Raw genomic sequence first — 56,606 nt, 5'->3', positions numbered from 1 at the left:
GAGCGCATTCCAACATCTAGGAATACTCAAACAGAAGACACGAGTGAAAACCGTTTTATAAAATTTATACTCGAAAATTTTTTAGCGTTTTTGAGAAGCATGGATCAAAGGTTGGAGGTAATTGAGGCCTCAAGGGCGCATAAGGGCCTTAAGCGAAGCGAGGCAGACCACAGACTTCGAACGCAAATCGCAAGTTTGGAGGGATCTCTATTGTATTCTCTTAAATCAAGTTTTTTCCACAACCTATCGAGGATGAGTATTCTTCCACTAGGAAGTCCTGTTCTTCAAAGAAGAGCCGGCTATCGCGAGGTTTTTCATTCTTGGCTAAAATTTGACGTAGCCGCCCGGCTCGTATGGCACGCTGGGGAGGATGTATACGGAGCTGGGCAGAGAGACATAGCAACCCTGTACGAGTATTGGGTGTTCTTTAAGTTGTTGTCTATTTTTGCCGAGTATTTTCGGTTGAGCAAGCCTCTCTCCCAAACCCTAATAGAAGAGACTGAGGATGGTTTCGGGGTGAAGCTGAAAGCCGGGGAGCACCTAGCGTTTGACGCTACCCTCAACATTCACGGACGCAGCTTGCGCGTGCAGTTCGGCTATAATCGGACATTTAGCAGTAACCGGAAGCGCGACCAGACAGGATCATGGACTGAGAGAATGCGCCCGGATTACACATTAAGCCTTTGGCCTAGTCAGATAGGTGATAGCGAAATCAGTGCAGACGAGGCCGAGCGACAGGAGCTAATTGCGCACCTTCATTTCGACGCCAAATATCGTGTTGATGACATACAAGAGATCTTCGGGAAAGAAAGTGGAACTCTTCAAGCCGACGGCGAAATGCCGGGGGCTAGCAAATACAAGCCCGACGATCTTTTGAAAATGCACGCTTATCGTGATGCTATCCGCAGGACACATGGCGCTTATATCTTATACCCTGGTGATACGCATAAAAACTGGGCGGAGTACTGCGAAATTCTACCCGGCCTCGGTGCTTTTCCACTACATCCTGGATCTGATAATCAAGCACTTAAAACTTTCTTAAGCAAGGTTGTTGAGCACGTCTCTGACCGTGCGACCCAGAGGGAACAAAACGATTACCATAATTTCCGAATACATAAAACCCGCAACGCAGCGGGATTGTTTATTCCACTTCAAGAGTTCCATAACGATACGGGTGAGCGTCTTCCGCCCCCCTCAGATAGGTTTGTTCTAATCAGTACTGCGATCAGCCGACCCCACTTCGAATGGATGAAGCGCGAGAATAAGTACACGCTCCGAATAGCGAATAGCGGTGACCTCTCTGCGCTACAGCGCCGGCTGATAACAGCTCACTATATATTTATTTGTTCCCCTGATTTCAGTCCCTCGAATTTTTTCGCTGAATTGTGTAGCACTGGCGTAAGGGTCCAAACCGCGGAAGCGATGTCAGCGGCCGGTTATCCCGCCGTACAAAGTGATGCGCTCTACCTTGTCTGTGATTTTAATATAGCGCCTGAACTCGACTTGTTTGTGGACAAGTCCTGTGTTCCTAGCGAACATGAGATCATTAGTCTTAGCGAGTTTTTTTCAACCTATAGCTAGTGATGGCGATCTTTGTAGTGGTCAACTGATTCCGGACAGTGGATAAAGTTTTTCCTCTGCCTTGGCAGGTGCTAAACCATCATTGAATTGATGTGGTCTTAGCCAGTTGTACCGTGTCATCAGGTAATAGCTGATGTCTCGCTGTGCTTCTTTGAACGTGGCGTATCCGGTGCTTGGTATCCATTCTGACTTCAAGCTGCGGAACAGCCGCTCCATGGGCGCGTTATCCCAGCAGTTGCCCCGTCGGCTCATGCTTTGCCTCATACGGTAGCGCCATAACCGTTGCCTGAATTTGCGGCTGACATACTGGCTTCCCTGGTCCGAGTGAAACATCACGTCCTGAGGCCGGGCTCGCTGTTCATAAGCCATATCCAGCGCTCTTATGACCAGCTCTGCATTCGGGTGACTCGATAGCGCCCAGCCCACAACACGACGGCTAAACAGATCCAAGACGACGGCAAGGTAACACCAGCGTCCTTGACGCCCAAATATAGGTAATGTCGCCACACCAAGCCTGGTTAGGCGCTTGCACGGCAAACTCTCTGTTCAGATGGTTCGGGATATCCACTCGCTCAACGGTAGCGGACTTGTACGCATGACGCCCTGGCTGCTTGGATACCAACCCAAGATCGCGCATGAGGCTTCGAACCTTGAACCGGCCAATTTGATACCCTTCTTCGCGCATCGATCCCATGATCGTTCTGCTACCCGCAGAGCTCCGGCTCTCGTTAAACAGCTGATTTACCTTACTGCGCAGCATCAATTTCTCGGGATCAATTTGCTTCCGTCGACGCCGGGAATCGTAGTAGCTGGATCGGGAGATGCCGAACGCTTCACAGACCAGTTCAACAGGCTCATGCTCACTTAACCGGTCTATCAACGCGAACGATCGAGCTCGTCCGCCATCAAGAGAGCAGTAGCCTTTTTTAATATCGCTTTCTCCCGTTCAAGCCGATTGATCTGGGCTTCGAGCTCCTGAATCTTCTGTTGCTCTGGGGTTAAAGCTTTACCCTTGGGCGTGCCGCCGTCGCGCTCGGTTCGTAACTGGTCGACCCAGCGTCGTAGTGCTGTTTCTCCAACTCCCAGGGACTTGCTTGCCTCTATGACCGAGTATCCCTGGTCTAGAACCAGCAACGCGGCATCGTGCTTGAACTCAGTTGAAAACGTACGACGTTGTCTTGTCATGGAACACCTCAGCTATGGCGGTAAATTTACCACCCATTTCGGTGTCCGGGATTAGTAGACCACTACAAGGTGCATCGTCAAGGGCCGCTAATCATTACCAATCGGTGCTTGGGAGCCTGAATCAACTCGTGAAACTCTGAGGGGTAGAACCATCGCGGTATCAACGGATGTCACCAGTCAGTAAATCCTTTTGAATGACTTTCCCATACGAGCCCTGCACCTCTTTGATCGCTGCGTCAGCTTCAAATTATCTAATTGGGGGCGAGATGACCTCCAAGCTGCCTGCCACAGCCTCGATTGAAAAGAAATTGAAACCTATATCACCCACATGAGCATACCCAGCCGGTCGGCTCAACCGGCTCTGCATGAGGTGATTTTTCGTGATCCCATCCTGTCCTGTCTGTCATTCCCATAGCGTGCAGCGCTGTCACTACGGCAAGCGTATCGGCGGCGCTGTGGGCACAGTTGCTGGCGCACTGAGTGGCGCAGCCGGCTCCGCCAAAGGGGCCGTGCAAGGCGCTCGCGTTGGCGCTGCGGTGTTCAGCATCGCTGGTCCAGCAGCTACGGCATCCGGTGCCGTGCTTGGCGCCATCAGCGGCGCGCTTATCGGCTGTATTGCCGGCATCCGCCTTGGCACTGTTCTGGATGAAGAACTGCTCTGCCACCACCGCTGCAACGACTGCTCCAACCACTTCTAAGCGCATCCCTTTCCTCTTACCACCGCCCTACCCGGCTTTTGATTCCGGATGGGCACTTATGCCCTTTATCAGGAGATTTTCATGACACATCACATCGAGAACATGGCGTTTGTTGGCGCTACCCCCTGGCATGGGCTGGGTAGTCAGTTGTCCCAAAACCAACCGTTGGAGATCTGGCAGCGCGAAGCCGGGATGGACTGGCACATTGAGGAGTCCCCGGTGCGCTTTGTTGCTGGCGCGAGCTCTCACCTGGGCAGCATTCATTCCTACCCTGAACAGAAAGTGCTCTATCGCTCTGACACCAAAGCGCCGCTGTCCGTTGTGTCCAACCGCTACAAGGTAGTGCAGCCCAATGAGGTGCTGGAGTTCTATCGCGACCTCACCGAGTACGCCGGTTATGAGCTGGAGACCGCGGGTGTGCTCAAGGGCGGCAAAAAGTTCTGGGCGCTTGCTCGCACCGGCCAAAGCAGTGTGCTCAAGGGTCGTGATGAGGTGAACGGCTACCTGCTGCTAGCCACTTCGTGTGACGGGACCCTGGCCACGATGGCCACCCCAACAACCGTGCGAGTGGTCTGCAACAACACCTTGGCCATCGCCGTGAATGGCGCTTCTCAGGCCATTCGGGTACCGCACAGCACCGAGTTCAACTCACAGCGAGTCAAGCAGCAGCTCGGCATCTCGGTTTCTCAATGGAGTGAATTCATGTACCGCATGAAAACCTTGTCTGAACGCAAGGTGAAGCCGAAGGAGGCCCTGCGGTACTTCCTGCAGGTGATCTGCAGCACGGACACCGACCTGGAGGACCGTAAGCAGTTGCCGCAGCACCGGGCACTGCAGAAGGTTCAGGACTTGTATCAGGGCCAGGGACGAGGCGCGCAACTGATCTCAGCACAAGACACAGCCTGGGGCCTACTCAATGCGGTAACCGAGTTTGTTGATCACGAAAAGCGTGCTCGCAGCACCGACCACCGCCTGGATTCTGCCTGGTTCGGCCAAGGCGCCGCACTGAAACAAAAAGCGCTGGATCACGCCATCCAGTTGGTCGCCTAAACCAAGCACTCAATCCCTGCCCTTAACGACATAAAGCCCGGCCAGTTCTGCTGACCGGGCTTTTTTGCGTCTGGGTGTTCACACAACGTTGGAGTAAATCACATGAAAACGGAACAACACTTACCCACGCCCCCGAGAAAAGGCACTGCGCTACGCCTGGTCAGCACCACCAATCTGGACCGCGAGCAATGGCTGACCGTACGCAAAGGTGGAATCGGTAGCTCAGACGCCGCTGCCGCCGTGGGACTGAACCCATACAAATCGCAGCTGGCGCTATGGCTTGAGAAAACCGGGCGTGACGCTGCGATGCCGCAGATTGACGCTAACGACGACGGCACACCGGCATTCTGGGGCACCATTCTCGAACCCATTGTTGCAACTCAATACAGCAAGCGCACTGGCCTGAAGGTGCGCAAGGTGAACGCCGTACTGCAGCACTCAGACCCGGACCTGCGCTGGATGATGGCCAACCTCGACCGTGAGGTGGTCGGCTCAGCCGAGGTGCAGATCCTGGAGTGCAAAACCGCTGGCATTAACGGCGCCAGGCTGTGGAAGGATGGCGTGCCGGAGTACGTGCAACTGCAGGTGATGCACCAGCTGGCAGTGACCGGTAAGCAGGCAGCGGATGTGGCTGTGCTGATTGGCGGTCAGGATCTGGAGATTCATCGTATTGAGCGTGATGAAAAGATGATCGCCAACCTGATCGAGCTGGAACGTCGCTTCTGGCAATACGTTGTCGATGATACGCCGCCACCGGCTGATGGCAGCGATTCGGCAGATCAGGCACTGCGTTGCCTCTACCCTCAGGACAATGGTCGCACGCTTGATCTGAGTGGCAATCCCGCGCTCAGCGTGGCGTATGTTGAGCTGAAGGCCCTCAAGCAGACCATCAGCAAGCAGCAACAACGGGAAGCTGAGCTGAAGCAGGTACTGCAACAGGCCATGGGCGACGTCAGTCGTGCCACCTTTGCCGGCGGCCAGATCACCTGGAAACGCAGCAAGGACAGCACTGTGCTGGATACCGACAGCCTGCTCAACGATAACCCCGACCTCAAAGCCCGCTACAGCAAAGTAAAGGAAGGCAGTCGCCGCTTCCTGATCAGTTAACACCTCTCCAACTCCCGCCACTACCACCTCCCCTCGCCTCGGGCAGCTCTCGCTGTTCGGGGCTTTTTTACGTCTACAGGAGTATCGCCATGCTTAAAGGTCTCGCTATAACGCCGCCCGTGCTGGGCCGAATCGCTATCGGAAAAGTCATCGAAAAGAAAGGCAAACGCTTACCCGAGAAGGATGACCAGTTCACCCTGACCTCGCAGGTGCAGCACGACGGTCAATGGTTGCTTCACCCATTGGACAAAACGCTGCGCACTGAGGCCGGAGACAAACTGCGTAGCATTCCCGTCCGCTTGTTGTTCAACGATCCAGACCTGAACTTTCGGGCGCAGTACGCCTTGTTTGATCGCACCTCTGGTCGACCGCTGTGTGTCGGCGACGGCGAGCACTGCAAGCGCCGCTGCAACGAAGGCATCAAGGCACTGCCATGCCCATCACCGGATGGCTGCCCGTTGGCCCAGGGCGGTAACTGCAAACCCTACGGGCGCTTGAATGTTGCCATTGGGGATGAGGATCCGCTCGGCAGCTTTGTGTTCAGAACCACCGGGTACAACAGCATCCGTACCCTCTATGCTCGTCTGCAGTACTTTCAGGCGTTGTCTGGAGGCCGGCTGGCCTGCTTGCCGTTGGAACTCCGTTTACGCGGCAAGTCCACCCGCCAGAGCCATGGCACTCCCATCTACTACGTCGACCTGACCGCACGCCAGGGCATGACGCTTGAAGAGGCGCTGCAGCAAGCACAGACAATTGATCAGGCTCGCCATGAGGCAGGCTTTGATCAGCCGGCACTAGATGCAGCAGCCCGCCAAGGGTTTGCCAACGGCGCCTTTGAAGATACCGAGGACGAAAGCCGCCAGGTACTGGAGGAGTTCTACCCCGACGGTAAACCAGAACGCACCCGCAATACCTCACCCGAAGCCCCACCCAGCCTACAGGCACGTCTGCAAGCACGTGCTGACGGCACCGCTTTACCACCCTCAACTCAGGCCCCGGCCTGACCAAGCCTCTCAGGAGAAATACCATGTGCACTACCCAACACACCGAGGCCTGCCAGGCCAGCGGCGGCCTGCCTGTGTCTGAAAGCCAGGTACTGAGCTGGGCCGAAGCCATACTGCAGGCACGCTTTGCACGCTGTAGCTACCTGACCAGTCCTGCGTTGGTAAGGGACTACCTGCGTATGACGCTGAGCACCGAAGAACGTGAGGTGTTCGGCATCATCCTGCTCGACAGCCAGCATGGCGTGCTGCGCTTTGAGCGGTTGTTCTACGGCACCATCGACAGTGCCAGCGTGTATCCGCGTGAGATCGTGAAAGCGGCGCTGAACAGCAATGCCGCCGCTGTGATCCTTGCGCACAACCACCCCAGCGGCAACCCCGAACCCAGTCAGGCGGATATCGCACTCACCCAGCGTGTGCAAACAGCCCTGCAAACCATTGACGTGCGCCTGCTCGATCACCTGGTGGTCGGCGGTACCACGTCTGTCAGCCTCGCCGAACGCGGGCTAATTTAACCTTTACTTCTCGGAGAGGTCAGCATGCCTTCTACCCACTGTTGCGCCTGTGGTGCAGCGACATCAATACATCGACACCATCTTTATCCACTGGCATTGGTAGCGGCCCTACTGGATTGCACCCTGCGCCACTATCAGCACTCGGCCATCAAGGAGGTGCCAACTGATCAACCCTGGACCAGCCTCGCCAGCATGGCAGAGCTGATACCGGTCATCGCCGCCAACCAGAGCGCCAGCAAGCAGCAGGCCCGCGAGCTGGCCGATGTCATGCAGCGCAACTGGTTCGGTAGTTTTGATCGGTTGTGCTTGAGCTGCGGGATCATGGAAAGGGATGAATCATAAATACCACGTGTCGGCATCCAGGCTTCAAGGAGCGATGTGCTGGCCTTAGCAGGCCAGCCGTTCGCTCAATTGCCTCACAACGCCCACGACAAGCGCTCGGTCATCACTGTTCAGCCTGGTTAGCAATTGCTGTAGCTGCCTAGCCTGATCATCTACCCGGACACTGGATTCGGTCAGAAGGTCAGCAGCCTCACAGCCAAATACCTCCGCCAGCTCCAGCAACCTCACGACAGACAGCGTCGCCTTGCCACGCTCCAGTCGCGACACCGCTTCGTTACCCAATCCCAACTTCTCCGCCACCTCTTCTTGCGTGAGCCCGGCGAGAGAACGTCGGTGTGCAATGACCTCACCGATGGACCTTGCCAGTGCAACCTGCGTGTCTTCTTTCATATGCCCTCCAATCCAACCCGAATGGTTGGGCAACGACTCGTTGACATGAAGGACCGGATAAGCTGAAACTCAACCTAATTAGTTGAAATCCAACCAAACCCGTTCAATTATCAAACCAAGGAAACACCATGACAAGGACACCTCTGACACTCACCCTCGCTTGCCTGATTGCCGCTCCAGCCCTCGCCGGCACCGATGAATGGACCAGCGGTTGGGCTATGGGCACCTCTGAGCATGCCGTCGATGACGGCAACAACAATGCGCTACTGATCTCCTGCCCCAGCGAGGGGTATATCTCTGCCGAAGCAACCATTCAGGGCGAGCGCTACGACTCGGAAAGCGAGCAAGGATTTGACGTCATCGTCGATGGCGTGACGTTTAGCAACCCTTTCTATACCGACTGCCGAGTCTGCGCGGACATATTCAAAGCCCAGTTCTGGGAAGCCTTCCGACAAGCAAATCGACTACAAATCGCCGCCGGTGGCCACGTTGTCAACTTGTCGACCAAAGGGCTCAAGGCAGGCACCCAACCGCTGGATGCCGCCGCCAACGACTGCAACCCAGCCTGGTAATCAGCTTTCAACACAAGGAACAAACAAATGGACGACAACATGAACGACTTTGACCGCCAGGATGACTTCGACATGGCGGCCTGGGCCCCTGCTGCCATTGGCTGGGGAATAGCCGCGACTGCCCTGGCCATCTTTAGCGTCACATCAAATACCTCCCCGTTAGTACTGGGAGCCAGTACCGCAGCCAAGGTCTTCGCGGTACTGCTAGGTGTCATACTTGGAATTGCCGGTGCCCTTCTTGGCGATGCACTTCGTCGCTTTGCCCGACCAAGCGCCGTTTTTACCCAAGGCGGGTTCTTCAGCCTGATCTGGATCAGGGTGTTCTGGGCAATCGGACCGCAGGTCATAGGGTTGGTGATCGGCGTCTTTGTTGGCGCGGCGTTGGTGCTCAGATGAAAGCAGTAAAACTGCGCAACCTAGCCACGATGGCAATGATCACCGTTGCTGTCGTCGCCTGCTCTGATAGCGACCCGATCCGAGGACAATTCATCTCTGGGTGCATGCATGCCGGTGCACCCAAATCGGATTGCCAATGCATCTTTGGCAAGCTGGAGAAGAAATATGGCCGTGAGGACCTGGACCGACTGAGTATGGAGTACCCACCCAATAATGCTTTGATGGAAAGCACTATGAAGGCAGCGCTGGCATGTAGAAAGTGAGCTAGAACCGCCCCGCCGCAGGCGGGGCAATAACGTCGCCAACTCTCTTTTTTTCTCAGAAACATGCAAAAAAACCTGCATAGGCTTGCGAGAATGGCGCTGGTTTTTTGTCGTTATTCGACCCGTGGCGTAAAAATCAAGCATGAAATGCCACGCCCATCTTTGAAAGACCTGCAACGGCAAAAGACTACAGACCTCTAAGCCCCCTCCCCTCCGCACATTTACAACGCCCCCTTAACTGCAGAAGGCTGTTGCGTGCCTCGAAGACTAATCGCCTTTGCAGCCAGTTATGTAGTCAAGAAAGCCCTTGAAAACGGTGGACATAGCCCCCATACAAACTACCTGCAGACTGGAGAACAAAAATGGAATTACTAGAAGCACTAGAAAACTTAGAGCAAACCGAGCTTAATAGCGTTGAAGAGTATCAAGCATTTTTAGATCAGTTTTCGCCTGACTTACAGGCTCAAATGATAGCCGCGCTTTCAACAGGAGTGCTGCATTTGCAAGATGATTATCTTCGAGAAGATGCCGTCATTCGCGTTGAAGAACTTGAGATCGCGCTCCACCTTTCTCCCGACAAGTACGCTGAATATCTCTATAAAAAGCGCACCCAGCTCAACTCATACGTCGCACGCTTACTGACGTGTATGCAAAACTCAAAACTCGACATCAATACGTTCTGGCTGCGTAGCCAGCCTGCAACCCTTTAAAAAACAGCAAGACACATGTAAATGCTCTTGGGAAGGACCTGAAGCTTACGGGTCACGCAGCGATCGCTATTTTCAAGAGCATGAGCATGCAGAAATCAGACAGCTGACGCCAATGGGCGCGCAGTTCCTATAGTCCCAGCAACCCGCTCGGCATCCTCGCCCGAACAGTTGGCGACTTGTGGTGGCCGCGTAAGAGTGCAACCGCATAAAGGCACGGGGCTCTCCACTCCACTATGGGTTCACGAACCCAACACCTACCGCCTACTTCCCTCAATCGCGTCTTTCTAAACTGCGAAGGTTTACGAGCAGATAACAGATCACACCATGATGCAGCCTAACCTGTACAAAGTAGCCTCAATAAACCCAGTGAGAATCAGGCCCAGTGACAAGCGGATAAATCGCTGCAAAACCAAACAGCAGAATTTTCTTCGCCGGTCATGAGACAACAAGCAATGAGAAAAAATCTCTGTTCACTGTCCGGCGCCAAAGCATGGGCCAAGGTATGGGCCACAAGAAGGTAGAAATGAAAAAGCCCCGCAATGCGGGGCTTTTCACTATATATCTGGCGGAGAGAGAGGGATTCGAACCCTCGATACGCTATTAACGTATACACACTTTCCAGGCGTGCGCCTTCAGCCACTCGGCCACCTCTCCGTATTTCTTGGAACCAGCGGGCCGGTTCCAAGGCGCGCTAATGTACCGAAACAAGCCTGGCTTGGCAAACGCTTTTTGTCTGGGGTCTGCGGCTAGGCGGGGCTGTGATCTGGAACTGGCCGGTCATCTTTATATTGGTACACTGCAGCACTGATACAGTCGTTCCCGGCTGTTTATAGTCTATTGAGGATGCTTCCATGAGCGAGCTGGTTTCCTACAGTTTTTCCGATGGTGTAGCGCGGCTGGGCCTGAACAACGGTAAGGTCAATGCCGTTTCCCCTGCGGTGATCGAGGCGTTCAACCAGGCGCTGGATCAGGCCGAGAAGGACAAGGCCGTGGTGATGATCAGTGGCCAGCCGGGGATTTTGTCCGGTGGTTATGACCTGAAGGTGATGACCTCTGGCGCAGATGCAGCCAAGGCGCTAGTGGCAGCGGGCTCGACGCTGGCGCGGCGAATGCTGTCGCACCCTTACCCGGTGGTGGTTGCCTGTACCGGCCATGCGGTGGCTAAGGGTGCCTTTATTCTGCTCTCAGCCGATTACCGTATCGGGGTGGAAGGTCCGTTCAAGATCGGCCTGAACGAGGTCGCTATCGGCATGACCATGCACCATGTCGGCATCGAGCTGGCCCGTGCGCGGCTGACCAACAGCGCGTTCAACCGCTCGGTGATCAATGCCGAGATGTTCGACCCAACTGACGCGGTGCACGCGGGCTTCCTGGACAAAGTGGTGCCTGCGCAGGAACTGGAGGTCAAGGCGATGGAGATGGCGCTGCAGTTGACCAAGCTGAATATGAGCGCGCATCGCAATACCAAGCTGAAGACTCGTAAGGCTTTGCTGGAGCTGCTGGACCAGTCGATCGAGATCGACAAGCAACACGCACTCTAAGCGCTGACGATCGGTTGGTAAAATAACGAATCGATTTACTGCTGCAGTAACCCAAAAGCCAGCTTATGCTGGCTTTTTTTTGGACAACCTCTTTTTGGAGAAGCCCTGATGGATTCGATTACCCAGGCAATGCTGGGCGCCTCGATTGGTGGCGCCATGCTGGGTCGCTGGCATGGTCGCAAGGCGCTGGTAGCTGGCGCACTGCTGGGCACGTTGCCGGATATGGATGTGGTGATCAACTACGGTGATGCCGTGGCCAACATGACCTACCACCGGGGCTTTAGCCATTCACTGTTCGTGTTGACGGCCCTAAGCCTGTTGCTAGCTTGGGGCTGGCGAAGATGGCGACCGAATCCGGGTTACTCGGGAGTACGATTGGGGCTATGCATTTGGCTGATTCTAGCCACCCATGTGCTGCTCGATGCCTTTACCAGTTACGGCACACAGCTGTTCTGGCCGCTAACCACGCCGCCAGTATCCATCTCCAGCATCTTTATCATCGATCCTCTTTACAGCGTGCCTTTATTGCTGGCGGTGATAACGGGTTTGATCATCGGTTTGAAGGGCAAGGGACGGACGCTGCAATACGCTGCGCTCATGATCAGCACGCTGTACCTGGCGAGCACTTTGGTAGGCAAGCAGATGGCCGAAAGCAACCTGCAGCTGGCGCTGGCCCGGGACGATATCCAGCCGCAGGCGGTATTCATTACCCCTACCCCGTTCAATACCGTGCTCTGGCGCGTGGTGGCCGTGGATGGCGACAATTATTACGAGGGGCTGGTCAGTTGGTTCGACGACGAGCCGCCGGCACTGGAACGCCTGCCGCGCCAGTACTCCGCCGCTGCCCCCGCCTTGCAAGGCTCCGCACAGCATGAGCGCCTGCGTTGGTTCACTGGCGACATTCTGCGCTACGACCTGATCGACAATCAGTGGGTGGTCACAGATCTGCGTCTGGGCATGACCGGCTACCACCCGTTCCGCTTCGCCCTGGCGAAGGTGGAACCGCAGGACCAGAGCGCGCAACTGATTGAGTATGTCGAGCAATGGCCGGCCGGCCCGCGAGGATTGAGCCGGCTAAGCGACCTGCGCAAGCGCGCACTGGATAGCAGCTATCGCCTGTCCCTGCGCGAGCTGACCAAGGATCTGGGGCGCTCACCGCTGCAACTGGCCGAGTCTGGCCCTGGGTCATAAGCGCCGCTGATGGCGCATCAAGCGCGCAAGCCGCCCGGCTCTCTGCGATAATGCGTGGATTGAGAGCGGGGACAGGCGCATGACAGGTTCGACAGAGTCACCAGCAGCAGAAGACCGTCGTGGCCTGGCCATGGTCGCGGCGCTGTTGGCGATCTTCACTACCATCTTCGCCAGCAACTTGCCGACCCCGTTGTATTCTTTCTGGCAGGCGCGCTGGGGTTTTTCCTCCACGGCGCTGACGGCAGTATTTTCCATCTACGTACTCGGGGTGGTCACTACCCTGCTGACGTTAGGGTCGCTGTCGGACAAGCTCGGCCGCCGGCAAATGATGGTGCCTGGCCTGCTGTTTATTCTGGGTGGGGCGGTCGCTTTTATGCTCGCCGAAGATATCTATGGGCTCGGGCTGGCGCGCATTCTGACCGGCATTGGCACCGGGATCGTCACCGGTGCGGCATCGGCAGCGCTGGTGGAACTGGAGCCGAACGAGAACTGGACCCGCGCCGCGACCTTATCTGCGTTGTTTTTCACCCTGGGCGCCTTTGCCGGGCCCACGGTCAGCTCGCTCGCGCTCTATTTCGGCTCCGGTGCCGACCTCTGGCCGTTTATGGTAGTCATCGCGCTCAGCCTGGGCACTATCATTTTGTTACTGACGGCACCCTGGCCGACCCATATCGGTCAGCGCCAGAGCAATTTCCGCCTACGCGCCTGGCGTCCGACCACCATCAAGGTCCCGCGGGAGCTACTGGGCGCCTTTGTGTTTGCTGCCGCGACAATCTGCCTGGCCTGGTCGACCGGTAGCTTGTATGCGTCTCTGGGGCCTTCGCTGGCGATGAATTTGACCGGCATCAGTGACCGCGCGGTGGCCGGGCTGTTCGCGGCGGCCTGGCAGTTGATGGCCGGGCTCAGTCAGTTCGCCTGCCAGCGTCAGCCGTTGAACCGCTTGCTGATCGCCGGCCCGAGCATACTGATTGCCGGTTTGATGATTATGGCCGCATCGGTGTTGCTCAGTTCTCCAGGGCTGTTCGGTCTGGCCACGCTGGCGACGGCCACAGGCGCCGGGGCTACCGGGGTGGTGGCTATTGCGTCGATCAGCCAGGTAGCGCCGCCGGCTGAGCGCGGCGGCATCATCTCGGCGTTCTATCTGATGGCCTATCTGACTATGGCCTCGGTGGTATTGGGCGTGGGCTTTACCAGTGATCTGATCGGCTTTGGCACGACTGTGCTGGGCTTCACCACGCTGATTTCCCTGGCCGCCCTGACGCTGATGATCAGCGCAGTGCGCAGTGGCCGGGCGACCTTCTGGTAATCAGCCAAACAGCCAGCGCCAAATAAAGAAGAACGCCAGGCCGCCGATGATGGTGGCCAGCAGGTTGCGCCATTTGGCCGCGATCACAATCGCGACTATGCCTGCGATCAGATAGGCGTTATCCAGTGCCAGATCCAGATGAGCGCCGTCAGGCATCAACATCGCTGGCGCGACTATAGCGGTCAGTACCGCCACGGGCACATAGCTCAGCGCCTGGGTCACCAGCGGGCTAAAGCGCACTCTATGGCCCACGGCGAACAACGTGTAGCGGATGGCGAAAGTGATCACCGCCATACCGGCGATCAGGGCGATTTCATAGGGATTCATCGGTCACCCCCTGATTCTGCTCGGCCGGGTAGCTCGTGCGTGGTTGTAATCGCTCTGCGACCACACCTGCGACCACGCCCAGCAAGGCCGCGAGCATCAAGCCCAGTTTGTACGGCAAGCCATTCGCCGCGACCGCAACCACGGCCGCCACCAGCGCCGCGACCAGCATGGGTCGGGTGCGCAGCAAAGGCACCACGATGCCGATAAAGGTCGCGACCATAGCAAAATCCAGCCCCCAATCGGCCATGCCCGGCAATGCATGGCCGAGCAGCACCCCGACCAGGGTGCAGGCAAACCAGTTGCTGTACATGGCCAGACAGGAGCCGAGGTAATACCAGTGTTTGCCTGCCAACGGCACAGTAGCGTCCAGATAATAACGGTGCACTACAGCAAAGCTTTCGTCAGTCAGCCAGAAGGCCAGCGGCACACGCCAGCGTTGCGGCAGATGCCGAACGTAGGGCAGCATGCTGGCGCTGTAAAGCATATGACGTAGGTTGACGATCAGGGTGGTCAGCAGAATCACTACCAGGCCAGTGCCCGAGGCAATCAGGCCGATGGCAATGAATTGCGCGGAGCCAGCAAACACCAGCGCCGACATGGCCAGGGTGGCACCGGCCGACAGCCCCGAAGACACCGCCAGCGTGCCGAAAATGATACCGAACGGCAGCGCGCCGATCAGCATAGGAATGGTATCCCGAGCGCCCAGCAAGGCCGTTTTGAACCGCGAAGACATGCAACTTAACCCCTGCAAATGAGGCGACTTAAACTAACAGCCTCCCCCGCCGCTGGACAAGATACAGTTGGGTACCAAGAGTGCTTCTATTGGAGTTTGACATAGCGGCTTATCAAGGCCCGGAGTGCCGCCGGCTTGACCGGTTTGGGTAGGAAATCCAGCCCCGCCAGGCGGATCTGGGTGACCAGCTCGCTACGCCCGTCCGCACTGATGATCACCCCAGGCAGCTCCGCGCTCTGAAGCGTGCGCAACCACTGCATTAGTTCGACGCCGGTGTCCCCTGCATCCAGGTGATAATCCACCAGCACCAACTGAGGCACGAAGCCCTGAGCTAGCACCTGCTGCACTTCATTACGATCCCGCGCAACAGCGACATGGCATTGCCAGCGGCTGAGCAAACTCTGCATGCCGGTGAGGATGTTCGGCTCGTTGTCGATACACAGCACCTGCGCACCGCTGACGATGGGGCTGACTTGTTCACCGGCCTTGGTACTGGCGCGGTGCTTCTGGCGCGCCAGCGGCACGGTCACGCTGAAGACGCTACCGGCGCCCGGCCAGGACCGCACCGCCAGTTCATGGCCAAGCACCCGGCATAGGCCGTCGGCGATAGCCAGGCCCAACCCCAGGCCCTTCTCCGCCTGCGTCCGGTGACTGTCCAGCCGTTGAAACTCTTCGAAGATCACCTGGAGCTTGTCTTCGGGGATGCCCGGACCCTGATCCCAGACTTCAATACGCACCCGATCATCCATACGGCGCACGCCGAGCACGACCTTGGAGCGCCCGGCGTAGCGGAAAGCATTAGTCAGGAAGTTCTGCAATACGCGCCGCAGCAAGCGCATATCGCTGCGCACGCGCAGGCTACTGATATGCACACGTAGGTCCACACCCTGCTCCACCGCCATGGCACCGAGCTCGATACGTAACGGCTCGAGCAGGTCGCGCAGGGCAAAATCGGTCCATTCCGGCCGAATGCGGCCGGCTTCCAGGCGGGAGATATCCAGCAAGTCGGAGATCAAGTCTTCGGCCGAGCGTAGTGAGGTGTCCAAGTGTCTGACCAGCTCTTCGGCCTCGGCCGGCAGATGCGTCTGGTGCGAGAGTGAGGCGGAAAACAGCCGCGCCGCGTTCATCGGTTGCATCAGATCGTGACTGACTGCAGTCAAAAAGCGGCTCTGCGATTGGCTTGCGCGCTCGGTCTGGGCCTTGGCCTGGATCAGCGCCTGGTTCAGCTCGGACAACTCACGGGTGCGCTCGGCCACGCGTTGCTCCAGGCTCTCATTGGATTCCTTGAGGGCCTGCTCGGCACGGCGGAAATCAGAGATGTCGGTAAAACTCATAACGAAGCCGCCACCGGGCATCGGGTTACCGATGATTTCGATCACTTGCCCGCTAGGGAACAGCCGTTCGGAGCGATGCGCAGTACCTTCGCGCATCCAGTTGATGCGCTTTTCCACGTGGTCCTGCGGGTCACCGGGCCCGCACAGGCCCCGACCGGCGTTGTGCAGAATGATGTCGGCAATCGGCCGGCCGATGAAGATCAGCCCTTCCGGATACTCGAACATTTCCAGGTAACGGCGGTTCCAGGCCACCAGTCGCAGCTCCTTGTCGACTACGCTGATACCCTGTGTGATGTTCTCGATGGCACCTTGCAGCAATCCACGGTTGAACTGTAATACTTCCGAGGCCTCGTCGACGATGCGCACTACATCATCGAAGTGCATATCGCGACCCTCGATAGCGGCCTTGACCACCACCCGCGCCGAAGAAGCACCCAGCACGCCAGCCAGCAAACGTTCGCTGTGGGTAATCCAGCCACTGCTGGCGTTCTGATTCAGCACCAGCGGTTTGCCCTGTATTTCGGCAAAGCGCAGGAAGCTCTTGTGCGCCCGCTCTTCACCCACAAAGCGCCCGGCCAGCGCCAGCAAATCTTCCAGCGTGACGCGTAACAACGCGCGGCTGGGGCCATCATGCCACTGTTGGGAATCCTGGCTGACGAAGCGACTGGCCTGCCAGTGTTCCAGCACCCGGGTACGGCTAAGCAGGGAAATCATCACAAAAACAATCACATTGCCGGCCAAAGAAATCAGGCTGCCCAGCGTCAGGCTGTCAATCGGCAGGCCGAGTGAACTGGCATACAACGGATCCAGTAATGGCCAGCCCTCCAGCTCACCGCCAAGCAATGGCAGAATCAACATATAGAACCACAGAGTGATACCCACCAACAGACCGGCGAACACGCCGCTGCGGTTGGCCTGCTTCCAGAACAGCGCGCCAAACATCGCCGGGGCCAACTGAGCTATGGCGGCAAAGGCGATCTGGCCGATACTGGCCAGACTACCGGCCGAGCCGATCAGCCGGTAGACCACATAGGCCAGCAGCAGGATTACCAAAATGCTGGTGCGGCGCACATTCAACAGCAGGCCACGAAATTCTTCGTAGGTGCGCTCGGGGCGGTTACGGTTGCGCAGCAGCAGCGGCAGCACCACGTCATTGGAGACCATGGTGCTGAGCGCGATGGCCGCCACGATGACCATACCGGTGGCGGCCGAGGCTCCGCCAATAAACGCCAGCAATGCCAACAACGGGCGCCCTTCCAGCAACGGGATACTGATAACGTAGGAGTCGGCCGACACCCCCGGCCCCAGGGTCATCTGCCCGGCCAGACTGATGGGGATAACGAATAGCCCAGCCAGGATCAGATACGCAGGGAACACCCAGCGCGCCATGCGCAGATCGCCGGGCTGGATATTCTCCACCACTGCCACCTGAAACTGCCGAGGCAGGCAGAGGAATGCCAGTATGGCAATAAAGGATTGGAACAACAGATTGGTAAACAGCGTCTCGCGTTGCCAGTAATCGTGCAGCTCAACACTGCTGCTGGCGCGCTCGATCAGATCACCGACACCGCCGAACAGACTGAAAGTAACAAAGGCGCCCACGGCCAGGAACGCGAGTAACTTGACGATCGACTCGAAGGCGATCGCCAGCATCATGCCGCGATGGTGTTCGGTGGCGTCCAGGCTGCGAGTACCAAACAGGATGGTGAACAGCGCCAGTACCAGCGTGACAATCAGCGCGGTATCCTCGGCCCCGGCCGCCTCGCCCAGATCCCCCCCCGCTGCGGCGTTGCCACTTAAGAGATTGAAGCCGAGCACGATGCCTTTCAACTGCAGAGCAATATAGGGCAACACGCTGACCAGGCAGAGTAAGCTGACCGCGACCGCCAGCGTCTGTGACTTGCCATAACGCGAGGCGATGAAATCGGCAATCGAGGTGATATTTTCCTGCTTGCTGATGGCGATCATGCGCGCATACAGCCGCCAACCGAACAGAAACAGGATCACCGGGCCGATGTAGATGGGCAGAAAGTTCCAGAGCTGTTCGGAGGCCATGCCTACGGCGCCAAAAAAGGTCCAACTGGTGCACCAGACGGCCAGCGACAGGCTGTAGACCCAAACCCGCAGACGCGGATTGAATTCGTTGGTCTGGCGGTCACCCCAGAAGGCGATGGCGAACAGCAAGGCCATGTAAAGCAGGAAGATGGAGGCAACCAGTGCGCCGGAAAGCATCATGAGTGGTCAGCATACCCTTGCGTTATAAACCCAAACCCATTGGTCCGGAATCATTAGCCCAACCGAGTAATCGGCGATGATAGCCGAGTCTGTCACTCCGCCGCGCCCTTGCCCAGCCTGGGATCGCTAGACTTAAGTCGCGGTGGGGATTATTGCGGCTCCAGTAGCACCAGCGTCCAGACCACCGCGATCATGATCAGCCCGAGCATCTGCGCTGCGCTGCCCATGTCCTTGGACGCCTTGGATAAAGGATGACGTTCGAGGGAAATACGATCGATGGCCGCTTCAATAGCGGAGTTGAGCAGTTCGATGATCAGCGACAGCAATACACTGCCGACCATCAGCGCACGGCCGGCATAGCTGACCGGCAGCAACAGCGCCAGGGGAACGAGTATCGCCGCCAGCCAAACCAGTTGACGGAAGGCGGCTTCGCCCCGGTAAGCGGCCTTGAGACCGTCAAGCGAATAGCCAAGGGCGTACCAGACACGCTTGATACCGGTCACACCCTTGTACGGATTGGTCATGCCATTACCTAAATCAGTGCCCAGCGCGGGTCAGTTCCATATGTTGCAGTACCAACGCGGCCTGCGTTCGTGTACGCACGCCCAGTTTGCGAAAGATCGCTGTGACATGCGCTTTGACCGTCGCTTCCGAGACGCTCAGGTCATAGGCGATCTGCTTGTTCAGCAGACCATCACAGACCATGGTCAGCACGCGGAACTGCTGCGGCGTCAGGCTGGCCAGTTGAGCGCTGATGTTTTTTTCCTGTTCGGACATCAAACCGGCGCCTCCGGCGGTGTCGGGCCAGCTGACGCCGCCTTCCAGCACGTTACGCACCGCATCCTGAATACCTTCCAGCGATGACGACTTGGGAATGAAGCCACTGGCACCAAAATCCCGCGCGCGTTGTACCACCGGTTGTTCTTCCTGGGCGGAAATCACCACCACTGGGATCTGCGGATACTGGCCACGCAACAATACCAGACCGGAAAAACCGTAGGCACCGGGCATGTTCAGATCTAGCAACACCAGGTCCCAATCACTTCGCTGATCCAGGCACGCCTGCAGCTCGGCAATGCTGCCCGCTTCAGTCAAGGCAACCTGCGCCTCGGAGCCACTGATCAGCGCTTGGCGCAAGGCGCTGCGAAACAATGGATGATCGTCTGCGATCAGAATGTCATAGGAGAGACCCATGCCTGGCGTTCCCGATTCAAATGTTATTGTTGTGTGCTGCTAACTCGTGCTGCTAAACCCTGCCCTAGGGCGTGATTACAGTCAATCCTCAGCAACTGCAGTGAGGTCAGGCGCAACTGTATCTGTTTTCTGTCTCTGGGTGTAGGCATACTGCGCCGCTTCCACCTTTTACCCAGTCTTTTTAACTTGTGAGCGCGAGATGAAATCCAACGCCTATCGTTCAGACGCGCTGATGTTGCTCACCGCCCTGATCTGGGGTTCGACATTCGTCGCACAAAGCGTCGCGATGGACCATATCGGCCCGTTTCTTTACACCGGGTTGCGCTTCACCCTGGGTGCGCTAGCGATTCTGCCATTGGTGTTGCTGGCCAGCCCGCAGGGTAAAGCCGCCGAACGGCGCTTCAGCAAACCCATGCTGCTCGGCAGTCTGTGGCTGGGCCTGATGCTGACGCTAGGCATCAACCTGCAACAGATCGGGCTGATGTTCACCACCGTGACGAATGCCGGCTTTATCACCGGCTTGTATGTGATTTTAGTGCCTATCTTCGGTCTGTGTATCGGTATGCGCACAGGACTAGGCACCTGGGGCGGTGCGCTGCTGGCCTTGGTCGGCATGCTACTGCTCAGCGTCAATGCCGATTACAGCATAGCGCCCGGTGACTGGCTGCAACTGACTGGCGCGGCCTGCTGGGCGATTCACGTGCTGTTGGTGGGCGCCCTGGCCAGCCGCTACGATCCAGTGCGCGTGGCCTTTTCCCAGTTTGTGGTCTGCGCCGTCATCAGCCTGACCCTGGCACTGCTATTTGAATCCATCCGCTGGGAAGGCATAGTGCAGGCTGGCCCTGCAATTCTTTACGGCGGTCTGTTGGCAGTGGGCGTGGGCTTTACCTTGCAGGTCGTGGCACAGAAGAATGCCATCGCCTCGCACGCAGCGGTCATTCTCAGCCTGGAAGCGGTGTTCGCTGCGCTCGCCGGCTGGCTATTTCTGGAAGAAAGCCTGAGCCTACGCGGCTTTATCGGTTGCTGCCTGATGCTGGCGGGTATGCTGATCGCGCAGCTGGTACCTATTTATCTGGGCCGGCGCCGCAGTCTGGCGACTGTGCAGCAAGAGCCTGCGGGCCATCACTGATCTGAGCAGATACGCCCAGGTGCTCGGCCAGCCGTTGCCGCGAGGGTAGCTCTGCGGTCGCGGCGCAATTGCCGCGCGAGGCCAGATAGGCGTCAGTAAATACATCGAAATAGTCGTTCAACAGATTTGCCCCCGCCGCCTCCCCCGCCAGCCCCAAGCACGCCGTGGCCACTTCGACGGTACACAGATGCTCCTCGCGAGTAGAGCGGCGCAGCCGATAACGCGACAACTGCTCGGTTTGCAGGCTCAGTATCGGTAGCCCATCCAGCCACGGGCTCTTGCGGAACATCTTGCGCGCCTGGGTCCAGGTGGCATCGAAAATGATCAATAAAGGCCGTTTGCCGCCATCCGGCTTGATGGTATCCACTACTGGCTGCCCTGCTTGGGCGTACTCTGCCGGAAACACCACATAGGCTTGCCACTGCGGATCTTTTAATAATTCCAGCAGTGCGGGATCTACGCTGGTACGCGACCAGACAAAGGCATGGGTATCGGTGATACAGTCAGCGATCAGGCGTCCGGTGTTGGTCGGCTTGAGCGGCTCCAACGGATGCATTATCAGGCAGAATCCGACCTGGCTATCCAGTTGCGGACGCCAGCTGCAGACGCAGGCATGGGCGGCCAGAAGGCAGCCGGGGCAGCGTTGCAACCGCGCGCCTCGAGCCTTGAAAGGTCGGGTGGAAGCGGATTTCAATTCGGCCCGCAGGCGCTCTACAGCATGGGGTGGTCTGACTGACACTGGAAACCTTTAGGTAAAATACGGGTCATGATGACCACTAGGCATTTTGCCATACTTATTCACGCTCTTATCGGCTCATCTATCGGCTCATTGCGAACCAGTCCGCAGTGCCATGGTCGAAGTTCGTGACACTATATTCCTGTTGGAGAGAAATCCATGCGTTGGTTGCCCCTAATTGTTGCGCTGTGCATCGCCCTGCCCAGTCACGCCACCTCCCTGCGCGAGATACGGCTACAGGACACCCTGAAGCAGGTCGCCGCCCAGAGCAGCGAAGGCACGCCCAGAACCCTCAACGACGACATCGTCGATGAAGGTTTCAGCAGCGACGGCTCCGAGTTGATCAATCACTTGTCCGTAAACGAAGCTTATGCCGAGCAACTGCAACGCGATCCTCTGATCGTACGCACTCAGCTACAGGCCAGCGTTTGCGCGGATCAGCGCTTCCGCCGGCTAATGGATATGGGCGCGACGCTAACCTACCATTTTGCGATCACCGGCTCGACCCGTCCGGTACTGACCCACAGTTTTGTCGCGGAACATTGCCAAGCGCTCTAAACTGATGCATATCAAAAGTCCGTTCGACCGATTTCGGCATAATGGGCTTTTCACATCACAGGTGCGTAGATTATGGCTCTTCTTACCTTCCATGGCGCCGTACAGCAAGTTACTGGCTCCTGCTATCTTCTTGAAGCCAACGGTCGCAAGGTACTCCTTGAATGTGGCATGACGCAGGGCTTTCGCCGCGAAGAAGCGCATAACCGCAACCGCTTTCCGTTTGATCCAACCGGCCTGGATGCGGTGGTTATTTCACACGCGCACCTTGACCACTCAGGACTTTTGCCGAAGCTTGCTGCAGAAGGCTACCGCGGTCCCGTCTTCCTGACCTCGGCCAGCCGATCACTGCTGGAACTGATGCTCAAAGACGCCGCAGGCCTGCAGGAACGAGACACCGAATGGGAAAACCGCTGGCGCCAACGCGCGGGCAAGCCGCTGCTTGAACCTCTGTACAATCAGGCTGACGTCGACCGCATTATTAGCCAGTGCGAGCCGCTTGAGCATGAGCAGTTGATAGAGATCACCCAGGGTATCGAGCTATGCTTTCACGAGGCCGGGCATATTTTGGGCTCAGCCATAGTCGAGATGGTTATCCACGAGCCGCATAATCTGGTGCGCCGGTTGGTCTTTTCCGGCGACCTAGGTAACAGCTATTCGCCCTTGCTGCACGACCCTAGCGTTGTGCGTGAAGCTGACCTGCTGCTGATGGAATCGACCTACGGCGATCGTGACCATCGGCCACTTGAGGACACGCTTGAAGAGCTGAAAAGCATCCTCAAGGAGGCTTACGAGGGTGGTGGCAACGTGCTGATTCCCGCGTTCGCGGTAGGGCGTACGCAAGAGCTGCTGTATTACCTGGGCAAGTTCTATCAGGAAGGCACACTAAAACAACAGGTAGTGTTCCTCGACAGCCCCATGGCTATAGCCGCTACGGCCATTTACGATCGTTACCACCACCATTTCAACGAGGACGACAAAACCGCCATCGAGCAGCGCGGCAAGGGCGACCTGAAGCACTGGCTCCCGATCCTCAGGTGCACTCAGTCCCCTGATGAATCGATGGCCATCAACCGCATCGGCAGTGGCGCGATCATTATTGCTGGTGCCGGGATGTGCAATGGCGGCCGCATAGTCCACCACTTCAAACACAATTTGTGGCGCGACAACTGTCATGTAATTTTCCCCGGCTTTCAGGCCAAGGGCACCCTGGGCCGCAGACTTGTGGATGGCGAAAAGCAGGTCCGCGTTATCCATCAAAGCCTGGCGGTAAAAGCCCAGTTACACACCCTGGGCGGCTTCTCCGCCCATGCCGGCCAATCGCAACTGATCGACTGGCTCAGCCAGTTCGAGCGCAGCCCGGAAATTTATCTGGTTCATGGCGAGCTAGAAAAAAGCCAGCTGCTGGCCGCCGCGATCAAGGCCAAGTTAGGCTGGCTGGCGAATATTCCCGAGCCTGGCGAACAAATCGCATTCTGAAGCCAGCTTACAAGAGAGCAATAGATGACCGATGAACTGGACCCCGTAGACTATCTTAGCCGTCATTGGCAAACCGGCGGGACCGGCATTCAGCAGAAGGTCGATGAACTGATCGAGATGAGTGCCGGGCAGAGTGAAAACGCCGGGCTTTACCGTGACATGATCCTTGATGTGATACGTATGGCCCAAGCCGACCGCAACCGCTGGGATGCCAAGATCATGTTGCACACCATCCGCGAACTGGAGCAGGCCTTCGCGCGGCTGGAGCTCTTCAAGCGCCGGCGTAAGGTCACGGTTTTTGGTTCGGCGCGCACGCATGTCGACAGTCGCATCTATGCCCTTGCTCGCGAGATGGGCAGCATGCTGTCGCGCCACGACTATATGACCATCACCGGAGCTGGCGGGGGCATTATGGCCGCCGCCCACGAAGGTGCGGGACTGGATAACAGCCTGGGCTTCAACATTACTCTGCCGTTCGAACAGCGTTCAAATGACGTGGTGCACGACACCGATCATGATCTGCCCTTCAAGTTCTTTTTTTTGCGCAAGCTGTTTTTTGTCAAGGAAGCCGATGCATTGATCCTCTGCCCTGGCGGCTTCGGCACCCTGGACGAAACCCTGGAAGTGCTGACACTGATCCAGACGGGCAAAAGCCCAATGGTGCCGATAGTGCTGCTGGATGTCGCCGACGGGAGTTATTGGGAGGGGCTGCTCGGATTTTTTCGTAAACAACTGAGTGATCACGGTTATATCCATGAAAGCGACTTCAATCTGATGAAGCTCGCGCACTCACCGCAAGACGCCATGCAGGAAATACTGCGCTTTTACAGCAACTATAACTCTGCCAGATGGAGCGAAGGGCGTTATGTGCTGCGCATGAACCGGCCACTCACCGAGCAAGCCATGGCAAAAATCGGCGAGGTTTTTTCAGCGTTATCACGGGATGGCAGCTTCAGGCAGGAAGCCTGCGCCACGGGAGAGGAAGAGCCGGAATTGTGTACATTACCCCGTCTGAGCTTCCCCTTTAATGGGCGAGATCATGGGCGGTTACGCGCATTGATCGACTTTATCAATCGAGAGGAAAATCAGCAAAGCCTCGATACTGCATAAAGCGTAATTGCTTGGCGCGTTCTTTGGGATCCCGCGCCGGGCCCTCTGGAAAGCGCTTGGCAAATACCTGCTGGGCACTGTCCGCCCAATCCCATTGGGTTGCCTGCAGACGGCTTTCGACGAGGTGCTCGGCGACCCCGCGCTCACGCAATTCTTCACGCAAACGTTGGGGTCCTATGCCGCGCTGGCTACGCGCATGAATGTAGGCTTCGCAGAAGCGTTCATCACTGAGCAGACCATCTTCCTCAAGCTGATCCAGCGTCGCCTCACACATCGCCGCTGACGCGCCCCGCTGTTGCAGTTTGCGCAGCATTTCACGGCGGCTATGCTCACGCCGCGCGAGCAAATCCAGCGCTGTGCGGCGTGCTGCCTGAGGCGTTTCCAGCAGGGTGCGACCAAACATGCCTGAGCAGCTTACTCGGCAGCAGCGTCGGCACTGATTTCAGCAGCCGACGCCTTGGCATTGGCCGGCTTAGGCAGCAACTTCTCGCGGATGGCCTTTTCAATCTCGTCGGCAGTCGCCTTATTCTCTTCCATGTACTTGGCGGCATTGGCCTTGCCCTGGCCGATTTTGCTGCCCTTGTAGCTGTACCAGGCACCGGCTTTTTCGATCAGGCCGATCTGCACACCCAAATCAATGATCTCGGCATTATGGTAGATACCCGAGCCATACAAAATCTGGAATTCGGCCTGGCGGAACGGCGGCGCCACCTTGTTCTTGACGACCTTGACGCGGGTTTCACTGCCGACCACTTCATCGCCTTCCTTCACCGCGCCGGTGCGGCGGATATCCAGACGCACGGATGAATAAAACTTCAGTGCGTTACCACCGGTGGTGGTTTCCGGATTACCGAACATCACACCGATTTTCATCCGAATCTGGTTGATGAAGATCACCAGGCAGTTGGCGTTCTTGATGTTACCGGTAATCTTACGCAGCGCCTGGGACATCAGGCGAGCCTGCAGACCCACGTGGTGGTCACCCATCTCGCCTTCGATTTCGGCTTTGGGTACCAGCGCAGCAACCGAGTCAATGACGATGACGTCAACCGCGTTGGAGCGCACCAGCATGTCGGTGATTTCCAGCGCCTGCTCCCCAGTGTCCGGCTGCGATACCAGCAGATCATCGACGTTGACGCCCAATTTGCCAGCGTATTCAGGGTCGAGCGCGTGCTCGGCGTCAACGAAGGCGCAGGTAGCGCCCTGCTTTTGCGCCTGGGCAATCACTGACAGGGTCAGCGTGGTCTTACCCGACGACTCAGGGCCGTAGATCTCTACGACACGTCCCTTGGGCAAGCCGCCCAGACCCAGCGCGATATCCAGACCCAGCGAGCCGGTCGAAATCGACGGGATAGCCATACGCTCATGATCGCCCATGCGCATCACTGCGCCCTTGCCAAACTGACGTTCAATCTGACTCAAAGCCGCAGTAAGCGCCTTCTTCTTGTTGTCGTCCATTGTGCATCCTCTTGGTGTAGCGGGCGCCCGAGCGCTCGGTCAACGATAACGGTTGTCTATAAAGCGTCTGCCTGCGAAGGAGAACGACGGCCTATAAACTACTGTATATATGGTCAGTATTATTCCACAGAAGTTTGCTGCCGCCTACCCCTTGTTTCGTTAACCTGCGGACTGGCTCACAGCACGTCGGTCGATCAGTTTGAGCAGCCCTTCCAGCGCGTGCAGTACGGTTTGCGCACGTACTTCGCGGCGACTGCCCTGCAAGCGCTTGCACAGGCTGTACGTCTCGCCGCCACGCGATGCCCAGGCAAACCAGACAGTGCCTACCGGCTTTTCCGGCGTACCGCCGTCAGGCCCGGCGATGCCACTGACCGCCACCGCCAGGTCCGCCTCGCCAGCCTCAAGCGCGCCCAGGGCCATAGCTCTGACAACCGGCTCGCTAACGGCCCCATGGGCTGCCAGATCCGCTTCGCTGACATTCAGCCAGCGCGCCTTGCTGTGATTGGCGTAGGTGACAAAGCCGCTGTGAAACCAGGCCGAGCTACCACTGACCCGCGTGATGGCTTCACAAATACCGCCGCCGGTACAGGATTCTGCAGCTGTTACCAACAACCCTTCACGCCGCAGCGCGTTACCCAGACGGGCCGCAGCGGAGTCGATTAACGGGTCATATTGAGACATGCTGTCTACCTCGTAATTTTGCGCTTAAAAGCTGGCCACGCTTTGCGTAGACTAGGCGGCCAGGTGTTCGACCTTCGATATACCCATCGACATAACTATTGATACATCCATGTCCACCACAAACCAGGGAATTGCATGAGCCGCGCCGAGAAATCCGCCAGCCACACCCCCATGATGCAACAATATTTTGGGCTCAAACAGCATCATCCCGAGCAGTTGCTGTTCTATCGCATGGGCGATTTCTACGAGCTGTTTTTCGACGATGCGAAAAAGGCCTCAAGGCTGCTGGATATTACCCTGACCGCCCGCGGGCAGTCAGGCGGGCAACCCATTCCGATGGCCGGCATCCCCTACCATGCCGCCGAAGGTTACCTCGCCAGGCTGGTCAAGTTGGGCGAGTCGGTGGCCATCTGTGAACAGATCGGTGATCCGGCCACCAGCAAGGGACCAGTGGAACGCCAGGTAGTTCGCATACTCACGCCCGGCACCGTCAGTGATGAAGCTCTGCTCGACGAACGGCGCGACAACCTGCTGGCGGCGCTGGTCGGCAGCGAGCGCGGCTTTGGCTTGGCGACCCTGGACATCAACAGTGGACGCTTTTGCGTGATGGAGCTGGCGGGCTGGGAAACACTGCTCGGCGAACTGGAACGCTTGGCACCGGCTGAACTGCTGATTCCCGATGACTGGGAAAGCAATACGCCGATCGAACGGCGCCGCGCGGTACGCCGACGCGCACCCTGGGAATTTGACCGCGACAGCGCGTTCAAATCGCTGACCCAGCAATTTGGCACTAAGGATCTGGTGGGTTTTGGCTGCCAGGATCTGAAACTCGGCCTGGGTGCCGCTGGCGCACTGATGAGCTATGCCAAGGAAACCCAGCGCACCGCCCTGCCACATATTCGCGCCTTGACCTTGGAGCGATTCGAAGACAGCGTCATCATTGACAGCGCCAGCCGCCGCAACCTGGAGATCGATGCAAATCTGGCCGGTGGCCGCGACAATACACTACTGGATGTACTGGATCACACCGCCACCTCGATGGGCAGCAGGCTATTGGCTCGCTGGCTGAATCGGCCGTTGCGCGATGCGGCAGTGTTGCAGTCGCGTCAAGATAGCATCAGCACCCTGCTTGATCAGCATTACCATGAAGCGCTGCAGCCGGTACTCAAGGGCATTGGCGATATCGAACGAATACTGGCCCGCGTTGCACTGCGTTCCGCGCGCCCTCGCGATCTGGCACGCCTGCGTGATGCGCTGGCGACACTGCCGAGCCTGCAAACGGCTTTGCTGCCGCTGGAAACAGCCCATCTGCGCCAGCTGGCCAAGCAGGTCAGTACCTATCCCGAACTGGCAGAATTACTTGAGCGTGCCGTCATAGAAAACCCGCCCGCAGTGATTCGCGATGGCGGCGTGATCAAGCCCGGGTACGATGCCGAGCTGGATGAGCTGCAAAATATCAGTGAAAACGCTGGCCAATATCTGATCGACCTGGAAAACCGTGAGCGCGAGCGTACCGGCCTTTCCACATTAAAGGTCGGTTACAACCGAGTGCATGGCTATTTTATCGAGCTATCCCGCGGGCAGTCGGCCCAGGCGCCGGCGGACTATATTCGGCGGCAAACCCTCAAAGGCGCCGAGCGCTTTATTACGCCGGAACTGAAAACCTTTGAAGACAAGGCCCTCTCCGCTCGCAGTCGGGCGTTAGCCAGAGAAAAGCTGCTGTACGAAGCACTGATCGACCGCCTCAATCAAGATCTCGCCGCCCTGCAGGACACCGCAAGCAGCCTCGCCGAGCTGGATGTGTTGGTGACCCTGAGTGAGCGTGCCAGCACGCTGGACTACTGTCGCCCACAGTTTATCGAAGGCTCGCAGATGCACATCCAGCAGGGGCGCCATCCGGTTGTCGAGCAGGTGCTCGACGGACCTTTTGTGGCCAATGATCTGCTGCTGGATCCGGACACGCGCATGTTGATCATCACCGGCCCAAACATGGGTGGTAAGTCGACCTATATGCGCCAGACCGCGCTGATTGTGCTGCTGGCGCATATTGGCAGTTACGTCCCCGCGCAGGCGGTGGAGCTATCCTTGGTGGACCGCATCTTTACCCGCATCGGTTCCAGTGACGACCTGGCCGGCGGGCGCTCGACCTTTATGGTCGAGATGAGTGAAACCGCCAACATCCTGCACAATGCCACCGACGCCAGCCTGGTGCTAATGGACGAGGTGGGGCGCGGCACCAGCACCTTCGACGGCCTGTCTCTGGCCTGGTCTGCCGCTGAGTACCTGGGTCAGATACGCGCATTCAGTCTGTTTGCCACCCACTACTTCGAGCTTACCAGTCTGGCTGATACTGACCCTGGCGTGGCCAACGTGCACCTTAATGCCACCGAGCACAATGAACGCATTGTGTTCCTGCACAGCGTCTTACCGGGGCCTGCAAGCCAGAGCTACGGGCTACAGGTAGCGCAGCTGGCCGGGGTACCCAAGCCGGTTATCGACCGCGCTCGGCAGCACTTGGCGCAGCTTGAGCAGCAGAGCCTGAGCCAACAGGCGAACACATCAAGCAAAGCTAAGCATGCACCGCTACAAAGTGATCTGTTTGCCAGTGTCGCGCATCCAATGGTGGATATTTTGCGCGGCTTGAAGCCGGATGAATTGACGCCACTGCAAGCCCTTGAATTGCTGTATAAATGGAAATCCGAGCATGCCTGAAATCGGTAAATAATAGCTATTTGCATTAACCAACCGCTAACAGTCGACAACATCGGCAATTGTTATTGCCGACCTGTACCGGCCTGGAAAAACTGCTAGACTACGCGCCATATTTCGCGCCATATAGGCGACCGCCTGATTCGGATGGAGACCCGACCATGACTTTTGTTGTTACCGACAACTGCATCAAATGCAAGTACACCGATTGCGTTGAGGTCTGCCCTGTCGACTGTTTTTATGAAGGCCCAAATTTTCTGGTTATTCACCCTGACGAATGCATCGACTGCGCACTCTGCGAGCCAGAATGCCCTGCCAATGCGATCTTCTCGGAAGATGAAGTGCCCGAAGATATGCAAGAGTTCACCGAGCTGAACGCTGAACTTGCGGAAGTCTGGCCGAATATCGCAGAAAAGAAAGAAGCCTTGGCTGATGCCGAAGAATGGGATGGCGTGCCAGACAAGTTGCAGTATCTGGAGCGCTAGACGTTCAGGTTACTGTTACAAGATCGAGAGGCTGGCCATGCGCCGGCCTTTTTATTGCTGCCAAGACTGAATTTTGGACAAAAAAAGGGGCGGGATAGCCCGCCCACTCTTCATTCCTTATTCGGCTTTCCTTGTCCAAGTCATCCTGACTTTACCTTCCTGAGCTTTCCCTGAGTTCAGCTCCCTGCCGAACAGCGTTTTCCCTAACGCTTAGACACATAATATCTGGTTACGTTTACTACACAAGCGTCTGGAATTGACTAGCGCAGCGGGCGAGCCGAACTCCTTCTCAGTAAAAACAATCGGTTACAACATATGCGAGCGGAAATGGCCATTCCGCGCACAGTAGATTGCCGATATAGCTTACGCACACTGTAGGAAAAGACTTACACCCACACCCTGATCTCCAGACAATAAAAAAGCCCGGCTCCTCACGAAGCCGGGCTTTTGGTCACAGGGACTGCAATTACATCATGCCGCCCATGCCACCCATACCACCCATACCGCCCATATCAGGCATTGCCGGCTTGTCTTCCGGCAACTCGGCAATCATTGCCTCGGTGGTGATCATCAGACTGGCAACCGACGCCGCCGCCTGCAGTGCACTGCGCGTGACCTTAGCCGGATCCAGAATACCCATCTCGATCATGTCACCGTATTCGCCAGTCGCAGCATTGTAACCGTAATTACCCTTACCGGCCTTGACCTTGTCCAGTACAACAGAGGCTTCGTCACCAGCATTGGTTACGATCTGGCGGAACGGCGCTTCCACAGCACGGCGCAGCAGGTTGATGCCAACAGTCTGGTCGTCATTGTCGCCGGTCATGCCTTCAATCGCCTGCAAGGCACGAACCAGGGCAACACCGCCGCCAGGTACAACACCCTCTTCCACCGCAGCACGAGTAGCGTGCAGGGCGTCTTCAACACGGTGCTTCTTCTCTTTCATTTCCACTTCAGTAGCCGCACCAACCTTGATCACCGCAACACCACCAGCCAGCTTGGCCAGACGTTCTTGCAGTTTTTCACGGTCGTAATCGGACGTAGTGTCTTCAACCTGCTTGCGGATCTGACCGACGCGGGCTTCGATATCAATTTTGACGCCAGCACCATCGATAATGGTGGTGTTGTCTTTGTTGATTTGAACGCTCTTGGCCTGACCCAGATGTTCCAGGGTGGTGTTTTCCAGGCTCAGACCAACTTCTTCGCTGATCACGGTACCGCCGGTGAGGATGGCGATATCCTGCAGCATGGCCTTGCGACGATCACCAAAACCTGGGGCTTTAACGGCAGCAACTTTAACGATGCCACGCATGTTGTTGACAACCAGAGTCGCCAGCGCCTCGCCTTCAACGTCTTCAGCAACGATCATCAGCGGGCGACCAGCTTTGGCCACTGCTTCCAGTGTCGGCAGCATTTCGCGGATATTGGAGATTTTCTTGTCAACCAGCAGAATGTACGGGCTGTCCAGCTCGGCAGACATGGTCTCGGGCTTGTTGACGAAGTAAGGAGACAGGTAACCGCGGTCAAACTGCATGCCCTCTACGACAGACAGCTCGTTGTCCAGGCCGGAACCTTCTTCAACAGTGATAACGCCTTCCTTGCCAACGCGATCCATGGCTTCGGCAATAATCTGGCCGATGGACTCGTCAGAGTTGGCGGAGATGGTGCCTACCTGGGCAATCGCCTTGGAATCGGCACAAGGCTTGGCCAGTGTTTTGATTTCGGCAACGATGGCGGCAGTGGCTTTGTCGATACCGCGCTTGAGATCCATAGGATTCATGCCAGCAGCAACGGATTTCAGACCTTCGGTAACGATGGCCTGAGCCAATACGGTAGCGGTAGTAGTACCGTCACCCGCGTCATCGTTGGCACGGGAGGCCACGTCTTTGACCAACTGTGCGCCCATGTTCTCGAACTTGTCTTTCAGCTCGATTTCCTTGGCAACGGTCACGCCGTCTTTGGTGATGATCGGCGCGCCATAGCTGCGCTCGATTAGCACGTTGCGGCCCTTTGGCCCAAGGGTCGCCTTGACCGCGTCGGCAAGGACGTTGACGCCAGCCAGCATCTTGTTGCGGCCGGAGATACCGAATTTAACTTCTTTAGCAGCCATTTTCGCTTTCCTTTAATCAGTTCATACAGAGAGTGCAGGTAATGCCTGTAATCAGGATTCCAGCACGCCGTAAATTTCGGACTCGCTCATGATCAGCAGATCTTCGCCGTCAATCTTGATGCTGCTGCTGCCGGAGTAAGGGCCAAATACAACTTTGTCGCCTTCCTTCACAGCCAACGCACGCACTTCACCGTTGTCCAGCAGACGGCCGGTACCCACTGCTACCACGACGCCAGTGTTTGGCTTTTCTGCGGCAGAACCGGGCAGAACGATACCACCAGCGGTTTTTGTTTCTTCTTCGCTGCGACGAACGACTACGCGGTCGTGTAACGGACGAATTTTCATCGTTGTGAGTCTCCCAATGTGAATGTGATTACCGGCAAGCCGGCTTTTCGAGTTAAATCAGGTCTTGCGACCCGAAGGACGCGCCATCGGCAACGTCACTGTTCCGTTCAGCTCCCTAGGTGGGCGCTTGTCAAAACTGGTGTTGGGTTAATGGGGTCCTGGGGAGCGATTTCAAGGGCGCCCGCGATTTTTTTTCACTGACGGTCGATATCCTTGCCCCGTTCAGCTTCGCCCTCTTCAGCCGGCTTCCACTCGCCTTCAATAATGTTGTGACCGCCGCGCTCCCAGCTGTTAGGACCACCGGGCTCGCCCGGCAACGGCTCGCCGCGATGGCGCCAGGCGAGGATCAGACAGATCAGGGCTGCCGCGTCGGTAAAAACACCAGGGATAACCAGCAGGACACCGGCCAACACACCCCACATGCCCGATTTAAGCACGATCAGCGGTGAACCCGTTTGCGCCATCTGCATTTGCAGACGCTGCACCATGGCCCAGCCCTGACTCTTGATCACCACAATCCCGAGCATGATGGTGCCGAGCACCCACAACAACGTCAGGCCCACGCCGATGGCCTGGCCCAACATAATCAGACCCGCCAGCTCGATGAACGGAATGGCCAGCAATAGCAAGCGAATGAAAGGCATGATGACCTCAATTAATAAGTTTGAAAGCAATATATGGGTACGACCAGGCGGAATTTCAACCCATCATTCATAAAGCCATAGCCTCGTAAAGGGTCAGAAAATGACCAAAATAGCACGCCGGGTATTCTCATATGCTCGCGACTCGGGCATGCTTGTGCCCGATTATTTTTCCATCGGCTTCGAGGAGTGCCACATATGCAAGTAAAAAACAGCGTGATCATTATTACTGGCGGGGGCCAGGGTCTGGGTCGCTCGATGGCGGAATACCTGGCAGCCAAAGGCGCCAAACTGGCTTTGGTCGACCTCAATCAGGAACGCCTGGACGAAGCCGTTGCGGCCTGCAAGCAGGCCGGCGGCGATGCCCGTGCCTATATCTGCAACGTCGCCAATGAAGAGCAGGTCGAAAGCATGGTCAGCCAGGTCGCTAGCGATTTCGGCGCCATTAATGGCCTGATCAACAACGCAGGTATTCTGCGCGACGGGCTGCTGGTAAAGGCCAAAGACGGGCAGATTCAGAAAATGAGCCTGGCCCAATGGCAATCGGTGATTGACGTCAACTTGACCGGCGTGTTCCTCGGCACCCGTGAAGTCGCGGCGAAGATGATTGAGCTGGGTAACCAGGGCCTGATCATCAATATTTCTTCGATTTCACGCGCAGGCAACATCGGCCAGTCGAACTATTCGGCAGCCAAGGCCGGTGTCGCGGCGATGACCGTAGTGTGGGGCAAGGAGCTTGCACGCCACGGCATTCGCGTAGCGGGCATCGCACCAGGCTTTATCGAAACGGAGATGACTGCGGGCATGAAACCCGAAGCGCTTGAGAAGATGACCTCGGGCATTCCGCTCAAACGTATGGGCAAGCCCGAAGAGATCGCCCATTCCGCGGCCTATCTATTCGAGAACGACTACTATACCGGTCGGATTCTGGAGCTCGATGGCGGCATTCGTATCTGAAGTACCACCCGACTCAGGTTGGTAAGGGGGCCTAGGGCCGCCTTACCAACTAATCCCCAGACCAAAGCGATAACGCTTGTCATTGATGCTCTGGTCTTTGTTGCCATCCAGATAGTCCCACTCGGCCAACAGGCTCAACGACGCCCAACTGTTGAGTAGATAACGCACACCGATTTCGGTATCCACCACGAAATTGATTGAAGGGTCATCGGGAATAAGGGTTTCGGCATTATGCAAAAACTCGAAACGCTTGCCATAAATGAAGCGACGCAGGTCCCACTCCAAACCCAGGGCATTGAAAATATCTTCTGTGCCGTCACGATTCTCCAGACGAACATGATCAATACGCGCCGACGTTTCAAAACGACCCAGGGCATTGTTCCACCACTCGTAACCAGGGCCCATACCTAGCTGCTTGCGGCGCTTCACTTCACTGACATGATCGCGCTGATAGCTCGCGCTGGTCTGCCAGAACCAGTGCTCGTCAAAAAACCAGCTCAGGTCGTAATCAGTCTGCCAGAGGTGCCGACTTTTCACATCATCGCGATAGTCACGCTCGAATTCGCCACCCAGCACATGCCGCCAGTCGCCATGACGCGCGCGGGTATTGAATGCCATATCCAGATCACGTTGATTAGTAGTGTTGTCCTTGATATCCAGCGCTGCCGTTGCGTTGCCTTCCCATACCCAGTCTTCGATCAGTGGCCTGGGCTCAAGCATCTGCTGGATGCTACTGATTTGCAGCGCAACAGGCTCCGGCGCGCCATTAATGACCATGATCGCACCTGGCTGATCAGCCGCAGCAACGGAGAACGCACGCTCGGCCTGGCCTTCAGACTTGATCAGCAAGGGGTTATCGGTTTCAAATGTCTTGATATCCGCGACTTTCACATTGATCCGGCCGGCCAGGCTGGTTTTCATAATCAACTTGCCACCCTCGATTAGCTCAATCTGGCCGGTGATGCGGTCACCGTTCTTGAGCCACAGGGTATCGGCCATGACGTTGGCGGACAGGCACAGCGAAGCAAGTACAATGGGTATTACGCGGAAACAATACATCGAGAAAAACCTTTGAATAGGGGCTGGACCAACAAGGCGACATTATCCATGTCTGAGAAGCGAATACCAGAGATCAAACCTGCTACACGCGAGATTTTCTGGCAGGTTCTGGCGAGTATTCCTCGCGGTCGCGTGACCAGTTACGGCACACTGGCGAGGCTCGCCGGAATGGGCCGGGGAGCACGGCTCGCCGGGCGCTGGCTCGGGCAACTGCCCGCCGATACCGAATTACCCTGGCATCGCGTTCTGAACAGCACGGGCAAGCTGTCGTTATCTGCCGATAGCCGCTCCGGACAGGAACAATATCAGCGACTGATGGCCGAAGGTGTCATCATCAACAGTCGTCGCGTGGACATGAAAAAGTTCGGTTGGCCGGACTGAATGACCTAACAGGAGCAGCATGAACGACAATCAACCCGGCCCCCAGGCATCCTCCGGGGGAGCATCTCAGGCACCGTCTCAAGCCCCGCCCGAACGCGAAGGCTTACGCGTTTATCTCAACCCCCGCGTGATCGGCATGCTGTTTCTGGGATTCTCGGCCGGGTTGCCGTTACTGCTAGTCGGCGGCACCTTCAGCGCTTGGCTACGTGATTTGGGCGTGGAACTGACCGCCATCGGTTTTCTCAGCTGGGTCGGTATTGCCCATTCAATCAAGGTGCTCTGGGCCCCGTTGATTGACCGCGCGCGCATTCCGTTGCTGAGTCGCTGGCTGGGTCGACGACGTTCCTGGATGCTACTGGCCCAGGTAGTTATTGCCATCGCCTTACTCGGCATGGCCTTTACCGATCCACGCGAGAACCTGGGGTTGGTCGCGCTTTGGGCGGTATTGGCCGCCTTCGGCTCCGCATCCCAGGATGTGGCTATCGACGCCTATCGCGTCGAGGCAGAAGCCAAGCATCGCCAGGGCGCGATGGCCGCCACCTACGTGACCGGCTACCGGGTAGCCATTCTCGCAGCCGGGGCCGGGGCCCTGCATCTGGCGTCGTTGGATAGCTGGGGCACGGCCTATGCTGCCATGGCAGTCCTGATGGGGATTGGCTTTATCACCACACTGGTGATCGCCGAGCCCCAGGTACATATCACCCAGGCTACCGCTCTGCTGGAACAGCGCGTCAATGACTATCTCGCACACACTCGCCACGCAGGCTGGCGCCGCGACCTGACCGCCTGGTTTATTGGCGCCATGGTCTGTCCGTTTGCCGAATTTTTCCAGCGTTATGGCAAGGCAGCGCTGCTAATTCTGGCATTTATCGCGACTTTCCGCATCAGCGATATTTTTATGGGCGTGATGGCTAACCCCTTCTACCTTGATCTGGGCTTCAGCAAAGCTCAGATTGCCAATATTGCGGCGGCATTCGGGCTGGGCATGACCTTACTGGGAGCAGGAGTGGGTGGACTATTGGTAGCGCGATTCGGGATTGCCCCAATTCTGCTGGCAACCGCGTTCCTGGCACCGATCACCAATCTGGCCTTCGCCTGGCTGGCCTATATAGGCCCACAGAGTTATGGCCTGGTGGTAGCCATCGTCGCCGACAACATTACCGGCGGGCTGGCCATCTCAGTCTTCATTGCCTACCTGTCCAGTCTGACCAATACCGCGTATACCGCAACGCAATATGCGTTATTCAGCTCGATAATGACCTTGCCAGGCCAGTTTGCGGCTGGTTTTACCGGCTTGCTGGCCGCCAATGTAGGCTGGATCAGCTTTTTTATGCTGACGGCCTTGACCGGCCTGCCGGCCATTGTACTGGCCTTCCTGCTGCTTAGGCTGGCGCACCCGGACAAGCTGCGCCGCCCGGGCATCGATTGATGCTTTACCCATTGAGGGTTTAGCGGTGGGGCAACATCAAAGCGGCGCCAGAAATGGCGCCGCAGGGCCACAATCAGAAGTTGTAACCAACACCAACGCTATAGAAGAGAGCGCCATATAGAAGAGAGCGCCATCGTCGTACCGGTCGCGAGCATCGCTGCCGCTCTTGAAAAGAAATTGATAGTCCATCAGCCGGGCTCTTTGCTACAGCGTTTCTTGATCGGCAATGTCGAATCAGTGCTCGAGCGCCTTTTCGGATTTTTCTTCGACCGCCTGCGGCACCAAGTGCACCGTCCGCTGAGGGAATGGAATGGAAATGCCTTGTTTGTCGAAGGCTTCTTTGGCCAATTCCTGAAGCTCCCAGAATACACCCCAGAAGTCTTCAGTCTTGGTCCACATGCGCAATGACAGATCGACTGAACTATCCCCCAGGCCAGTCAGCCAAACGACTGGAGCCGGATCCTTGAATACGCGTTCATCAGCTTCTGCCAAACCTAAAAGAATGGCCCGAGCCTGGCGTACGTCATCACCGTAATCGATACCAATATTGATATCGACGCGCCGGGTAGGCTGCCGTGAATAGTTAACAATATTGCCGTTGGACAGGCTGCCGTTAGGCACAATAATGGTTTTGTTGTCGGGGGTTTTCAGAACAGTAAAAAAAATCTGAATACTGTCAACGGTGCCGCCAATACCCTGGGCCTCGATATATTCGCCCGCCCTGAAAGGTCTGAGGATAAGAATCAACATGCCACCAGCGAAATTCGCCAGACTACCCTGCAGCGCCAGACCCACCGCCAAGCCTGCAGCACCAATCAAAGCGATAAAGGACGTGGTTTCGACGCCGATCATGCCAGCAACGCTGATCAACAGCAGAACCTTGAGGCCGACACCAATCAAGGTCCCAATAAAGCTGTGCAGCGTGCGATCCACGTGGCGCTTTTCCAGCAGCACATGCACTGCGGAGGTAAGCCGACCGATAATCCACCAGCCAATAGCCAAGGTTATGATCGCTAACAACACTTGGCTGCCATATTGTAAAGCGAGCGGCAACCAGGCCGCAGACAGCTCTTCCAGCTGCACCATCACATCATCCATCCGTTATACCTCGTGAATATCAATCGCGAAAATTATTAAACTGCAGTGGCATATCGACGTCGGCACCGCGCAGTAATGCCATGACCTCCTGAAGATCATCACGCTTTTTGCCCGTTACTCGCACCTGTTCGCCCTGAATCGCGGCTTGTACTTTGGCCTTGGAGTCCTTAATCATGGACACGATTTTCTTTGCAAGCTCCTTGTCGATACCTTCCTTGAGCAGCACATCCTGCTTGACCTGCTTGCCTGATGCAAAGGCCGGCTTGACTTCCATGCACTGAATATCGATCTTGCGCTTGACCAGACTAAGCTTGAGCAGCTCGAGCATCTGCTCAAGCTGGAACTCAGCATCCCCGGTCATAAGCACGGTCAGTTCCTTGTCCTTGAACTCAAAATGACCCTTGCCGCGCAAGTCATAGCGGCGGTCAAGGTCTTTCATCGCGTTATCAACCGCGTTGGTCACTTCATGTTTGTCCAGTTCGGACACCACATCGAAAGATGGCATGCAGATACCTCAAATAAACATCATTTTTATGACATACAGTGCAAAATTACAGTATATCTTCATGGCATTATAACGTGAATTGACCAACTGACCGGGAGCCTTGCCATGCCCAACCCGCAACTGAGCATCATGGTGGTGGACGACACCAAGTTCAGCAGTGCGGTAATTGGCCATAACCTGACACGCGCAGGTTACGCTGATATCCGTTTTGCCAACTCCGCCATGGACGCCCTGGCGCTGCATGAAGAACGACCAGCCAGCGTTATGGTAGCTGATTGGCTGATGCCAGAAATGGACGGGTTGGAGCTGACCACCTGTATTCGCCAAGCGGATGAGCAGAGTGGCCACTACACCTATGTAGTGCTGTTAACCGCGCGCGAGGGCGACAACGTATTGAGTCAGGCCTTTGACCGGGGCGTGGATGATTTCATCAGCAAGTCCGCTATGAACGAACAACTGCTCCCACGGATTTATGCAGCAGACCGAACATCGCAGTTGATCAATCGCCTGCTCGACGAAAATCGCCTGCTGGCCGACAATAATTCGCAGCTTGAAGAACATAATCTGGTCGACAGCCTCACTTCACTGGGCAATCGCCGCTACGCCCTGCAACGGCTTGGCGATGTATTGCGTAATGTCGACTCGCGGGGTGGCATCTGCTGCGTACTGGTACTCGGCGTACAGAACCTCGAAGAACTGAGTCGCAAGCTGGGTGACGCGGTGCAACAGGAACTGCTGCGCGGCATTGCCCGACGCTTACAGCAGCTAGTTCGCCCCACCGATGTTATTGCTCGGGTGGGCGATAACACCTTTGCCATCGTCACACTGGCGGATGACCCGCAGGACTGTAAGCCCAATAGCTTCAAGCGCTTGCATGACGGTCTCAATCTCAAAGCGTTCAAGACCAGCGAAGGTTATCTCAGCGTTCGCGCGGGTATGGCGCTGTGTGCAATCGACAACAAGAAACCGATGCCTCTCGCTGCTGACCTGCTTGATCTGGTGGAAACCCAACTAGGCGACGCCTATGCCACCAACCTGGTTACCGAAGTGCGCTGGACCGCCGTCGAGGCTTGAGTATGCTGCACGTGCTGGGCGCCGGCAGCTTGGGTTTACTCTGGGCTGCCCGTCTGGCGGTAGCAGGTGTCGATGTGCGCGTGATCCTGCGCGACGCGCAAGCGCTTCAGCATTGGCAAGCCGCTGGAAGCTCAGTCCTTTTCGAGCACGCAGGCCGCCGTTGCAGGGTTCCGCTACCGGCACAATTGCCCGACAGCCAAGAGCAGCCCATCCGCGCCCTGATCCTGGCCACTAAAGCCTATTCCGCCGAAAGCGCATTGCACAGCGTAGCCAAGCGCCTGATGCCGGGAGCATCAGTACTGATGCTGCAGAACGGCATGGGCAGCCAGCAGGCAGCCAGTCTGGCCTATCCTCACCAGCAGGTGCTCTACGCTAGCGTCACCGATGGCGTATGGATGCCCGCGCCAAGGCATATTGTTTGGGCTGGCCAGGGCACGACCCAGGTCGGCGACCCGGACGCTAATCCATGCCCACAGTGGCTGGAACAGCTTGATCGAGAGGTCATCGACTGGCACTGGCACCCGCAGATCCTGAACACGCTATGGCAAAAGCTCGCGATCAATTGCGCCATCAACCCCTACACCGCGCTGCATGACTGCTGTAATGGCGAGGTGCTCGAGCGGGCTGGAAAGCAGATGGCGCCGCTAATCCACGAGCTGCATAGCCTGTTGGCGCTTCACATACCCGGCTATCGGTTAACCGAGCTCAGCGAGCGCATTCACCAGGTTATCGAGCATACCGCGAACAACAGCTCTTCAATGCGCCAGGACGTTCACGCGCGCAGGCGCACCGAGATCAGCTATATCACCGGCTTCACCTGTCAGGCGGCTCGCCAGTCTGGTCTGGAAACGCCCGTACTGGACCGTCTGCACGAGGCGCTGAAGACACATCTGGCAACGCTTGGCCTGCCCACCGATTGACAGCCGGCTTTGTCATTCGCGCTATTCAGGCTAGCATTCCCTCCACTACCGACCATCTGCAACGAGGCTACGAGAACCATGGGTTACCGCTTGAGCAAACTCTATACCCGTACCGGTGATGACGGCGACACTGGCTTGGCCGACGGGCGCCGAATCGGCAAGGATCACCCGCGTATCGAGGCCATGGGCAGTGTCGATGAGCTCAACAGCCTGCTGGGCGTGTTAATTGCCGATTTGCAGGGACAGCATCTGATCGCGTTGAGTGAGGTACTCAGCCCCCTACAGCACCGTCTGTTCGATCTGGGTGGAGAGCTGGCGGTTCCAGGCTACGAGATCATCGACGCCGACGATGTGCTCGGGCTGGAACAATTGATTGATCACTTCAATGAAGATCTTCAGCCGCTGAAAAACTTTATTCTGCCGGGCGGATCCCGCTGCGTCGCTGCCGCCCATCTAGCACGCAGTGTCTGCCGTCGTGCCGAGCGGCGATATCTGACGTTGGCTAACCATGAGGCTGTCAACGAACAAGCACCCATTTACCTGAACCGAATGTCAGATCTGCTATTCGTCATGGCGCGAACGATAGCCCGGCAGGAAAAAACCCTCGAAGTGCTCTGGGCACCCAAACCCAAACCTGCGGATTGAGTACCTCAGGCCGGTGTGCTGCGCAGCACCACACCGGCGCTATCAAACGCGGAAGGCGCTGATAATGTGCTGCAGATCCTTGACCAATTGCGCCATGCGATTGCTCGACTCCTCTGCCTGGCGCGCCCCTTCGGCAGTTCTTTCGCCCGCCTGATTAATCTGTACGATATTGTGATCAATATCATGACTGACCGCAGTTTGTTCCTCAGCCGCAGCAGCAATCTGCTGACTCTGGTCGACAATTTGCGTCACTGAATTAAGAATATTGCCCAGCGCCTCCTGAACCTTGAGTGACGCATCCACAGTAGAGCCGGTCATGCCGTGGCTAGCCCCCATCGCCTTGACTGCTCCACTGACCCCCTCCTGCAAGCGCGCAATCATTTGCTCGATTTCTTCAGTCGATTGCTGGGTACGCCGCGCCAGGGTGCGAACCTCATCCGCGACTACCGCGAAACCACGGCCTTGCTCACCGGCACGGGCCGCCTCGATAGCCGCGTTCAAGGCCAGCAAATTGGTCTGTTCCGCGACACCTTTGATCACTTCCAGCACCCGACTGATAGAGCTGCTGTCATCGGCCAGTTTGTTGATCGCTTTGACCGAATTTTCGATTTCACCAGCCAGTTTGCCGATACCCTCTACCGAGCTTTCGACCAACTTGCGGCCATTTAGCGTTTCGGTGTTGACCTGCTCGGCGCTGGTGACGGCTAACGCCGCGCTGCGCGCGACCTCCTGGGAGGTCGCAGACATTTCGTTCATGGCCGTTGCCACTTGTTCGATCTGCGAGCGCTGGGATGCAACCGCCTGGCTACTCTCGCTGGAAATACTCTCCACCTGCTGCGACTGCTGATGTACCTCCCCTGCGGTCTGACTCACTTGCCGGATCAGTTCACGAATACGCTCGACGGTATCGTTAAACTCACTGGCCAGTGTGCCCAGCTCATCACGGCTATCGACCTCGACCTGAACGGTCATGTCGCCATCCGCTACCTGCCCCATCAGCACGGACAAGCGTTTGATTGTGCGCCGTGTGGCCATGTAGAAGCCTGCATACAGGTAAATGATCAACAGTCCGACCAGCGACAACGATATGATCAACACCATCATTGAGCGGAAGTTCTCGCCCATGCGCTGGCCAAGCACCCGCCCCAGCGTATCGAGCACGGCTTGGTTAAACGCGTAGGTCTTGTCGATCTCGGCGGTGATCTGGTTGAAATAGTCTGACCAGGTACCCGTCAAGCTGTTGGCCAGAATAATATCGTCCTCGAAGATCCGACTCGCTTCGTCCAGACTCTCAAGGCTAGCTTGGGAGTAGGATTGCAGATCCACCAGACTCTGGTCTGCCAGAACCAACGCGAGGACTTGCTCGTAGTCACTACGTAAGCGCTGCAGGCCCTCGAACAGATCATCCATGTCGCGGCTGGCATCGGAATTCAGGTAGCCCAGCCCAATGGAGTAGGCGCCGACAGAACGACCGGTACCCAGGGACGAGGTAATGTTCGGAGTCACGTTGATCAGCAGGTCGCTCAGTTGGCGAATATTGCGATCATAATCCTGAGGCAATCCTGCATAGGCGGCACTGAAGCTCAACAATGAGCTGACTTCACCCAAGGCCTGGGTAGACATCGCGCCACGGCTGCCCACAGATTCACCAGCAATGCCCTGGTAAACCGCAACCAACTCGTTGCGCTTGGTGATCAGGTCTGCGGCTTCAGGATCATCCGCATCAAGGGCCAGCCCGTTGAGCCCGTCAATCACACTCTTGCGCAATACCTGAGTGCGTTGTTCCAGGTCCTGGGCGTACTCACCCTGACCCAACTGCACATAGATCATCTCAAGATCACGCAGCGCCTCAGCGTCGCGCATGAGGCTCGAGTTCTGGCGCAGCAAGGCCATGCTGTCCAGCGCATGCTGGGTAATCTCCACCCGCTCATAGGCCTGCTGCACCAACATGCTGCTAATAATCCCCAGGGGAATGAAAAACAACACACTGATCAGGCAGAACTTCATGCCGTAACCAAGACGGTTCATCAACGCTATGGCTGGAGCCATCAGACTATTCACTCGGCACTCTCCTCATGCACAACTGCGTATCAGGGCCGCGATGGTCAGGGCAGACCTGACCCGGATACATTTATTTTTATCAGCCCACTCATGCGGCAGGCTTTTTTACGCTTCCACTTGCACCAATCAATTTACCGTTAACTGTCTCACAATGACTCTATCGGCAATCTGCCACCCTTCTTTAAGAATAATCAGCGAACAGACTCAAGCCAGGACGCTCAAGAACGCGATCACTACCGCCCACACCAGCATACTGCGCTGCAGCAACCGATGCACCGGCTGCATGACTGCCTGACGGTCCAATTTGGTGGCTTCCGGAGCCAAGGCAGCTTCTGCGCACAATCCTGTCAAACTGGCCGCGCTGACCTCCCAGCGCAGCATCATTCCAGCAAGCGCCGCTATCGTGCGCTCAAAATGCCCGACCAACGCCATGCTCAACGCCATTAAACGGGCGGGCAGCCACTCCAGTGCATGAGTAATAGAAACCGCCAGTGGCCGCAGTGGATGCTCAAGCTGTGTTTGCATCTGCTGTAACAGGCGGTAGGCCATAGCACCTAGCGGCCCGAGTAGCAGGTACCAGAACGCAGGAACCAAATACCCTGCGCAGACTTCCCACACTAGGCGCGTGCGCACGGCAGCGACGAGCTCGGATGGGCCGTTTGCGTGTATATCCAGATCGCGCTGCGCAACCAGACTCGCCGCCTCACGGTCGCCGCGTTGCCATGCCTGTTCGAACTGAAGAGCTAACGAACCCAAAGGATCCTGGCGACCCACGCATAGCAGTAGCAATAAGGTGTGGGTTAACAGTACAAACACGCCGTAGGCAATGCCGTCGACCAACCATAGCAGCACCCCGGCCGCTACCAGCGGCAATACCAGCATGACCAACGCTTGCCACGCAGGCCGCGCTGCGGTCTTGTGTGAAACTCCAGCCACCCAGCCACCGAACACATCCAGAGGAAAACCCTTGCGCCAGGGCGTGAATGTCACTATCAGCCCGACCATCAGCAGCACCAGAAAACTCATGATTGCCTCTCACTGCCGGGCAGTACCGACGCTTTATTTAAACTGTGGAAATAGCGCTGCCAATCAAAGCCCACGCCGGGATCCGTTTTGCGTCCCGGCGCAATGAACTCATGCCCGGTAATGCGGTATCGGCTGATGTCAGGATAGGCATATTGCAACGCTTTGGTCAGCGCCTGCAAACTGTCGTACTGAGCAGGAGTAAAGGGCAGATCGTCGGTCCCTTCCAGCTCGATACCAATGGAATAATCATTACACTCCGGCCGACCACCATATTGCGAACGCCCCGCGTGCCAAGCCCGTTTAAGGCAAGATACGAACTGAGTGATAGTCCCATCGCGCTCGATGAGAAAGTGCGCCGAGACCTTCAGCGCGGCTATCTCAGCAAAGTAGGGATGCACAGCGGAATCGAGATGCCCTTGAAAGAAGGCCTGCACGTGGCCCCCGCCAAAACGGCCAGGCGGCAGACTGATATTGTGGATTACCAGTAAAGACGCGACCTCACCCGCTGGCCGTTCATTGTGATGCGGCGAAGGGCAATGATTGACTTCACTGCACCAGCCATCGTGGCTATTAATCTGCATGGGTTTCGGGATTGGCCAAAAATCCTATGCTAGCAGGCCTACCCCTTGCCGGGAACAGCCGGTCGAATCAGTTTTTGTCAGCCTGAAGCCTGCGCAGATTGCCGATTACCGATTCCAGTGCCCGGTCAAACAGCTGATTGTCGTCCAGCAGCCGAACCAGACCTTGTTCATAGTGTTGAGCCAGGGTATTGGCACTAAACTCGGCGACCTTCACACCACTACGATTAACGAAAATATACTTGCCGCTGAAGCTGATAACAGCCGCAAGCTTGCAGCGTTGCGGCGGGTCTTCGGTTGCCGTTGCCAGCTCGAACCAACTGCCCGTATGCAATGCGCCAACCCACGCCGCCGCCTTGATATCGGGCAAATCACCAACCAACTCGGGCTCCGGCTGAACAATCTCGGCTTCGATGACCGGAGCATCCACCCGGATCCTGGTCACCTCGGTTAATTCGGCTGGCGTGGTGGCGATTGACACCGATGCGCCGGGGTTGTGCCCAGCATCCTTCAATTGCTCAAGCGAATCGCTCTTCGCGACCACGTAGCCCGCCGGGGCGGGCTCGGCAGCCACTAGCCTGGAAGCGGCATCGACACTCGGCTCCTGTACCAGAGCACTGCCGCTGGTCTGCCCGGCCACTGGCGTGGGCGGCAGCAAACACAACTGCTGCAATTGCTGTAATCGCACAATCAAAGGCGCGCCCTGCTCTGCGCGCAAACCTATCAACTGCAAGCCGTCAGCAACCGCCTGCCGGACTCGCTCATTCATACGCTCCCTTTCAGCCGTCGGCTGCCCTGCCAGCGGCTCGATACTCTCTAACAACTGTTCTGCGACTTGTTTGACGCTGCGCCAGGCCGCCGAATCAGGGCCCTCCCGCAAACAGGTCATCTGCATTACCTGGCTCCAGGTATCACGCAGCAGATCAACCGCAAAGACCGGAAGCGTCTTGCCCATCAACAGCCCGTTCAGCGTCAACGCGACTTGACTGCGCGCAGCCTCTATACGAGCCTTACCTTCTTCAGCATCGCGAGTGCGCTGTTCAAGCCGCTCCGAGCGGCGGCGCTCGACGTTAACGAAGCCGGCCAATTCGGTATGCAAGGAGGCGAAAAGCTCGGGGTCGGGCTCGGGCTGGTCCAACAATCGCTGCACAATGCTGTCGAGCAGGGAATGTAGTTGATCGCGCCGCAGGTCGTCGTGGTCAGTCCAGCCTACGGTCGAACGGGCCAGCTCATTGAGCAAGCGCCGTGCAGGATGACTGGATTGGCTGAAAAACCGCTTGTCGGCAATGGCCACACGCAAAATGGGCAATTGCAAACGTCCGATCATGGCTTTTACTGCGGAGGGCAGCTCTGGATCATCGAGAATGAAGTCAAACAGCATGGACACTAGGCTGATAACGTCATCGTCAACCCTTTCCAACGCGCGGGTCTGCCCACTCTGTTCCCGCTGACGCCGCAGTAACTGATTGATTTGCGAGCGCATATCCTGGCGCGGGATGAATTCTTCGCCATCATACCCGGCAACATCAGTGCTCAGGAAATCGCTGCTTGACAGATCAGCCAGCATACCGAGCAATTCGTTACTGCGCAGCGGCTGCGTGGAAGGCGAACCCATCGATGACAGAGCCGCATCGCCACTGGCATGCCGCCAGTTACCAATCAACTCACTGAACATCGATAATACTTGCTGGTGCTCAGCCGAACCCTGGCCACCTGCTTGTGCCGGGCCATGCCCTTGTTGCCCAGCAGCCGCATTTGCGCCGGTCATCCTCGCCGCAGCCTGCCGGCCTGCAGTGCTCTTCAGATCAGGCAACACGCCAGACAGGATCAGTTGCTTATTGATCTCGTCGTAAAAGCCGTCGAGCTGATTGAAAACATAGCGCTCGAACAACTTGAAGATGATTAGCCTGACTTTGATATCCAACTGCAACTCAGCCAAGGTGTCAACAAACACCCGGGACAGCATAGCCGGACCGATAGGCAAATCCTGGTCATCGACCCGACGCTTAACCAAGCTGTTGAAACGGATCGACAGGTGCGACAACGAGCCTTGGTTGCGCGTCACCGCCCGGCCTATCATGCTGTCTAGAGCAACCGTCTCTTCCAGCTCATCTGGCTGTACCAGCGAAAGAGTATCGAGCTCAAAATTGTGGATAGAAGCAGGTACAACCCGCTCGGCCTCTTGATTAAGCGCCTCCAGCTCACGCATCAGCCCGTGGCAGCAATCTTTGGTAATTTTGTGACGCTGCAGCCGCACCGCACGCATGGCCTCGAAAAACAGCGTTTGCTCATTATTGTTGCCAGCCCGATCAGCCATCTCAAACAGACTGTCGTCGGCATTATCAAACAGCGTGGTCAAAGCAGATTTGAGAAAATCGACCGCTTGCTTGCGCACCGGCATGAGGGGCGAAGGCAGATGGGAGGGTCTGTTTGGATCAAAGCTCGCCACCGCAGTATCGGCGGAGGAACTGATAGGGACAATTTTACGGTCGCGGGCCATACGTATTCTCCAGGCAGTGCGGTACTGCCTTCTACAACGCCAACGGAGTTCACCCTGCTATATGCCACTTCCTGTAGTTTGCAGTCCGTATGTCATGAATTTGGCGTCAATTTAAAAAATAGTATACAGGCATTTATGACGCAGCTATTCACCACATGTCGATTCCTTGACCGACTTCACACTTCGCGCGGCACCTGGGTCCACAAATTAGACGCATTCCTGTAACAATTAGACGCTCTAAGGCAGGCTAGAAGCGCTTAAGAACGCCATGCTTTGGCGGCAGGCAATAATCGGTAACAATGAACTGGCTTTTAACCGCGTCACTCGCATTCAACACGATACCTGAACTATAACAAACGGACGGAGAGCCACATTAATGGAATCACTTATCGGGATAATCAGTGCCATCAACGGCGTGGTGTGGGGGCCAGCCATGCTGGTTCTTCTCGCCGGTACAGGCTTGTACCTCACACTGGGCCTGAAACTGACCCCGCAGCGCAAGCTTGGCTATGGCTTTCGCATGTTGTGGCGCGGGCGCAAGAGCAGTGAAGAAGGTGACATCAGCCCGTTCAACGCACTGATGACAGCCCTGTCGGCTACCGTAGGCACAGGTAATATCGCCGGGGTAGCCACGGCCGTTTTCTTCGGCGGACCCGGCGCCCTGTTCTGGATGTGGGTTATTGCTGTGGTTGGCATGGCTACCAAGTTCTGCGAAGCGACCCTGGCTGTCCACTACCGCGAGAAAGACGCCAACGGCCATCATGTTGGCGGCCCGATGTACTACATCAAAAATGGCCTGGGCATAAAGTGGAAGTGGCTGGGCGTGCTATTCGCCATTTTCGGCATGCTCGCCGGTTTTGGTATTGGCAATACCATTCAGTCCAACTCGGTGTCAGATGCGCTGCAAAGCACCTTTGGCATTCAACCTTTGGTGACGGGCATCGTCATTGCCGTTCTGGTTGCGCTGGTGCTGATCGGTGGCATCAAGCGGATTGGTGAGGTTGCCGGCAAACTGGTACCGATCATGGCGCTCTTCTACGTAGGCGGCGGCCTGATCATCCTGATCATACATGCTGACCGCCTGCCGGAAGCCTTCAGCCTGATCTTCTACCATGCGTTCAACCCGATTGCTGCTGCTGGCGGTTTTGCCGGCGCGACCATCTGGGCCGCCATGCGCTTTGGTATCGCCCGCGGCGTATTCTCCAACGAAGCCGGCCTGGGCAGCGCCCCGATCGCCCACGCCGCCGCGCAAACCAACGACCCGATTCGCCAGGGCACCGTGGCCATGCTCGGCACCTTTATCGACACCATCATTATCTGCTCCATCACCGGCCTGGTGATCATGGTCACTGGTGCCTGGCAGAGTGGTGAAAACGGCGCGTCCATGTCTGCACTGGCCTTTAACGAGGGCCTGCCGGGCGGCTGGGGTCAGTACATTGTGAGTATCGGCCTGGCGGTGTTTGCCTTCACCACCATCATCGGCTGGAGCTTCTATGGTGAAAAATGTACCCAGTTCCTGTTTGGTGAAAAGTCCAACGTCCCGTTCCGCGTACTCTGGGTACTGGCCATTCCGCTGGGCACTCTGCCGATCGTGGACTTGGGCAGCCTGTGGCTGGTCGCCGACACGCTGAATGCGATGATGGCGATTCCTAATCTGATTGCGCTGTTGTTGCTGAGCCCGGTGGTCTTCAAGCTGACCAAGGATTATTTCAACAACCCGGCCAATCTGCTGAAAAACACCTAAGCAACCGCTGTGATACCCGCCCTTCCTGGGCGGGTATTTTCCTTCTGATCGGGTATACTCGCCGGCTGATGCCGACCCGCGACGGAGCCCGTATGCCCAACCTGACCCTCGACACCCTACAGCAGACCATCATTGACGATGTGCGCCGTGCGCTGGCAGAAGATGTCGGTTCCGGCGATATTACCGCCGCGTTGATTCCTGCTGATCGCTTGGCCACTGCAACCATTCTCACCCGCGAAGCGGCAATCCTGTGCGGCACAGCCTGGGCCGACGAGGTGTTCCGCCAGGTCGACCCCGCGATCAAGGTGCAGTGGCTGGCCAAGGACGGTGAGCAGATGCAACCTGATCAGGTATTCTGCAAGCTGAGCGGCCCGGCCCGCGGGCTGCTGACGGCTGAACGCAGCGCGATGAATTTCATTCAAACACTCTCAGCCACGGCAACACGTAGCCGCTATTTTGCGTCGCTGGTCGAAGGCACTTCTGTGCGCCTGCTGGACACCCGCAAAACCCTGCCCGGCCTGCGCATGGCGCAAAAATACGCTGTAACCTGCGGCGGCTGCCACAACCACCGCATTGGCCTGTTTGATGCCTTCCTGATCAAGGAAAATCATATTGCTGCCTGTGGCGGCATTGCCGAAGCGGTCACCCAAGCGCGCAAACTGGCCCCAGGCAAGCCGGTGGAAGTCGAAGTGGAAACCCTGGACGAGATGCAGCAGGCGCTCAGTGCGGGTGCCGACATCATCATGCTGGACGAACTAAGTCACGATGATATGCGTGAGGCCGTAGCACAGACCGCTGGGCGTGCTTCACTGGAAGCCTCGGGAGGGATTACCGAAAAAACCCTACGCAGCGTGGCTGAGACCGGCGTCGACTTTATCTCCATCGGCAGCCTGACCAAGGACATCAAGGCCGTGGATTTGTCTATGCGGCTGAGCATGTAATGGAGGGGGCGATGTAAGGCTGCGCCTACACTAAGACAAGACCTCACACCAAAGAACTAAAAACTAAAAACTAAAAACCCGGCCTTAGCCGGGTTCCGATCACACGCTCCCAATCAATCCCTCACATTCTCATACATCATAAAGCGCGAGGTTTCATACAACCCACGTGTAAGCGGCAGCAGCCGCTGGTACTCATCAGGATGCTCCTCCGCCACGTTGGTAAGCGGCGTCATGGAGTGCAGATCATGCAGGCTAGGCTCGGTACCGTCATAGTTCATCTGCAGCAGGAAATCCTTACTCACCGCACCAATCAACGGGAAACTGCCCTCGCGAAGCACCACCGGCACCACCCGCTCACCTTCAGGTGCTGGCTGCAACAGATCGCGACCCATAGTACGGTTGTCGTATTCCACGCCCAACAAACTCGCAATCGTGGGTAGCAGATCCGCCAGGCCCACCGCCTCGTCAAACTCACGGGGCGGCAGCAGCTTGGGAGCGTAGATCAGCAGGGGAACGTTGTTGCTTTCCAACCCTAGTTGGTCGAATGCCGGCTTCATGAAATCGATATTGGCAATGCGGGTATTGTGGTCGCCAAACATCACGAAGATAGTGTTATCAAAATAGCCGCCCTCCTTGGCCAGATCGATCATACGCCCCAGGTTAAAGTCGAGCAGCCGCGCAGCATTGTATTGCGCCACGCTGCGCGAGCCCGCTGCTTCTACCTCCGCGAGCGGGCGGTCAATCGCTTCAAACCCATCATTGTCTGCCGGAATGGTAAAGGGTCGGTGGTTGCCTGCGGTCTGAATGTAGGCGAAGAAAGGCTTGTCCCTCGGCAAATCCCGCAGAATCTGGTCGGTCTCCTTGAACAGATCAAGATCCGAGATTCCCCAGACGTCGGCATTTTTTGCTTTCCAACCCCCTTCCTCATACAGCTTTATCCCATCAATACTCTGGCGAATCAGCGCATTCATATTCGCCCAGCCGGAGTTACCGCCAATGGTGTAAACCTTGTGGTATCCCTCAAGCTCATTGATCAAGGTGTGCTGATTGGTGATCAAAGGATTACGGGTGGCCGTTTGCGAACGCGACACATCAGGAATGCCGGTGATGCTCGCCCAAACAGTCTTGGCCGTGCCGGTTACCGGCACATAGAAGTGCCGGAAAAACCAGCTCTCCTGCGCCATACGGTCAATATTCGGCGTGGGGTTCAGCGGGTTACCGTAAGCCCCCACGGCAGTGGTACCCAGTGATTCGAGCATGACAAAAACGATATTAGGTGGCTGCGCCACATCCAGCTGGTGCGGCTGCACCCCGACCTGACGATTGAGCGTGAGCTGCTCCGCGTCTACCTTTTCGACACCCAAGTAACGGCTGACCACCGGGTAATGCTCACGCACCTGATCCAGGTCATAGCGTTCCTGGGGCACGCTCAAAGTGTCATAAAAAAAGATGACTGGATTGAGACCCAGTGCACCTACCTGGCTATCCCCCGAGAAAAAGGCATCACTCCAGCGCAACGGCACCGGATTTTCCAGATTGATATTGGCATAGCGACCAAGAATCGCCAGGAACACCACCACCACCATCACCACGCTACCAAGTATCCGGGACCAGAGCGGTATAACCGTTTTCGGTTGATCGAGGGTAGCCTTCTCCAAGCGCATTAACGCCCAAACCGAGGCGACCAGCATGGTCAGCCAGGCTAACGTGATCCAGATTACCGGATAGCTCTCCCAGACCATCTGCTGGGAGATACCGGCATCGGCAATGAACTTGAGTGCGGAGGCGTTGAGGCGCACACCCAGATAGGCGTAGTGGCCAAAATCGAAAATGTACAGCAGCAGCACAATGCCCAGCGCAAGGACCAGATACAGCCGCGCCACCCAGCGCAGCAGGCTTGAGCGCAGACTGTTCCACACGGGAAGCCAGGCCAATAGCATGGCCGGCAACATCAGCAGGATAGCCAACCGCAGATCGAAGCGTACACCGATACTCAGGGTTTCGAGTACAACGTCCAACGGCTGTTCTGCCCCGGGGGTGACTGCCGAAAAACCGAAATAGAACAGTGCCCGCAAAGCAACCAGCAAAACAAAAAGGATCGCCACACCACCAAGAAAATAGTGCAGACGACGCGATCTTAACCAGGCCATATTGGCTCCTAGTGAAACTATAGAATGAGGGTGCGCTTGGTTTAATGCGGTCAGGCAGAGATTTCAGCCAACGACCGGTAGTTTTGCAACTGAGGCCACGCCCCCTGCTTGGCAACCAAGCACTCTATAGCCGAGCACAGTGTTGAGCAAGAGGGGGCTGGTGGCCGGCAGTCTATGGCGGCGTCAGTTGCACCATCAGGTCACGGCAATCCGTCACGTGCCAGTCAGCCAGCTCTGGCCATTGGTTGTCCGCATGGACCAAGCACGTATGGCAACCCGCCGCCCTACCTGCCTCAAGGTCAAAACGAAAGTCGCCGACCATAACAGCCTGAGTCCGCGCCACTGACCACCTCCCGAGCAGTTGATGAATGCCGTCCGGGTCAGGTTTAGGCAAGGCTTGGTCACGTCCGAGGATATGCTCGGGGGCAAAACAGTCCAACACCCCGAGCAGCTCGAGGGAAGACCTTGCGACCTGTTGAAGGTTGCGGGTGAGAATACCGATGTGACGCCCCGACTCGTGCAGATGCCTGATCAGCTCGGCCGCGCCCGGCGCAGCGCGCACCTCTGCGGCCAACCGCATCTCGATCGCGTCCAGCTGGGAGCTAAGCTGCTCACGCTCGGACAAGGGGCGGCTGGCGATAAAACAAAGTATGTCGTCCCCGGCAGGGATGCCCAACTCGCGACGAATCGCCGCGAAATCGTGCTGCGCCAGCGTTAACGTACCATCCAGATCAAACACCCACGCCTTAAGATCATGCATGGCTCAGCCCTGCACCTTGCGCATCAGTGATTCTTGGGTAATGGACGCTACCAGCACGCCGTCACGATTGAATATCTGCCCGCGGGACAAGCCGCGTGAGCCGCTCGCAGAGGGGCTGTCCATCGCATACAGCAACCAGTCATCCATGCGCAGCGGCTGATGGTACCAGATGGAGTGATCAAGACTCGCGACCTGCATCTTGCGTGACCAGGACGATACCGCATGGGGCAACATGGCGGTGCCCAGCAGATGGAAGTCTGACGCATAGGCCAACAGATAGCGATGCAGCTGCGGGTCATCCGGCAAACAGCCGTCGGCCCGGAACCACATATGCCGAACCGGCTCTGCGACCTGAGGCTCGAATGGATTGAACACTTCCACCGGACGAATTTCGATTGGTTTGTCGACTAGCACTTTCTCGCGCACTTTCTCATTGAGCAGATGCTGCTGGTCGCGGGTGATTTCGGTTTCATTGCGCAGATCGTCGGGGCCAGGCACATCCGGCATGACCGCTTGATGGGTATAACCTTCCTCATCGCCTTGAAAGGAGCAAATCATGGTAAAGATCGGCTTGCCTTTCTGGATCGCCTGCACCCGCCGCGTGGTGAAACTGCCGCCATCGCGTAACGGATCGACCTGATAGATGATCGGCAGCGTCGGATCCCCAGGACGCAGGAAATAACCATGCACCGAATGGACGTGGCGTAGCACATCGACCGTCTGGCTGGCGGCGGAAAGCGACTGGCCAAGCACCTGGCCGCCAAAGAGTTGCTTGAACCCCAGATCCTGGCTCATGCCACGAAACAGATTCTCTTCAATTTTCTCCAGCGCCAGCAGGCTTACCAGATCATCCAGCATGTGCGACATAGTGCTTGGTTCCTCGACGGCAGCCGGCCCATAAGACCGGAAACGATATAAAAGCGCTGCGACAGAATGTCACCCAGCGGGACATTCTAACCGCTAAACCGTCGTTTTTGGTAACGCCTGCGTGGTTGTTGCCGGCTAGGCCACTGAATCATACTGCTGGCCGATTATCGTCAAGTGAGGAGCATGGATGGATCTGCCCCTGGTCTACCATCCGGATTACAGCTTTGAATTCCCGGCCGCCCATCGCTTTCCGATGGACAAATTTGTGCGCTTGCACGACCACCTGCGCGCCACTGGCACGCTGCATGATGGCAACCTGTGCTTACCGCAAATTTGTCCGGATGACCTGCTCGCCCTGGCGCACGATCCGGATTACGTTGCCCGCTTCCATGATGCCAGCCTGGCCACGCAGGAGCTGCGGCGCATGGGCCTGCCCTGGAGTGAAGCTCTGGTGCGCAGAACCACTCGAGCGGTAGGTGGTTCGATACTGACCGCCGAGCTGGCCTTACAATACGGCTTGGCATGCCATCTAGCCGGCGGCACCCACCACGCCCATTACGACTTCGCTTCCGGCTTCTGCGTGTTCAACGATCTGGCAATCATCAGCCGCTATATGTTGGCCAGCGGCAAGGCTCAGCGCGTACTGATCTTCGATTGCGATGTGCATCAGGGCGATGGTACCGCCCGTATTCTCGAGCACGATGCCGAGGCCATCACTGTCTCGCTGCACTGTGAAAATAACTTTCCGGCACGCAAAGCCCACAGTGACTGGGACATTCCGTTGCCCAGGAACCTGGATGATGAGGGCTATATCCGCATTGTCGATGATGTGCTCAATTACTTGCTGCCACTCTATCAACCCGATCTGCTGCTCTATGACGCTGGCGTGGATGTGCATCAGCAGGACGCGCTCGGTTATCTGAATTTGACCGACCAGGGCATAGCGCGACGCGACCGCCAGGTTATCGAACATTGCCTGGCCCGCGACATTCCGGTGTGCGCGGTGATTGGTGGCGGTTATGACAGCAATCGCGAAGCCCTCGCCCGCCGTCATGCCATTTTGCATCACAGTGCGCAGCAGATTTGGCGTGAGAGGGGATTGAGTTAAACTGCCGGCCAACATTTGCTCAACGGACCTCCCCCATGCGTTCACCTTCGTCATCCAGTGTCGCCGTTATCGGTGCCGGCCCTGCCGGCTTGATGGCCGCCGAAACGCTGGCCGCGGCAGGTTTGGCGGTGGATGTTTACGATGCCATGCCCTCGGTAGGGCGCAAGTTTCTGCTTGCTGGCGTCGGCGGGATGAATATTACCCATTCCGAAGAGGCCGCCGGCTTTGTCAGCCGCTACCGCGAAGCCAGCCCCTGGGTGAGCGAATGGCTGGCCGAGTTCGACGCCAGCCAACTGCGCGAGTGGATTCACAGTTTGGGAATAGACACCTTTATCGGTTCGTCCGGCCGCGTATTCCCTTCAGACATGAAAGCCGCCCCATTGCTCCGCGCCTGGCTTAGGCGGCTGCGCGAGCAAGGCGTAAGCTTGCATAACCGCCACCGCTGGATAGGCTGGAATGCGCAGCACCAGTGTCTGTTTGATACCCCGCAGGGCCAGCAAACCAAGACTCACCGCGCTGTGATACTGGCATTGGGCGGCGGCAGTTGGTCGCGGCTAGGGTCAGACGGCGCCTGGGTTAACCTGCTACAAACGCAAGGCATCAAGGTGCGTGACTTGCTACCCGCCAACGGCGGTTTTACCCGCCAGTGGAGCTCACACCTAAGTCAGCGCTTTGCCGGCCATCCGCTTAAACAGATTATTGCCAGACTGGTACTGCCCGACGGCAGCACGTGGGAAAAGCGCGGCGAATGCATCGTTACCCATGACGGCCTGGAAGGTAGTTTGATCTATGCCCTGTCTGCGCCGCTGCGCGATCAACTACTGCAGAACGGCCAGGCGCGGCTAACACTGGACCTGGCCCCGGATCGCACGGGCGAACAACTTGCCGAGACGTTGCGCAAGCCACGGTCTGGCCAGACACTGGCCTCGGTCCTGCGCAAGCGCGCAGGCCTTGATACATTGAAGATCGCCCTGCTGCACGAGTGCCTGGACAAGCAGATATTCTCTGACGCGGCCCGCTTGGCGGCCAGCATCAAAACATTGCCTGTTGAATTGACCGGCATGCGTCCTTTGGATGAAGCCATCAGTAGTGCGGGCGGCGTAGTCCGCGAAGCCTTTGATCAGAACCTGATGCTCAAGGACCTGCCCGGAGTCTTCTGCGCTGGAGAGATGCTCAATTGGGAAGCGCCCACTGGCGGCTACCTGCTAACAGCGTGCTTTGCCAGCGGGCGTCGCGCAGGTCAGGGCGCGATCGACTATCTGGGCTTGTAACCCAGACACGCCTACCTGACATCAACGTTCTGGTTTGACGCCGGACAGCTTGGGCAACATCCAGCGCTCGAACAGGCCGGGGAACCATCGCGCCAGCAAACGTGCCCGCCAGTCAACGTTGGATAGCACCATCAACTGTTTGCGCTTTACTGCCCCGCGGTAGATATCATCGGCCACGTCGCTCGGCGAAGACACCTTGAAGGGTGCATTGATAATCTGCTTACTGACCGAACCGTCCCCGACCAACGCATTTTTGCGGATATCCGTGGCGGTAAAGCCTGGGGTGACCAACATCACGTTCACGCCCTGCGGGCGGATCTCCATGCGCAGCGTTTCGAACAGGCCATGCAGTGCATGTTTGCTGGCGTTGTAGGCACTGCGGTACAACAGCGGAGCGAAGCTCGACAGTGAACTGAGTACGAT

At 57.1% G+C, this 56,606-nt stretch carries 55 protein-coding genes, 1 tRNA gene and 1 pseudogene (2 of these 57 cut by a window edge); 30 read left to right on the top strand and 27 right to left on the bottom strand.

The window, feature by feature from the left end:
* On the top strand, window positions 1-1,581 hold the 3' portion of the coding sequence (locus K787_RS23550; protein WP_022964107.1) for a DUF2357 domain-containing protein. Its footprint begins 735 nt before the window's first position; the window shows 1,581 of its 2,316 coding nt (coding positions 736-2,316); the start codon falls outside the window, past its left edge; the stop codon is at window positions 1,579-1,581.
* 21 nt (window positions 1,582-1,602) lie between these two features.
* On the opposite strand, the pseudogene K787_RS24840 reads toward K787_RS23550, so the two are convergent.
* Window positions 1,603-2,766 (bottom strand): annotated as a pseudogene (locus tag K787_RS24840) (IS3 family transposase).
* A gap of 380 nt (window positions 2,767-3,146) precedes the next feature.
* Here K787_RS24840 and K787_RS0117440 point away from each other — a divergent pair.
* The 6 genes from K787_RS0117440 (at window position 3,147) to K787_RS0117415 (ending at window position 7,479) form a co-directional block, all read left to right on the top strand.
* Window positions 3,147-3,464, top strand: coding sequence for a hypothetical protein (locus tag K787_RS0117440; RefSeq protein ID WP_028615059.1), 318 nt, complete (start codon window positions 3,147-3,149; stop codon window positions 3,462-3,464).
* Window positions 3,465-3,545: 81 nt separating this feature from the next.
* The gene (locus tag K787_RS0117435; RefSeq protein ID WP_022964104.1) at window positions 3,546-4,514 is read left to right on the top strand and encodes a DUF932 domain-containing protein; all 969 of its coding nucleotides are present in this window, start codon (window positions 3,546-3,548) and stop codon (window positions 4,512-4,514) included.
* A gap of 102 nt (window positions 4,515-4,616) precedes the next feature.
* On the top strand, window positions 4,617-5,621 hold the full coding sequence (locus K787_RS0117430; RefSeq protein WP_022964103.1) for a YqaJ viral recombinase family nuclease: 1,005 nt from the start codon (window positions 4,617-4,619) through the stop codon (window positions 5,619-5,621).
* Window positions 5,622-5,710: 89 nt separating this feature from the next.
* A complete protein-coding gene (locus K787_RS0117425; RefSeq protein WP_022964102.1) occupies window positions 5,711-6,625 on the top strand; it encodes a recombination directionality factor in 915 nt (304 codons plus the stop codon).
* 23 nt (window positions 6,626-6,648) lie between these two features.
* Complete coding sequence (radC, locus tag K787_RS0117420; RefSeq protein WP_022964101.1) at window positions 6,649-7,137, top strand: RadC family protein; 489 nt, start codon at window positions 6,649-6,651, stop codon at window positions 7,135-7,137.
* A gap of 24 nt (window positions 7,138-7,161) precedes the next feature.
* Window positions 7,162-7,479: a hypothetical protein gene (locus K787_RS0117415; protein WP_152486861.1), complete on the top strand. Its 318-nt coding sequence runs from the start codon at window positions 7,162-7,164 to the stop codon at window positions 7,477-7,479.
* A 45-nt stretch (window positions 7,480-7,524) separates the two neighbouring features.
* On the opposite strand, the gene K787_RS0117410 is transcribed toward K787_RS0117415, so the two are convergent.
* A complete protein-coding gene (locus K787_RS0117410) occupies window positions 7,525-7,869 on the bottom strand; it encodes a helix-turn-helix domain-containing protein (RefSeq protein WP_022964099.1) in 345 nt (114 codons plus the stop codon).
* A 128-nt stretch (window positions 7,870-7,997) separates the two neighbouring features.
* On the opposite strand from K787_RS0117410, the gene K787_RS0117405 reads away from it, so the two are divergent.
* The 4 genes from K787_RS0117405 (at window position 7,998) to K787_RS0117390 (ending at window position 9,810) form a co-directional block, all read left to right on the top strand.
* A complete protein-coding gene (locus K787_RS0117405; protein ID WP_022964098.1) occupies window positions 7,998-8,441 on the top strand; it encodes a YfjT/YkfB family phage-associated protein in 444 nt (147 codons plus the stop codon).
* A gap of 27 nt (window positions 8,442-8,468) precedes the next feature.
* Window positions 8,469-8,837 carry a hypothetical protein gene (locus K787_RS23540; RefSeq protein ID WP_022964097.1) on the top strand — a complete coding sequence of 123 codons (369 nt, stop codon included), beginning with the start codon at window positions 8,469-8,471 and terminating at the stop codon, window positions 8,835-8,837.
* Window positions 8,834-9,100, top strand: coding sequence for a hypothetical protein (locus tag K787_RS0117395; RefSeq protein ID WP_022964096.1), 267 nt, complete (start codon window positions 8,834-8,836; stop codon window positions 9,098-9,100). The genes K787_RS23540 and K787_RS0117395 overlap by 4 nt, the downstream gene beginning before the upstream one ends.
* Before the next feature lie 362 nt (window positions 9,101-9,462).
* On the top strand, window positions 9,463-9,810 hold the full coding sequence (locus tag K787_RS0117390) for a hypothetical protein (protein ID WP_022964095.1): 348 nt from the start codon (window positions 9,463-9,465) through the stop codon (window positions 9,808-9,810).
* A gap of 563 nt (window positions 9,811-10,373) precedes the next feature.
* Here the strand turns inward: K787_RS0117390 and K787_RS0117385 are convergent.
* Window positions 10,374-10,464: transfer RNA gene (locus tag K787_RS0117385), tRNA-Ser, on the bottom strand.
* Window positions 10,465-10,661: 197 nt separating this feature from the next.
* On the opposite strand from K787_RS0117385, the gene K787_RS0117380 reads away from it, so the two are divergent.
* From K787_RS0117380 to K787_RS0117370, 3 genes are all read left to right on the top strand, one after another.
* Window positions 10,662-11,351 (top strand): crotonase/enoyl-CoA hydratase family protein, encoded by a 690-nt coding sequence (locus tag K787_RS0117380; RefSeq protein ID WP_022964094.1) that lies wholly within the window; start codon window positions 10,662-10,664, stop codon window positions 11,349-11,351.
* 108 nt (window positions 11,352-11,459) lie between these two features.
* Window positions 11,460-12,542: a metal-dependent hydrolase gene (locus tag K787_RS23535; protein ID WP_022964093.1), complete on the top strand. Its 1,083-nt coding sequence runs from the start codon at window positions 11,460-11,462 to the stop codon at window positions 12,540-12,542.
* A gap of 79 nt (window positions 12,543-12,621) precedes the next feature.
* Window positions 12,622-13,848 carry an MFS transporter gene (locus tag K787_RS0117370; protein ID WP_022964092.1) on the top strand — a complete coding sequence of 409 codons (1,227 nt, stop codon included), beginning with the start codon at window positions 12,622-12,624 and terminating at the stop codon, window positions 13,846-13,848.
* On the opposite strand, the gene K787_RS0117365 is transcribed toward K787_RS0117370, so the two are convergent.
* From K787_RS0117365 to K787_RS0117345, 5 genes are all read right to left on the bottom strand, one after another.
* Window positions 13,849-14,175, bottom strand: a complete 327-nt coding sequence (locus K787_RS0117365; protein ID WP_022964091.1) for an AzlD domain-containing protein — start codon at window positions 14,173-14,175, stop codon at window positions 13,849-13,851.
* The gene (locus tag K787_RS0117360) at window positions 14,162-14,908 is read right to left on the bottom strand and encodes an AzlC family ABC transporter permease (protein WP_022964090.1); all 747 of its coding nucleotides are present in this window, start codon (window positions 14,906-14,908) and stop codon (window positions 14,162-14,164) included. Before K787_RS0117360 ends, K787_RS0117365 begins: the two co-directional genes overlap by 14 nt.
* Before the next feature lie 86 nt (window positions 14,909-14,994).
* The gene (locus K787_RS0117355; RefSeq protein ID WP_022964089.1) at window positions 14,995-18,477 is read right to left on the bottom strand and encodes a hybrid sensor histidine kinase/response regulator; all 3,483 of its coding nucleotides are present in this window, start codon (window positions 18,475-18,477) and stop codon (window positions 14,995-14,997) included.
* Window positions 18,478-18,626: 149 nt separating this feature from the next.
* The gene (locus K787_RS0117350; RefSeq protein WP_022964088.1) at window positions 18,627-19,001 is read right to left on the bottom strand and encodes a diacylglycerol kinase; all 375 of its coding nucleotides are present in this window, start codon (window positions 18,999-19,001) and stop codon (window positions 18,627-18,629) included.
* A 13-nt stretch (window positions 19,002-19,014) separates the two neighbouring features.
* Window positions 19,015-19,671 carry a response regulator transcription factor gene (locus tag K787_RS0117345; protein WP_022964087.1) on the bottom strand — a complete coding sequence of 219 codons (657 nt, stop codon included), beginning with the start codon at window positions 19,669-19,671 and terminating at the stop codon, window positions 19,015-19,017.
* 199 nt (window positions 19,672-19,870) lie between these two features.
* Here K787_RS0117345 and K787_RS0117340 point away from each other — a divergent pair, with 199 nt between their 5' ends.
* On the top strand, window positions 19,871-20,800 hold the full coding sequence (locus tag K787_RS0117340; RefSeq protein WP_022964086.1) for a DMT family transporter: 930 nt from the start codon (window positions 19,871-19,873) through the stop codon (window positions 20,798-20,800).
* Here the strand turns inward: K787_RS0117340 and K787_RS23530 are convergent.
* On the bottom strand, window positions 20,736-21,539 hold the full coding sequence (locus K787_RS23530) for a tRNA-uridine aminocarboxypropyltransferase (RefSeq protein WP_022964085.1): 804 nt from the start codon (window positions 21,537-21,539) through the stop codon (window positions 20,736-20,738). The genes K787_RS0117340 and K787_RS23530 overlap by 65 nt on opposite strands.
* 156 nt (window positions 21,540-21,695) lie before the next feature.
* On the opposite strand from K787_RS23530, the gene K787_RS0117330 reads away from it, so the two are divergent.
* From K787_RS0117330 to K787_RS0117320, 3 genes are all read left to right on the top strand, one after another.
* A complete protein-coding gene (locus K787_RS0117330; RefSeq protein ID WP_022964084.1) occupies window positions 21,696-22,094 on the top strand; it encodes a PA3611 family quorum-sensing-regulated virulence factor in 399 nt (132 codons plus the stop codon).
* A 72-nt stretch (window positions 22,095-22,166) separates the two neighbouring features.
* Window positions 22,167-23,570 (top strand): MBL fold metallo-hydrolase RNA specificity domain-containing protein, encoded by a 1,404-nt coding sequence (locus tag K787_RS0117325; protein WP_022964083.1) that lies wholly within the window; start codon window positions 22,167-22,169, stop codon window positions 23,568-23,570.
* Between the two features lie 24 nt (window positions 23,571-23,594).
* Window positions 23,595-24,680 (top strand): LOG family protein, encoded by a 1,086-nt coding sequence (locus tag K787_RS0117320; protein WP_022964082.1) that lies wholly within the window; start codon window positions 23,595-23,597, stop codon window positions 24,678-24,680.
* Here K787_RS0117320 and K787_RS0117315 read toward each other — a convergent pair.
* The 3 genes from K787_RS0117315 to K787_RS0117305 form a co-directional block, all read right to left on the bottom strand.
* On the bottom strand, window positions 24,640-25,083 hold the full coding sequence (locus K787_RS0117315; protein ID WP_022964081.1) for a regulatory protein RecX: 444 nt from the start codon (window positions 25,081-25,083) through the stop codon (window positions 24,640-24,642). The genes K787_RS0117320 and K787_RS0117315 overlap by 41 nt on opposite strands.
* A gap of 11 nt (window positions 25,084-25,094) precedes the next feature.
* Window positions 25,095-26,138, bottom strand: coding sequence for a recombinase RecA (recA, locus tag K787_RS0117310; RefSeq protein ID WP_022964080.1), 1,044 nt, complete (start codon window positions 26,136-26,138; stop codon window positions 25,095-25,097).
* A 159-nt stretch (window positions 26,139-26,297) separates the two neighbouring features.
* Window positions 26,298-26,819, bottom strand: a complete 522-nt coding sequence (locus K787_RS0117305) for a CinA family protein (RefSeq protein WP_022964079.1) — start codon at window positions 26,817-26,819, stop codon at window positions 26,298-26,300.
* Between the two features lie 135 nt (window positions 26,820-26,954).
* On the opposite strand from K787_RS0117305, the gene mutS reads away from it, so the two are divergent.
* Entirely contained in the window at window positions 26,955-29,531 is a 2,577-nt protein-coding gene (gene mutS / locus K787_RS0117300; RefSeq protein WP_022964078.1) for a DNA mismatch repair protein MutS, read from the top strand.
* 158 nt (window positions 29,532-29,689) lie between these two features.
* Window positions 29,690-30,013: a ferredoxin FdxA gene (fdxA, locus tag K787_RS0117295; protein ID WP_022964077.1), complete on the top strand. Its 324-nt coding sequence runs from the start codon at window positions 29,690-29,692 to the stop codon at window positions 30,011-30,013.
* 466 nt (window positions 30,014-30,479) lie between these two features.
* Here the strand turns inward: fdxA and groL are convergent, their stop codons facing one another.
* The 3 genes from groL to K787_RS23525 form a co-directional block, all read right to left on the bottom strand.
* Window positions 30,480-32,123, bottom strand: coding sequence for a chaperonin GroEL (gene groL / locus K787_RS0117290; protein WP_022964076.1), 1,644 nt, complete (start codon window positions 32,121-32,123; stop codon window positions 30,480-30,482).
* 51 nt (window positions 32,124-32,174) lie between these two features.
* Window positions 32,175-32,468 carry a co-chaperone GroES gene (locus tag K787_RS0117285; protein WP_022964075.1) on the bottom strand — a complete coding sequence of 98 codons (294 nt, stop codon included), beginning with the start codon at window positions 32,466-32,468 and terminating at the stop codon, window positions 32,175-32,177.
* A 194-nt stretch (window positions 32,469-32,662) separates the two neighbouring features.
* Entirely contained in the window at window positions 32,663-33,112 is a 450-nt protein-coding gene (locus K787_RS23525; RefSeq protein ID WP_022964074.1) for an FxsA family protein, read from the bottom strand.
* Between the two features lie 195 nt (window positions 33,113-33,307).
* On the opposite strand from K787_RS23525, the gene K787_RS0117275 reads away from it, so the two are divergent.
* Window positions 33,308-34,066: an SDR family oxidoreductase gene (locus K787_RS0117275; RefSeq protein ID WP_022964073.1), complete on the top strand. Its 759-nt coding sequence runs from the start codon at window positions 33,308-33,310 to the stop codon at window positions 34,064-34,066.
* A 42-nt stretch (window positions 34,067-34,108) separates the two neighbouring features.
* Here the strand turns inward: K787_RS0117275 and K787_RS0117270 are convergent, their stop codons facing one another.
* Window positions 34,109-35,125 carry a DUF481 domain-containing protein gene (locus tag K787_RS0117270; protein ID WP_022964072.1) on the bottom strand — a complete coding sequence of 339 codons (1,017 nt, stop codon included), beginning with the start codon at window positions 35,123-35,125 and terminating at the stop codon, window positions 34,109-34,111.
* A gap of 48 nt (window positions 35,126-35,173) precedes the next feature.
* Here K787_RS0117270 and K787_RS0117265 point away from each other — a divergent pair, with 48 nt between their 5' ends.
* A complete protein-coding gene (locus tag K787_RS0117265; RefSeq protein WP_022964071.1) occupies window positions 35,174-35,506 on the top strand; it encodes an MGMT family protein in 333 nt (110 codons plus the stop codon).
* A 19-nt stretch (window positions 35,507-35,525) separates the two neighbouring features.
* Window positions 35,526-36,935, top strand: coding sequence for an AmpG family muropeptide MFS transporter (locus tag K787_RS0117260; protein ID WP_022964070.1), 1,410 nt, complete (start codon window positions 35,526-35,528; stop codon window positions 36,933-36,935).
* A 36-nt stretch (window positions 36,936-36,971) separates the two neighbouring features.
* Here the strand turns inward: K787_RS0117260 and K787_RS25325 are convergent, their stop codons facing one another.
* From K787_RS25325 to K787_RS0117245, 3 genes are read right to left on the bottom strand one after another with little or no spacing between them, the layout of a single operon-like run.
* On the bottom strand, window positions 36,972-37,124 hold the full coding sequence (locus K787_RS25325) for a hypothetical protein (RefSeq protein WP_022964069.1): 153 nt from the start codon (window positions 37,122-37,124) through the stop codon (window positions 36,972-36,974).
* Window positions 37,125-37,169: 45 nt separating this feature from the next.
* Window positions 37,170-38,033: a mechanosensitive ion channel family protein gene (locus K787_RS23520; RefSeq protein ID WP_022964068.1), complete on the bottom strand. Its 864-nt coding sequence runs from the start codon at window positions 38,031-38,033 to the stop codon at window positions 37,170-37,172.
* Between the two features lie 19 nt (window positions 38,034-38,052).
* Window positions 38,053-38,538, bottom strand: coding sequence for a YajQ family cyclic di-GMP-binding protein (locus K787_RS0117245; RefSeq protein ID WP_022964067.1), 486 nt, complete (start codon window positions 38,536-38,538; stop codon window positions 38,053-38,055).
* Between the two features lie 105 nt (window positions 38,539-38,643).
* Between K787_RS0117245 and K787_RS0117240 the strand changes: the two genes are divergently transcribed.
* From K787_RS0117240 to K787_RS0117230, 3 genes are all read left to right on the top strand, one after another.
* Entirely contained in the window at window positions 38,644-39,612 is a 969-nt protein-coding gene (locus tag K787_RS0117240) for a response regulator (protein ID WP_022964066.1), read from the top strand.
* Window positions 39,613-39,614: 2 nt separating this feature from the next.
* The gene (locus K787_RS0117235) at window positions 39,615-40,532 is read left to right on the top strand and encodes a 2-dehydropantoate 2-reductase (RefSeq protein WP_022964065.1); all 918 of its coding nucleotides are present in this window, start codon (window positions 39,615-39,617) and stop codon (window positions 40,530-40,532) included.
* Between the two features lie 78 nt (window positions 40,533-40,610).
* A complete protein-coding gene (locus K787_RS0117230; RefSeq protein WP_022964064.1) occupies window positions 40,611-41,177 on the top strand; it encodes a cob(I)yrinic acid a,c-diamide adenosyltransferase in 567 nt (188 codons plus the stop codon).
* Window positions 41,178-41,219: 42 nt separating this feature from the next.
* Here K787_RS0117230 and K787_RS0117225 read toward each other — a convergent pair whose 3' ends face one another.
* The 4 genes from K787_RS0117225 to K787_RS0117210 form a co-directional block, all read right to left on the bottom strand.
* On the bottom strand, window positions 41,220-43,238 hold the full coding sequence (locus K787_RS0117225) for a methyl-accepting chemotaxis protein (RefSeq protein ID WP_022964063.1): 2,019 nt from the start codon (window positions 43,236-43,238) through the stop codon (window positions 41,220-41,222).
* Between the two features lie 204 nt (window positions 43,239-43,442).
* Complete coding sequence (ampE, locus tag K787_RS0117220) at window positions 43,443-44,264, bottom strand: regulatory signaling modulator protein AmpE (protein ID WP_022964062.1); 822 nt, start codon at window positions 44,262-44,264, stop codon at window positions 43,443-43,445.
* The gene (ampD, locus tag K787_RS0117215; RefSeq protein WP_022964061.1) at window positions 44,261-44,845 is read right to left on the bottom strand and encodes a 1,6-anhydro-N-acetylmuramyl-L-alanine amidase AmpD; all 585 of its coding nucleotides are present in this window, start codon (window positions 44,843-44,845) and stop codon (window positions 44,261-44,263) included. Before ampD ends, ampE begins: the two co-directional genes overlap by 4 nt.
* A gap of 67 nt (window positions 44,846-44,912) precedes the next feature.
* Entirely contained in the window at window positions 44,913-47,342 is a 2,430-nt protein-coding gene (locus tag K787_RS0117210) for a DUF1631 domain-containing protein (protein ID WP_022964060.1), read from the bottom strand.
* A gap of 376 nt (window positions 47,343-47,718) precedes the next feature.
* Between K787_RS0117210 and K787_RS0117205 the strand changes: the two genes are divergently transcribed.
* Together K787_RS0117205 and nadC are read left to right on the top strand one after the other, a co-directional pair.
* Window positions 47,719-49,086 carry an alanine/glycine:cation symporter family protein gene (locus K787_RS0117205; RefSeq protein WP_022964059.1) on the top strand — a complete coding sequence of 456 codons (1,368 nt, stop codon included), beginning with the start codon at window positions 47,719-47,721 and terminating at the stop codon, window positions 49,084-49,086.
* Between the two features lie 92 nt (window positions 49,087-49,178).
* Window positions 49,179-50,027: a carboxylating nicotinate-nucleotide diphosphorylase gene (gene nadC, locus K787_RS0117200; protein ID WP_022964058.1), complete on the top strand. Its 849-nt coding sequence runs from the start codon at window positions 49,179-49,181 to the stop codon at window positions 50,025-50,027.
* Between the two features lie 113 nt (window positions 50,028-50,140).
* Here nadC and K787_RS0117195 read toward each other — a convergent pair whose 3' ends face one another.
* The 3 genes from K787_RS0117195 to tesB form a co-directional block, all read right to left on the bottom strand.
* Complete coding sequence (locus tag K787_RS0117195; RefSeq protein ID WP_022964057.1) at window positions 50,141-52,177, bottom strand: LTA synthase family protein; 2,037 nt, start codon at window positions 52,175-52,177, stop codon at window positions 50,141-50,143.
* Between the two features lie 172 nt (window positions 52,178-52,349).
* Window positions 52,350-52,937, bottom strand: a complete 588-nt coding sequence (locus K787_RS0117190; RefSeq protein ID WP_022964056.1) for an HAD family hydrolase — start codon at window positions 52,935-52,937, stop codon at window positions 52,350-52,352.
* Window positions 52,938-52,940: 3 nt separating this feature from the next.
* On the bottom strand, window positions 52,941-53,804 hold the full coding sequence (tesB, locus tag K787_RS0117185; protein ID WP_022964055.1) for an acyl-CoA thioesterase II: 864 nt from the start codon (window positions 53,802-53,804) through the stop codon (window positions 52,941-52,943).
* Between the two features lie 187 nt (window positions 53,805-53,991).
* On the opposite strand from tesB, the gene K787_RS0117180 reads away from it, so the two are divergent.
* Together K787_RS0117180 and K787_RS0117175 are read left to right on the top strand one after the other, a co-directional pair.
* Window positions 53,992-54,912, top strand: a complete 921-nt coding sequence (locus tag K787_RS0117180) for a histone deacetylase family protein (protein WP_022964054.1) — start codon at window positions 53,992-53,994, stop codon at window positions 54,910-54,912.
* Window positions 54,913-54,947: 35 nt separating this feature from the next.
* On the top strand, window positions 54,948-56,183 hold the full coding sequence (locus K787_RS0117175; protein WP_022964053.1) for a TIGR03862 family flavoprotein: 1,236 nt from the start codon (window positions 54,948-54,950) through the stop codon (window positions 56,181-56,183).
* 21 nt (window positions 56,184-56,204) lie between these two features.
* Here the strand turns inward: K787_RS0117175 and K787_RS0117170 are convergent, their stop codons facing one another.
* A protein-coding gene (locus K787_RS0117170) for an SDR family oxidoreductase (protein ID WP_022964052.1) crosses the window boundary here: on the bottom strand, window positions 56,205-56,606 show its 3' end. The gene runs 417 nt beyond the window's last position; the window shows 402 of its 819 coding nt (coding positions 418-819); its start codon lies off the right edge, out of view; its stop codon occupies window positions 56,205-56,207.

It is taken from the genome of Halopseudomonas pelagia CL-AP6 (genome assembly GCF_000410875.1).
Taxonomy (GTDB): domain Bacteria; phylum Pseudomonadota; class Gammaproteobacteria; order Pseudomonadales; family Pseudomonadaceae; genus Halopseudomonas; species Halopseudomonas pelagia.
This window is presented reverse-complemented; position numbering and strand designations above follow the sequence as displayed.

Coding starts and splice junctions, on each gene's coding strand:
- K787_RS0117175 (WP_022964053.1), top strand. CDS start 54,948: ATGCGTTCACCTTCGTCATCCAGTGTCGCCGTTATCGGTGCCGGCCCT.
- K787_RS0117370 (WP_022964092.1), top strand. CDS start 12,622: ATGACAGGTTCGACAGAGTCACCAGCAGCAGAAGACCGTCGTGGCCTG.
- K787_RS0117365 (WP_022964091.1), bottom strand. CDS start 14,175: ATGAATCCCTATGAAATCGCCCTGATCGCCGGTATGGCGGTGATCACT.
- ampE (WP_022964062.1), bottom strand. CDS start 44,264: ATGAGTTTTCTGGTGCTGCTGATGGTCGGGCTGATAGTGACATTCACG.
- tesB (WP_022964055.1), bottom strand. CDS start 53,804: ATGTCGCACATGCTGGATGATCTGGTAAGCCTGCTGGCGCTGGAGAAA.
- K787_RS0117435 (WP_022964104.1), top strand. CDS start 3,546: ATGACACATCACATCGAGAACATGGCGTTTGTTGGCGCTACCCCCTGG.
- K787_RS0117410 (WP_022964099.1), bottom strand. CDS start 7,869: ATGAAAGAAGACACGCAGGTTGCACTGGCAAGGTCCATCGGTGAGGTC.
- recA (WP_022964080.1), bottom strand. CDS start 26,138: ATGGACGACAACAAGAAGAAGGCGCTTACTGCGGCTTTGAGTCAGATT.
- K787_RS0117390 (WP_022964095.1), top strand. CDS start 9,463: ATGGAATTACTAGAAGCACTAGAAAACTTAGAGCAAACCGAGCTTAAT.
- K787_RS0117275 (WP_022964073.1), top strand. CDS start 33,308: ATGCAAGTAAAAAACAGCGTGATCATTATTACTGGCGGGGGCCAGGGT.
- K787_RS0117270 (WP_022964072.1), bottom strand. CDS start 35,125: ATGTATTGTTTCCGCGTAATACCCATTGTACTTGCTTCGCTGTGCCTG.
- K787_RS0117395 (WP_022964096.1), top strand. CDS start 8,834: ATGAAAGCAGTAAAACTGCGCAACCTAGCCACGATGGCAATGATCACC.
- K787_RS23540 (WP_022964097.1), top strand. CDS start 8,469: ATGGACGACAACATGAACGACTTTGACCGCCAGGATGACTTCGACATG.
- K787_RS0117195 (WP_022964057.1), bottom strand. CDS start 52,177: ATGGCCTGGTTAAGATCGCGTCGTCTGCACTATTTTCTTGGTGGTGTG.
- K787_RS0117230 (WP_022964064.1), top strand. CDS start 40,611: ATGGGTTACCGCTTGAGCAAACTCTATACCCGTACCGGTGATGACGGC.
- K787_RS0117425 (WP_022964102.1), top strand. CDS start 5,711: ATGCTTAAAGGTCTCGCTATAACGCCGCCCGTGCTGGGCCGAATCGCT.
- K787_RS0117180 (WP_022964054.1), top strand. CDS start 53,992: ATGGATCTGCCCCTGGTCTACCATCCGGATTACAGCTTTGAATTCCCG.
- K787_RS23535 (WP_022964093.1), top strand. CDS start 11,460: ATGGATTCGATTACCCAGGCAATGCTGGGCGCCTCGATTGGTGGCGCC.
- mutS (WP_022964078.1), top strand. CDS start 26,955: ATGAGCCGCGCCGAGAAATCCGCCAGCCACACCCCCATGATGCAACAA.
- K787_RS25325 (WP_022964069.1), bottom strand. CDS start 37,124: ATGGACTATCAATTTCTTTTCAAGAGCGGCAGCGATGCTCGCGACCGG.
- K787_RS0117205 (WP_022964059.1), top strand. CDS start 47,719: ATGGAATCACTTATCGGGATAATCAGTGCCATCAACGGCGTGGTGTGG.
- fdxA (WP_022964077.1), top strand. CDS start 29,690: ATGACTTTTGTTGTTACCGACAACTGCATCAAATGCAAGTACACCGAT.
- K787_RS0117260 (WP_022964070.1), top strand. CDS start 35,526: ATGAACGACAATCAACCCGGCCCCCAGGCATCCTCCGGGGGAGCATCT.
- K787_RS0117430 (WP_022964103.1), top strand. CDS start 4,617: ATGAAAACGGAACAACACTTACCCACGCCCCCGAGAAAAGGCACTGCG.
- radC (WP_022964101.1), top strand. CDS start 6,649: ATGTGCACTACCCAACACACCGAGGCCTGCCAGGCCAGCGGCGGCCTG.
- K787_RS0117380 (WP_022964094.1), top strand. CDS start 10,662: ATGAGCGAGCTGGTTTCCTACAGTTTTTCCGATGGTGTAGCGCGGCTG.
- K787_RS0117325 (WP_022964083.1), top strand. CDS start 22,167: ATGGCTCTTCTTACCTTCCATGGCGCCGTACAGCAAGTTACTGGCTCC.
- K787_RS0117360 (WP_022964090.1), bottom strand. CDS start 14,908: ATGTCTTCGCGGTTCAAAACGGCCTTGCTGGGCGCTCGGGATACCATT.
- K787_RS0117355 (WP_022964089.1), bottom strand. CDS start 18,477: ATGATGCTTTCCGGCGCACTGGTTGCCTCCATCTTCCTGCTTTACATG.
- K787_RS23525 (WP_022964074.1), bottom strand. CDS start 33,112: ATGCCTTTCATTCGCTTGCTATTGCTGGCCATTCCGTTCATCGAGCTG.
- K787_RS0117405 (WP_022964098.1), top strand. CDS start 7,998: ATGACAAGGACACCTCTGACACTCACCCTCGCTTGCCTGATTGCCGCT.
- K787_RS0117285 (WP_022964075.1), bottom strand. CDS start 32,468: ATGAAAATTCGTCCGTTACACGACCGCGTAGTCGTTCGTCGCAGCGAA.
- K787_RS0117210 (WP_022964060.1), bottom strand. CDS start 47,342: ATGGCCCGCGACCGTAAAATTGTCCCTATCAGTTCCTCCGCCGATACT.
- K787_RS0117245 (WP_022964067.1), bottom strand. CDS start 38,538: ATGCCATCTTTCGATGTGGTGTCCGAACTGGACAAACATGAAGTGACC.
- nadC (WP_022964058.1), top strand. CDS start 49,179: ATGCCCAACCTGACCCTCGACACCCTACAGCAGACCATCATTGACGAT.
- K787_RS0117330 (WP_022964084.1), top strand. CDS start 21,696: ATGCGTTGGTTGCCCCTAATTGTTGCGCTGTGCATCGCCCTGCCCAGT.
- K787_RS0117265 (WP_022964071.1), top strand. CDS start 35,174: ATGTCTGAGAAGCGAATACCAGAGATCAAACCTGCTACACGCGAGATT.
- K787_RS0117350 (WP_022964088.1), bottom strand. CDS start 19,001: ATGACCAATCCGTACAAGGGTGTGACCGGTATCAAGCGTGTCTGGTAC.
- K787_RS0117190 (WP_022964056.1), bottom strand. CDS start 52,937: ATGCATGATCTTAAGGCGTGGGTGTTTGATCTGGATGGTACGTTAACG.
- K787_RS0117240 (WP_022964066.1), top strand. CDS start 38,644: ATGCCCAACCCGCAACTGAGCATCATGGTGGTGGACGACACCAAGTTC.
- K787_RS0117315 (WP_022964081.1), bottom strand. CDS start 25,083: ATGTTTGGTCGCACCCTGCTGGAAACGCCTCAGGCAGCACGCCGCACA.
- K787_RS0117235 (WP_022964065.1), top strand. CDS start 39,615: ATGCTGCACGTGCTGGGCGCCGGCAGCTTGGGTTTACTCTGGGCTGCC.
- K787_RS0117320 (WP_022964082.1), top strand. CDS start 23,595: ATGACCGATGAACTGGACCCCGTAGACTATCTTAGCCGTCATTGGCAA.
- K787_RS23520 (WP_022964068.1), bottom strand. CDS start 38,033: ATGGATGATGTGATGGTGCAGCTGGAAGAGCTGTCTGCGGCCTGGTTG.
- K787_RS0117415 (WP_152486861.1), top strand. CDS start 7,162: ATGCCTTCTACCCACTGTTGCGCCTGTGGTGCAGCGACATCAATACAT.
- K787_RS0117305 (WP_022964079.1), bottom strand. CDS start 26,819: ATGTCTCAATATGACCCGTTAATCGACTCCGCTGCGGCCCGTCTGGGT.
- K787_RS0117340 (WP_022964086.1), top strand. CDS start 19,871: ATGAAATCCAACGCCTATCGTTCAGACGCGCTGATGTTGCTCACCGCC.
- groL (WP_022964076.1), bottom strand. CDS start 32,123: ATGGCTGCTAAAGAAGTTAAATTCGGTATCTCCGGCCGCAACAAGATG.
- ampD (WP_022964061.1), bottom strand. CDS start 44,845: ATGCAGATTAATAGCCACGATGGCTGGTGCAGTGAAGTCAATCATTGC.
- K787_RS0117345 (WP_022964087.1), bottom strand. CDS start 19,671: ATGGGTCTCTCCTATGACATTCTGATCGCAGACGATCATCCATTGTTT.